Below are 46,941 nucleotides of genomic sequence, written 5' to 3' on the forward strand. Positions count from 1 at the left end.
CGAAGAGCCGTATCAAAGATACAGACTTCGCGAAAGAAACGACTCAAATGACCAAGTCACAAATTCTATCGCAAGCGTCAAGCTCAATCCTTGCGCAAGCGAAACAAGCGCCTAACTCAGCGCTAAGCCTACTAGGTTAATCAACCTAATACGACGCGATACAAAAGCCAGGCTCACCCCTGGCTTTTTGCTTATTCAAATCACGCATTAGGTACACCGAATAGGGCAGGTGACAAGGAGTTCGTATCGATTAGATGGTCTCTTTAAATACCAATGTCACTGCGATGATGACGCAGCGGCACCTCAGTCATGCGGCTGAGCAAAACATAGAGTCTCAGCGAAACCTCACCTCGGGTTATCGGATTAACTCCGCCAGTGATGACGCTGCAGGTCTGCAAATCTCCAATACTCTTAATGTTCAAGCAAGAGGGCTTGATGTCGCCTTGAGAAATGCGCACGATGCGTATTCGGTGGCACAAACTGCAGAAGGCGCTTTGCATGAGAGCAGTGATATATTGCAACGCTTGCGCTCTCTGGGGCTTCAAGCGGCAAACGGCAGTAATGACTCAAGTGATCGACAAAGTATTCAATACGAGGTCGTAGCGCTGCAAGATGAGCTTGATCGCGTCGCGATCACGACGACATTTGCAGATAAAAACCTATTTGATGGCTCTTACGGCTCGCAAAGCTTCCATATTGGTGCGAATGCCAACTCTATCTCTCTGACACTGCGAAATATGCGCAGTCACATCCCGGAGATGGGAGGTCAGCATTATGTTGGTGATGCAGTCGATAAAGATTGGCGAGTCACTAAAGATAATCAAACCCTTAAATTTGAATACCAAGACAGTAAAGGGCAAACCCAAACAGAATCTATTGGGCTCAAGCTAGGAGATCGCATCGAGCAAGTTGCTACTTATATCAATGCGCAGCAATCGATAGTGAGTGCCTCAGTGACTGAAAACAATGAACTGCAATTCTTTGCCTCTACGCTGAATGCACCTGAAGGTGTAACGTTAGAGGGCAGTTTAGCGGATGAGCTTGACGTTAGTGCTGGTGGTTTAGTCACAATGGACGACATCGATATGTCGACTGTTGGCGGGGCACAGCTTTCAATTGGAGTGATTGACGCGGCAATTAAGTATGTTGATTCGCATCGAAGTGAAATAGGTGGCTTCCAAAACCGGGTTAGTGGCACGATGGATAACCTTAATACGGTGAACCGGAGTGTGACTGAATCTAAAGGGCGGATACGCGATACGGATTTTGCTCGAGAATCGACGGAGATGGTGCGTTCGCAAGTGTTGCAAGACGCGACTACCGCATTGTTAGCCCAAGCGAAGCAGAGACCGACCTCGGCACTTGGCTTGCTCAGTTAAATGGGTTGCAGCGATGAACATCGCTCAGGAACAAAAGTTTTCAGGTAATAAAAAACGCTGCCAATGGCAGCGTTTTTTTCGTGTTGGGCTAAGTAAAAAAATTACTTAGTTACACGTAGAACTGGAGTTTCACCAACAGTAACAGAACCAGAAAGCTTGTTCAGCTCTTTGATTTCGTCCATGTTAGAGATAACAACTGGAGTTAGCGTTGATTTCGCTTTCTCTTCTAGAAGAGCTAGGTCGAATTCAATTACAGTGTCGCCAGCTTTAACAGTTTGACCTTCTTCAGCGATACGCTTGAAGCCTTCGCCTTTAAGTTCAACAGTATCGATACCGAAGTGAACGAAAAGCTCAACACCGTCGTCAGACTCGATAGAGAACGCGTGGTTCGTTTCGAAGATCTTACCGATAGTACCGTTTACAGGAGCTACCATTTTGTTACCAGCAGGTTTGATAGCAATACCATCACCAACGATTTTCTCAGCGAAAACAACATCTGGCACATCTTCGATGTTCACGATCTCACCAGAAAGTGGTGCGATGATTTCGATTGCACCTGCGTCAGCGCTGTCGTCAGATACTAGCTTCTTAAGTTTGTCAAACAGACCCATTGTGTCATGCTCCTAACGTTTTATTTAATTCTGTCGAATTATAGTATACCAATCTTTCGAGATAGACGACTTTTTTTAACCGCCTATCTCATTGGAATTAGTTGATTATTGAGTTTTCTCTGCAATGAACTTTTCTACAACTGCTTCGATTTCTGCTGCTGTTGGTAGAGAAAGTGCTTCTTCAGCCATTGCTTTCACTTCTGCGAAGTTAGAGTTACGGATAACTTTCTTAACTTTAGGGATAGAGATACCGCTCATTGAGAACTCGTCTAGACCCATACCTAGAAGTAGAAGTGTTGCACGCTCATCACCTGCTAGCTCACCACACATACCAGTCCACTTACCTTCAGCGTGAGAAGCGTCGATAACTTGCTTGATCACAGTAAGTACAGCTGGTGATAGTGGGTTGTATAGGTGAGAAATCATCTCGTTACCACGGTCAACCGCTAGTGTGTACTGAGTTAGGTCGTTTGTACCGATAGAGAAGAAAGCAACTTCCTTCGCTAGGTGGTGTGCGATAGCTGCTGCAGCTGGAGTCTCAACCATTACACCGATTTCGATGTTTTCGTCGAATGCATGACCTTCAGCGCGTAGTTCTGCTTTGTACTCTTCGATCGCTTTCTTAAGCTCACGGATTTCTTCAACAGAGATGATCATTGGGAACATGATACGTAGTTTACCGTGTGCAGATGCACGTAGGATACCACGTAGCTGGTCACGTAGGATTTCACGACGATCCAAGCTGATACGTACTGCACGCCAGCCTAGGAACGGGTTCATCTCTTTTGGAAGATCCATGTATGGAAGATCTTTGTCGCCGCCGATGTCCATAGTACGGATGATCACAGACTCACCATTCATTGCTTCCGCAACTTCTTTGTAAGCTTGGTATTGCTCTTCTTCAGTTGGAAGTGCATCACGGTCCATGAACAGGAATTCAGTACGGTACAGACCAACGCCTTCGCCACCGTTGCGGATGATACCGTCACAGTCTTTAACTGTACCGATGTTACCGCAAACTTCTACGCGGTGACCGTCAGTTGTTTCTGCGTGTAGGTCTTTAAGCTTCGCTAGCTCTTCTTTTTCAGCAAGGAATGCAGCTTTAACTGCTTTCGCTTCTTCTAGTTCAGCTTCTGAAGGGTTGATAACGATTTTGTTGTTCATCGCATCAAGAATCAGCATGTCGCCGTTCTTAACTTGCTTAGTGATGTCGTTAGTACCAACGATAGCTGGAAGCTCAAGAGAGCGAGCCATGATTGAAGTGTGAGAAGTACGACCGCCGATGTCACAAGCAAAACCAAGAACGTAATCTAGGTTGATTTGTGCAGTTTCAGATGGCGTTAGGTCGTAAGCTACTAGGATAACTTCTTCATTGATGTCGCTTAGCGAAACAATGTTGATGCCTAGAGCGTTCTTAACGAAACGAGAACCGATGTCACGGATGTCAGTTGCACGTTCTTTCAGGTATTCGTCGTCTAGCGATTCAAGAGCACATGCTTGCTCTTCGATAACTGAATGAATTGCGTGGTCCGCAGACATTTTGTCGTTTTTGATAAGTGCTAGGATTTCTTCTTCTAGCTCTTCGTCTTCAAGAAGCATGATGTGACCTTCAAAGATCGCTTCTTTTTCTTCGCCAAACGTTTCAAGCGCTTTTTGCTTGATAGTTTCTAGTTGAGCAGAAGATTTGTTACGAGCGTCAAAGAAACGTGCAACTTCTGCTTCTACTTGATCATCAGAAATAGTGTTTGTGTTTAGGACAATTTCATCTTCTTGAAGTAGTAGTGCTTTACCGATTGCAATACCTGGAGATGCTAGGATGCCTGAAATCATAGCCTTACCTTAAGTTGGTCAACTTTATAAAACGGGAGAATAATGGGTGCGCTAACGAATAGTATTAGCTTAGTTTTGAGCCTATTTCCAACGAAGCCATTTTGCTTTCACAAAATGGCTTCTGGAATAGGAGACCGAATTAGTGTAGTTGGTCCATTAGAGCAACTAGGTGGTCAACTGCTTGCTGAGCTTGTGGGCCTTCAGCTGAGATAGTAACTAGAGTACCTTTTACTAGGCCTAGTGTTTGTAGCTTGAATAGGCTCTTAGCGCTAGCGCTTTTACCGTTAGAAGTCACAGTGATGTCCGCGTCGAATGCTTTAGCTTCTTTAACGAACTGTGCAGCTGGACGAGTGTGAAGACCGTTTTCTGCTGTGATTTCTACTTGCTTCTCGTACATGTGATATACCCCAATAAATGTATTTTTTTGTTAGTTTGTGACTGAGTTTTAGCTTAACTGCTTTACACCTTGTGCGCTAGCACGGGAGAGTTCAAAGCGTGTCAGAACTGATACTAGTCAAAAGTTTGGTGATTGCGCAACTGTTTGCGTGCGTAATCACTCTGAAACCTTTTTGGTTTAGATTCTTTATTTTGAACCTAAAAATAAAACACCCTGATATTACCAAAGGTGGGGCAGGGATCAACAAAAAAGCCCCTGAACGGGGCTTTTTTAAACGAAAAATTGATTTGACCACATATTACTGTTGGTTCTCTTTCTCGGTAAAGATGCCGGCAAATAGTGCCGTACTTAGGTAACGTTCACCAGAGCTTGGAAGAACAGTTACAATCGTTTTTCCTTCAAATTCAGGTAGTTCTGCAAGGCGGTTTGCCGCAACGACTGCTGCACCTGAAGAAATGCCCGCTAGGATACCTTCTTCTTCCATTAGGCGACGAGCCATCTCAATCGCTTCTTCAGACGTTACTTGCTCAACACGGTCTAGAAGTTCTAAATCTAAGTTACCAGGGATGAAACCAGCGCCGATACCTTGGATTTTATGAGGAGCAGGTTGGATTTCTTCACCTGCTAGCGCTTGCGCAATCACTGGTGATTCTGCTGGCTCTACCGCAACAGAAGTGATGGCTTTGCCTTTTTCACCTTTGATGTAACGGCTTGTACCTGTGATAGTACCGCCCGTACCAACACCTGCTACGAATACGTCGATTTCACCGTCTGTTGCTTCCCAAATTTCAGGGCCCGTTGTCTTCTCATGAATCTCTGGGTTTGCAGGGTTGTTGAACTGTTGTAGAAGTAGGTATTTGTCTGGGTTGCTTGCTACGATTTCTTCGGCTTTCGCAATCGCGCCTTTCATGCCTTTTGCTGCTTCTGTTAGTTCTAAGTTTGCACCTAGCGCTTTCAGAAGTTTACGACGCTCAAGGCTCATTGATTCAGGCATCGTCAGTGTTAGCTTGTAACCGCGAGCTGCTGCTACGAATGCAAGCGCAACCCCTGTGTTACCACTGGTTGGCTCTACTAGCTCAACACCTGGCTTGAGCGTACCTGCTTTTTCAGCTTCCCAAATCATGTTTGCACCAATACGGCACTTAACGCTGAAGCTTGGGTTGCGCGCTTCGATTTTCGCTAGAACTTTACCCTTGCTCACTTTGTTTAGGCGAACTAGAGGAGTATTACCAATGGTAAGAGAGTTGTCTTCGTAGATCTTGCTCATAGTGATGTTCCTTCATTACACGTTTTGTGAATATGGATAGAAGAATATGCGGTATAAAAAAAAGGGAAAAGGATTAAAAAGTTATATCTTATGAGGTTGGTCAAGAAATCCGCAAAATAACTGAGGAGGCACATTTGTCCTCCTCAATTGGTTTAAAAAAACACCTATTATTGATGCTTAAATTCGGTTACCCACATCGCGGTTGCGCCACAGACAGCAACAGGCATAACGATAAGATTGAGAATTGGGATAGTCGTGAATACAGAAACCAGCACACCAAACCCATAGGCCTTACCTTGCTTTTGTTTCAATTTGTAACGCATGTCGTTGAAAGGGACTTTGTGGTTATCAAATGGGTAGTCACAATATTGAATCGCTAACATCCATGCGGTGAAAATAAACCATAGAAAAGGTCCAACGGTTTGACCTAATGCTGGGATGAGCAAGAGTAAAAACAGACCTATCGCTTTTGGTAACACGTAAAGTAGTTTGCGCCATTCACGGGCCATCACGCGAGGTACATCCTTAATGAGTGCCGCAAAGCCGTCGTCATTGACTTTTTGTCCTGTAAGAGACTCTTCTACTTTCTCTGCCAACAACCCATTAAAAGGCGCTGCAATGAAGTTGGCTAATGTACTAAAGAAATAGGAGAACGTGGCCAGAATGGTCAACACCAATATCGGCCACAATATATAGGTAAGCCAAGAGAGGAACTCTGGCAGCTTACCAATCCAATTCTCGATCCAAACATCGAGATGGGAAAATAAATAAAAGATAGCGCCCCCAACAAGCAAAATGTTGGCAAGCAGCGGCAAGACGACAAAACGTCGGATCTCTGGGGAGAGAGCTATTTGAATTCCGTATAGGAAGTAACCGAATCCGGTTCTAGGCTGATTATTCGACTTCATATCCATTTTGTTTCTTGTAAGTGAAAACTCATTGTACCTGTGGATGCTTTTCTTTCAATGCCCTAACAATTTGGGTCTTGTAAAGTGGAATCGTGGCAAGAATCACAACAAAAAGCGGAACTTCTTGCATTAAGTTGTTCTAAACCTACATATAGTTTTGGTAAAGTAAAAGCATCATTCGGATTTATTGCACTTGGGTTACTGCTCAAGGATGTGCGAGTAGTAAGAACAAGTAGATTGAGAGTAAATAATGCAGGAATTGCGATTCGTACTCATTGTTGTTGGCGCATTAGCCATCGCCGCATTGCTATTTCATGGTTTGTGGACAAGCAAAAAAGAAGGCAAAGCGAAATTTGGTAACAAGCCGCTTGGTAAGTTGGACGTTGACCAAGAGGATAAAGACTCCCTAGATCAAGAGCGTGAAATCGTTCCTGCTCCAGAAGACGATTTCGAAATCATCCGCAAAGACCGTAAAGAGCCTGACTTTGGGATGGAAAGTTCTTTCGATAACAAATTTGCCTCTGATCCGCTGATCGATGATGTTCTTGATGTTAGAGAAAAAGAACACAAGGAAGAGCGCGAAATCCCTGCTTTTGTCGCAACGAAGAAAACCGAAGACGAACTAGAGCCTGTTCTGCAAGAGCCAGTACAGTCGTCGGTTGTTGAAGAAGAAATTATTGAACCAGTCTTTGAAGCTCCTGAAGTACCAGAAGCGCCAGTTATGCCAGAAGTACAGGCGACAACGGTAATGGCTGAAGAAGTGATTGAAGAGCCAAAACCAGAACCTGAAATGCAAGTGATTGTGTTGAACGTTCATTGCGCTGGCGATGAGCCTTTCATCGGCACTAAGCTGTTCGATAGCATGCAGCAAAATGGATTGATTTACGGTGAGATGAATATCTTCCATCGTCATGTTGATTTATCAGGCAATGGCAAAGTGCTATTTAGCGTGGCCAACATGATGCACCCGGGTACGCTAGAACACGGTGACCCAGCTGAATTCAGTACTAAAGGTATTTCGTTCTTTATGACGCTACCTTGTTATGGCGAAGCAGACCAAAACTTCAACCTTATGCTGCGTATTGCACAACAAATTGCTGACGATATGGGCGGTAACGTTTTGGATGATCAACGTAACTTGATGACACCAGATCGATTGGCCTCATATCGACGTCAAATAGTTGAGTTTAATGCTGCTAGCGCATAACCTTAACACCAAATAATGATAGGGCTCCGTTAGGAGCCCTTTTTCTTAGATTCCCAACCTCATTGAACAATATACACGGGGCTTTAATATGTCTGAATCAGTACTTCAGCGACTAGAAGAATTAAAAGAGTCGTTGCATTACCACGCTGTTCGTTACTACGTGGAAGATAACCCAGAGATTCCAGACGCAGAATACGACCGTATGATGCGTGAACTATTGGATATTGAAGCCGAGAACCCGGAGTTGGTGACTGTAGACTCTCCAAGCCAACGTGTTGGAGGTCAGCCACTGTCTGAATTCAGCCAAGTCACTCACGAAGTGCCAATGCTGTCTTTGGACAACGCGTTTGATGATGCTGAACTGGATGGTTTTCACAAACGTGCTCAAGACCGTGTCGTTGGCCATACCATTAAACAATACTGCTGCGAGCCTAAGCTTGATGGCTTAGCTGTGAGCCTGCTGTATGAAAATGGCGTTTTGGTACAAGCGGCAACGCGTGGCGACGGTACAACGGGTGAGAATATCACTGAAAACGTACGTACTATCAGTGCCATCCCATTAAAGTTACAAGGTAAAGACTGGCCGACACGTCTAGAAGTGCGCGGTGAAGTGTTTATGCCAAAAGCGGGTTTTGACAAACTTAACGAGAACGCACGAAAAAAAGGCGAGAAAGTTTTTGTAAACCCACGTAACGCGGCAGCAGGTAGCCTACGCCAATTAGATTCCCGTATCACGGCTTCACGTCCTCTAAGCTTTTATGCATACAGTGTTGGCGTTGTGGAGGGGGCAACTCTAGCTAACAGTCACTACGAACGATTCTTACAAATCAAATCGTGGGGCTTACCAATGTGTCCAGAAACCAAGCGTGTCGATAGCTTGGAAGAGGTTAAAGCGTACTACCAAGATATTCTTACTCGTCGTGAAGCTTTGGCTTACGAAATTGACGGTGTCGTTATCAAAGTGGACGACATTGCGATTCAAGAGCGTTTAGGTTTTGTCGCTCGTGCTCCTCGTTGGGCTATTGCCTACAAATTCCCGGCTCAGGAAGAAATCACCACACTGAATGAAGTTGAGTTCCAAGTTGGTCGTACTGGCGCGATTACTCCAGTAGCCAAACTTGAACCAGTATTTGTTGGTGGTGTAACAGTCTCTAACGCTACGCTTCATAACGCAGATGAGATTGAGCGTTTGCAAGTGATGGTCGGTGACCAAGTCGTGATTCGCCGTGCTGGTGACGTGATTCCACAAGTGGTGTCTGTTATCAAAGAGCGCCGTCCTGAAACGGCTCGTGAAATCCTTTTCCCAGATGCTTGTCCGGTATGTGGCTCTCACGTTGAGCGTATCGAAGGTGAAGCGGTAACACGTTGTACTGGCGGCTTAGTATGTCAGGCACAACGTAAAGAAGCGTTAAAGCATTTTGTTTCCCGCAAAGCGTTAGACGTAGATGGTCTGGGTGACAAGGTGATTGAACAGTTAGTGGATCGTGAGATGGTGGAAACACCTGCTGATCTATTTAAGCTTTCAGCGGGTGTCTTAACCGTACTAGAGCGTATGGGGCCGAAATCGGCAACCAACGTTGTCAATGCGCTTGAGAAATCAAAACTCACTACATTGCCACGCTTTTTGTACTCACTCGGCATTCGTGAAGTAGGGGAGGCAACCGCAGCCAACCTAGCACAACACTTCAAGAATCTGGATGTGATTCAGCAAGCGACAGAAGAGCAATTGATTGAAGTTCAGGACATTGGTGTGATCGTGGCAAAACACATTACGACTTTCTTTGGCGAAGAGAAAAACCAAGCTGTTGTTCGTGACTTGCTAGAACAAGGCATCAACTGGCCAGAGATTGCAGCACCACAAGAAGGTGTTGAATTACCATTGGAAGGCAAGACGGTCGTACTAACTGGCACACTTTCTCAACTAGGTCGCTCAGAAGCGAAAGAAGCATTACAGAACCTAGGCGCGAAAGTAACGGGTAGTGTATCGAAGAAAACAGACATTCTGTTTGCTGGTGAGAACGCGGGTTCTAAGCTTGCAAAAGCGCAAGAGCTCGGTATTGAGATTCAAACTGAGCAAGACTTACTCAACTTGATGAATTAACTCCCCTCAAAAAAGATAAAAAATACCTAAAAGCCCCAATTGCCAGTCAGTTGGGGCTTTTTCTTTGCAATTAAAAAGTCACTCAATAACCTCCTAATTCCGCTGTTTAGTGATTTCAGTGATCAGGATCGACCCTTCAACGATTCATCTCCTATAGACCAAAGTCTGCGATCAACTTCAAATTGAGCTTTGTTGTTTTTATCTAAGTAGTTGTATTTTAAATGCTTAATTGCTTGTTGTGTCTTTGGTGTTAAAAATAAGATCTGGATCAACAACTTATATGGAACTTTGGCGTTGGTCATATTTTTTTAGAAAAAAAATAAGTTCCATTTGGATGTTTTTAGATGCGAAGTTAGTCTTAGAAGCGTGGATACACGGTGTGTATGCAGGAACTAAAAAGAACCAATTTAGAAATATTGAGGTTCACTCAGGAATTTACTTCTCTCCTTCGGCGGCCAACTTAAGGTGAGATAGAAAAATACAGCTATATCCATTTTTAGGAGTTTTTTCCATGGACAAATTTTTTAAAGTATCTGCCCTTTCTGCGGCAATGATGGGTGCAGTAGTTGCTGCTCCAGCAATGGCTGAAGATCCATTAGGTCCAGAGTACGCTGGCGCAGTTTCAGAGTTTTTCTCTGAGTCGACTATCAGCGGTAACCTTAACTTTTGGATGCGTGCTCGTGACCGTGGCAATGTAGATGCAAATGGTAACGACACTAAAAAGGTAACGAACCTAGACCACGGTTCTATCTTTGCAAACCTAGGCTTCAACTCTGGCTATGTTGGCGGTGTTGCTGGTCTTGATGTTGTTATCTACAGCACATTCGACATGTGGCAAAACGGTGGTGCAGACCACGAAATGAACTTCTGGGGTGTAAACAACCCATACGATAAAGAAGCGAAAGACAGCGCATGTTCTGATGTATGGACTGACTGTACAGACAACGGCGTTTCATTTGCTACTGCGGCAGCGAAGTTCAAACTAGGTGATTCTGCTACTGCGAAACTTGGTTACTTCCAACCATCTGTACCTAGCTCTCTAGGTGTTAACTGGTCATTCGCTCCAGGTACTTACCTAGGTGGTGAAGTTGGCGGAAAAATCGGTGGTTTTGACCTAGGTTTGGTTGTTGCGACTGAATACAAAGCACCGTGGTTCAAAGAAACTTACGAATTCAGAACAACTAAGGGTGAAGACGCAGGTACACTTTACTCTGTAGGTGGTCGTTACACTCTAGACAACGGTATCTCTCTAGATGCAGCATACGGTGGTCTATCTGATGGTGACCGTTGGAACGCTCACTTTAAAGTGAAAGGTACAACAGAAGGTGGTCTATACTGGTCTCCTCAATTATACATCGTTGATGATAGCGAACAGTACGACAGCACTGCATACCAGTTAGCACTTTTGACGAGCTTCTCTTCTGGTCAGTACTCATACCGTGCTGAAGCGACATACACTGGCGCAGATTCTGGTGACCCAGCAAACGTTGGTAACATGTCTTACCGTCTAACTAGCCAATACGGTGGTTCTAACGGTGCTTACGAAATCTGGTGGAACAACCGTTCTGACTTTAACCACGATGAAGAGCTAGCGGTATTTGGTTCTGTGTCTCGTGACTTCTCTGATATCGGTGGTAAAGGCTTTAGTGCTGGTCTAAGTGGTGCATACGGCTTCGGTTCATCTGCTCAAGGTTACGATGACCTTAGCGAGTACGCATACAGCGTTTTTGCAAACTACGCAATCCAAGCTGGCGCACTTAAAGATGCTCACATCAGCTTCTACTACACTAACTACTACAATGATACAAACGCTCCAAACTGGACAGGTTACACTAACTTGTTCCAAGATGAGGAAGATTTCAAGCTAGTACTAGCAATTCCGTTCTCAGTTAAATAAGCGAACTGAATAAACTAAATAGTGTCTAAAAAGCTGAGCATACGCTCAGCTTTTTTTGTCTCAGAGACCAAGGAGCTAACCATGAAGAAAGCACTGATCATTCCATTTGTATTATTCTCCCTTCAAGCTTGTAGCACTGCCCCTAAAACTCCAGCCGAGTATTGGTATGGGCAAGGTGAACGTTTCGGCTCAAATGGCTACCGCTACGACAACGATGTTTTAGCGAACTTAAAAGAGAGTGTTTCTTTTGACGAAGCATCCTACAAAGCGGGCTATGAAGCAGGTAAAGTGGAGTACTGTGATCCTTTCAAAGCGTTTGAAAAAGGTATTCAAGGTACTCGTTATACTGACCAATGTGCAGGTCAACCTCAAGAAGTCATGATTAAAGCGGAATGGCAAAGAGGGTGGGATGCATTTATCGGTTCTGACTTCTACAAGTTCTAAGTTTTTTCATTTAATGGCCAACGAAGTTTATCCCCATAAAATAGATAAACTTCGTTAAAACCATTGATAATGTTAATTATTTAAATGTACCACCGTATATTGTACACAATTCACGTGGTAAGTGTTTTACTGTACCATCACTAAATGTGCAATCTACGCCGGCACCGAATGCATGTCCCGCTGAGTTTTGTGCTAAAGAAATTGGAGATGCAAAAATAAAGCACGCAATAAATAAAGCAGCAATCTTTTTCATGGTGAATCCTCTCACTCATTAAATGTCCAGCTTAAGCTGAATAATTAATTGATCTTTCAATTTAAATTTAGAATTGTTTTATTTCTTTATCGTACCATTTTGATGTTGGCATAAGACGATTGGCATATAATCGCTAGTCCCGTCTGGTAGATAGCATTGCACGTTAGGCCCTGTAGCGCTGTTACCGTTTGAGCCTGAGTAGGCAAACACGCTTGATGAGAACAACACCACAGCGAACAACATTATTGTCTTTTTCATAGTACTTCCTCTTACTTACCTTAAAAAAACATAAGCACTTAATTGACATGCTTATGCGTTAAGTATGTATAGAGACCTAGAAAGATCAAAATTAAATTCAACAGTGTTTTATTTTTTAAAATAAATTTAGATTTCGAAAAAGGAGTTATATTTTTCTATGTGTCTGAATTATTTAATTTGAATAATTGAGTAAGAGTAGGAAAAGAGAGTATGCTGATAATATTTATATTACTTAATTTTTGTGGTTAATTTAAATAAGTGAATGAAATAAAAGAAGTAGTTTGAATAGATATGAAATAGGGTGCTTTGCACCCTATTATTTTGACACAAGTCAGCGAGAAACCGGTTTAATCTTAAGAATAATACCGTCAACGGCGATAATTTCGACTCGAGTTCCTGCTGGTAAATCGTGTTCTGATTCAGCAGACCAAGTAGTATCTGCCACTCGTAAGCGGTTCATCCCCACCGTGAAGTCTTCATCTAATGTCACGATACTACCGACTAATTGTTTCTGCTTTTGGTTAAGATCGCGCGCACTGTCGCTCTTACGATCTTTCGACCATTGCTTTCGCCACCACAGCCACGTTGTCATCAAGCTGAAAGCAGCAAAAGCTAACCATTGCATCTGCCAACTGATGGGCAAGAATGACAAAATGGTTCCGACGATAAGCGCCGATATGCCAAGCCATAAGAAATAGCCAGCAGTGCCGAGTAGCTCGATCGCTAGCAAAGCAAAACCAAACGCAATCCAATGCCAGAACGTAACGCCTTCCAATAGGCTAAATAAATCCATAAGTAGACCTTAGTCTTTACTTTGTTTGAACATCTCTGCGATACCAGCAACGGAGCCCATGAGTCCAGTTGCTTCAATTGGTAACATGATAATCTTACCATTTTCTGCTTGGCCGATACTCTTCAATGCTTCAGTGTAACCCTGAGCAATAAAGTAGTTCACTGCTTTGACGTCACCTTTAGCAATGGCTTCTGACACCATGTAAGTTGCTTTTGCTTCAGCTTGCGCCGCACGTTCGCGGGCTTCTGCATGTAAGATCGCAGACTGCTTTTCACCTTCCGCTTTTAAGATCTCTGATTGTTTTTGACCTTCAGCGCGTAAGATTTCTGCTTGGCGCACACCTTCAGCTTCTAAGATCTCTGCACGTTTATTACGCTCTGCTTTCATCTGAGCATTCATCGCTGCAGTCAGATCTGCGGGTGGCTGAACGTCTTTAATCTCAATACGTGTCACTTTAACACCCCAAGGGTTAGTCGCTTGGTCAACAATAGAGAGAAGCTTGGTGTTGATCATGTCACGTTGGCTGAGCATTTCGTCCAGCTCCATTGAACCAAGAACGGTACGGATGTTAGTCAACGTAAGGTTACGAATAGCATGCTCTAGGTCGTTTACTTCATAGGCTGCTTTGGCTGCGTCGATAACTTGAACAAAGCCGACTGCGTCGATAACGACATTCGCATTATCTTTAGAAATGACTTCTTGAGCTGGAATGTCGAGAACTCGTTCCATCATATTGATCTTCTGACCGATTCTATCGACAAACGGAATGATTAAGTTCAAACCTGGTTTAAGAGTGTGGGTGTAGCGCCCAAAGCGTTCAACTGTCCAGTTGTTGCCTTGAGGAACGGTTTTAATCGCAGACGCGAGGAGGATGATGGCTAGAGCAACGAAAATACCGATGGTGATCAATGAGTCAATTGGCATGTGCTATTCCCTTAAGTGCATAGTATTGATTCATTTTTACTCATTTGGGCTTATGAAACAATCGTAGAAGTGAGAGGTTTGATAAATTCCAGACAAAATAAAGGCCGGAAATTCCCAGCCTTTATTCACTTTAATTTCAGATTGTTACTCTACGTCGAGCTTTTACTTAGGATATTCAATCCAACTTGAACCATCCAACGAGACGTAGTACTTACCATTTACCTCAATCACCGTTGAACCAGAGTTCTGCGCGACGACTTGTGTTTCAGGTAAGTTTCCTGCTAACTCATCCGGACTAAAGAATTTCTTCTCATAAATGTTTTGCTCAAGAATATTTGATACCAACTGCGATAGCGCTAAATAGCTTGATGGTGCTTTTACGTGCTTAGTATCGCCTTGGCGTTGGATACCTTCGCCGAAGACTTTAATTCCGACAGGAGTGTGAACGATCGTTGGTGCCGGAATCTCACGCATGCCTGAAATCTGCATTCTATCTCCTCGCATACCAGCGCCATGCTCTGGCACCAAAGCAACAACGATATTGCGTTTAGAGGCTTTAAGCTCTTGGAAGAACGAATAAAGATCATCAAGAAGGTTCTTTAGACGTTTCTTGTAACTCACCATAGACGTTGTCGAATTGGCATTGATGATGCGGTTACCATCATGCAAAGAAATGGTGTTATACAACGCAACCACTTTCTCATCATCGCTTTCGATTCGTTGTTGCCACCAATCATCAAGCACCTGTTTGTCACGGAAGATCGATGAGCCATCAAATGATTTTTGATAAGGCTTGAATCCTTCTTGAGACATCAAGTTCGTTTTTAGGTCGCCATCTTTTTTGATCAGTTCTAAGAAGCTATCGAACACACCGTTGTGGTTCATCAACAGGTTTTCTTTGAAGCCGAGATCTTTCAGGTTATCGAACAAGTAACATTGCTTTGGAGCAGGCTCGAACAATTTACTGTGCTCTTGTTGACCACAGCTCGCTCTCAGCAGTCTAACAACGGCAGGCCCGCTGTAGGATGTCGCCGCGCTGAAGTTATCAAACATGACATCAAACTCTTTGAACAACGGGTGATCAGCCATACCAGCAATCTCAATGTCATCCCAAGCGACGGAACAGATGCTCAAGAACAGCAAATCAAACGGAGCATCTTGTGCGCTATCAGGGCTGAACGAGACACGTCGTGATGCTTCTTTCGCAAAGAAATCTGCTGTCATACTGTTGAGCGACTCATCGTTGATTTCTGTGACTTGAGGTTGTGTCGTTTCCGCCACTTCCGTAGTTGCTGGTGGCGCAGGTTGAGTTGTTTCAACGGTGACTGAAGTCTGTGGCGTTTTTGGAATGCTGACGTAAATCATCGCGATGACAACGAATACAGAAACGCGTAAAAACTTACTCAGGATGAAATACGCTGCGCACAAAGCAAACAACCCAAGCAATGCTTGAACAGAGATGAAGCGTCCCATGAGTTCGACAAGATAGCTAAACTCAAACTGCATCAACTGACCCGCCTGAGCCCATAATCGCTCTAACGGAGGTAAGAAAGAGTCATAATGCAGTAGCCATGCGGCGATGATCACTGCGATAACATGCCGCAGGACATTCAATGCTCTTACTGGCACAGGTAACAGAATAAAGAGTAAGAGCGCAAAGTTTTCTAGCGGATGGAAATCAATGATCCCTTGGAGGAAGAGGGCAACTTTGGCAATAAAATAAATGTTCCACCAACCTAATCCAATTGTGAACTGAGCGGGCTGTTTAGAGTGTGAAGTCATCACTTAAGCTTCTTGTTTTTGTTTACAGAAAGATCTTGTTCAAAGTATTGCGCGCGTTTTAAGTATCTATCGTAGAGTCGCTTTATCGCGCTGACTGCATCACGCAGAAAGTAGCCAAGGACTAATCCTACGCAAAGGCTAATGCCTACGGTGAGCATAAAGTCATCAATGTTCATTTCTGCTCCTTAATGGCGATGGCTTTTTTAACTGCGAACAAAGCAGGTACCTCGATCATAGGCTTTTTCGTTACCGCGAAAATCTGTTTCTCTGTGGTCAAGCTTGATACCTCCTCGGAGATGCTGACTTCATCCTCTAGGATGTATTTTAGTTCAGCTTCGATATCGTAATGGGTATCGAAGGTGCGCGTTGAGTGGAACAAATCTCGAGGTGGAAACTCGAAAATATTATTGAGTGCAACATCGATGTCGTTATGACGGATAGCACTGAACAAAACGTACAGTGCTTTATTACAAGCGGTGACAACATCACCATCTCGTCGGATGTGGCACAAACGAAGGCATTCTTCAGGGCTCATTCCCGGTAGCAAATTCAACTTAATCAGAGCAAAGTTGACGTTAGAACGGCTCGAACTGGCGATCACATCTGTGCAGTATTGACTGAAGTCTCTGTTATGCAGGTAGCCTTTGCTGCCAAATTTAACGTCGTACTTTAGTAAGGCCTCTAAGCTTTGAGGCAATGCACGCGTCAGCATTTGCCCTTGTATAGCCTCTACCTGAGTCATAAAGCGCATCTGAGGCACTTGCACCGGTGAAATCAGATTTACACCAGCACGAAGCAAAAACTTTTCATCCGCGTATCGTAAACATTGTTGTGTTTCTCTGATCACGAGCTTGAGTTGTCTACCCGCTTTCGTGCGCAGTCGGTAGCAATCCAATGCCAACTGTTGCACTTCGCTTTGACTTGAACAGTTGAAAACGATCGTCGAGGCTCTAGGGCTATCTAACATCTCCAATAGCTGTTGGTTATTTTCTGCTAGGTGCATTCCTCTTGGCACTTTTGTGCTGTCACCCAGGGCTTCTTTTGTTATGTAAAGTCGTTCGCTATCGGCTTTGTCTTCTGTAACATCGTTCGTTTGCAACTTTTCATATGGTGTCGCGAGCAAGTGGCAGTTCTCATCAAAAGATAGGATGTATTCCTCTTCTGATTTCACTCCATGTTTGTTGGACCAAAAGTCGACAAAGTAACTGTATCGTGTTTCATCTAATGCGCTCATCGTCGCTAGACCAGCAAGGTATTGATTATTCGTCAACAACTTAGGCTTAAGTATCGATGTCGCCAAATGACCATAGATACATATATTGATAATGAGCGATTTTTTATGGGCGAATTCATTTATTGTTCTTAGGAATATGCCTACATCTTTGTCGCTGCAGTGAGATAAAATCGAGTCGGGAATAAACAAAATATAGTTAGAGCTCTTACTAATATTTATTTTGTGAATGTCTTTAGCAAGATTAATTGGGTCTAACTTCTTTTTTAGATTTTTATTACTTATGAAGTAGATCTTATCAAGATAACTATCAGATAAGTCATTGAATTTTTGTGATGCTTCGCGGTTTAGACCGGAAAGGAAAGTTTCTTTATTGGTGAAACTTGTAAGTGAAGTGTTGTGATTTTGGCTTGATGCACTAATTAAGAACTCAATTGTCATGTGTTTGTGAGAAAATAAATTGACGTATACGGATCGATTTTCTCGTTCACTGGTAATTGCGGATAGACCGTTTATTAATGACATCAAAATAGCCTTTTAATCAGTTGGTTATGTTCATCTTTCTTTGTCTTTAAGCTGTCGCTGTATGTAAAACGTTACAGAAAAAAGTGCCAATGTGACAATAAAATGACGCAAAGATATTAAACGAAATTGATCAAAAATAAAATTAGATATAGCATTATCTGCCTTGATGTTTATAAGTTTAAAATTATGCATTTGCAAACTAATATGTTTATAGTTTGACTATAATTTTGGCTTATATGTCGTAAACGGATAATTACAACTCATCTTCATAATCTCAGTTTCTGAAGCCAAACATCATTTAGGAATTTAATAATCATGTGATCAATGACTTAGGTTGTTCACATTTTTTCTCATTCTATAAATATGTGATGCACGGGTTAGGTGCGTCAAATTTTCAGCATCGTATTTGATAAAAATTTAAGCAAGATAGGAGTGTCTTAGCGCTTTATCAGATGCGTGGATAACGTGGAAAGATGTCGTGACAGAGCCAGCAAAAGACATTAATTCGATCTACTCTTCATATGACTTAACTCAGCATCAATATGTTGAGACGACAGAAAATGAGTCGTATCTCAATGTGAAAAGTAAATGGTTGGTTTTTCAATCTCAACCGACCAAAGACAGTGGAACTGGGATCAAAAACAAACAAGCAGGTCTTGAAACGGAAGCGATATGAAGCGCCTTCTTTTTGTTAGCTTAAGGGGCGGGTGTGGAGCAACCACGGTAACCGCAAACTTGGCTCAAGCTTTAGTTAAAATTAACAAGCAGGTTCTTGCGATCGACGCAGTGCCTGAGAATCTGTTACGCCTTCATCTTGGTCTTCCTTACGAAGAGCGAGACGGTTGGGCAGCACGTGTGTTGTCTGACGATGCCTGGGTAGAGGCCGGGTATCAAAGCCCGCAAGGCGCTCTGTTGCTGCCATTTGGCGAATTGGATGCCGACAAAAAGGGGCTGTTCGCTCAATCTTATCAATTCCTTCAAGCGCTTGGTCGTTCAACCTTGCAAGTCACAGATGCAGAGCAATGGCAGTTGTTCCACGGTGATATGTCTTACCTCATGGCTCCAGAAATGAACGCGTTTGTTGAGTCGATGGACATGGTGTTTGTGGTTATTAACGCTGATGCAATGAACTACGCAGCGTTACAAACGGCGCTTAGACACTCGTCTCAAATCAGCAACCTAGTTGAGTCTGGTAAGCTGCGTTACATTCTTAATCAATATCAGCCTGAGACTGAGATTGGCCGAGATTTCATGCTGGTGTTTAAGAAGGAACTGCAAGCGTCGTTAGTGCCTGTTCTCATGCACCGTGATACGGCATTGGCTGAATGCGCCGCCAATTTGACGACCGTTCAGCATTACTCTCCGACGAGCCAAGCAGCGAAAGATTACCAGTCTTTGGCATTTTGGTGCGTTTCAACGCTTGCCGCTGCAACTTCTCAGGGCTAGTGAATGCGTAGCCTCAATCTTATCTTCCAGAGCTGGATAGTCGATCAATTTCAGTCGCACAAGCAGGCGTATGAGCAAGCTTGGGAGTGCAAAACCAATTGGTTGGGCAACATTGTGCTTTCTGTTTGGTTTTCATTGAGCTTTGTTTTCCTAAAACCTGTGATTTCTGGTGTTCCCTCTTGGAAGCTGCCTCTGGTCTATTTCCCACAAGTTAACTACGCCGCTCCTCGCTTGTTTGACCCGATTCGATTTGTTGTCCAGAGCGTTTGGTTACTGTGTTTTAAGCAAAGTGTGGCGTCTGCTTGGTCTCATCAAGCCAGTGGTGTCGTGATGCATCTTGCTGAGAAAATCCGCAATGCTTTCTACTTGCCGTTTGAGCTGGTGGCTAAAAGTGTTCGTTGGTTAGAACAAACGGCCAACCAAGTTAAAGATCCTGAAGTTCGTGAACGCATGAAAGCCAGCAAGTCTGCGATGGTATTGAACTATGCATTGCTGTTCCTCGTGGTGTTGCTCGCATTGCTCTGTTTTACCGTGCCATTCGGCTATCAGGCACAGACTGTATTTGTGCTTTTATTGTGGGCACTTGCCATGATGGTGCGACGCATGCCGGGGCGCTTTCCGACCATGTTGCTCATCATTCTTTCGGTGACAGCATCTTGCCGTTATCTCTGGTGGCGTTACTCATCAACCTTAAACTGGGACGATCCTATTGCACTGATATTAGGGGGTATTTTGCTTTTGGCAGAAACCTATTCTTGGATCGTGTTGATGCTGGGTTACTTCCAGAATATATGGCCGCTTAACCGTAAGCCGGTTTCGATGCCACAAGATCAATCGACTTGGCCAACCATCGACTTGATGATTCCGACTTACAACGAAGATCTCGATGTGGTTAAAGCGACGGTGTATGCCTCAATGGGTGTGGACTGGCCAAAAGACAAATTGAAAATTCACATTCTCGATGATGGTAAACGAGACAGCTTCCGTGACTTCGCAAAGAGTGTAGGGGTTAACTACATTCGCAGGCCAACTAACGAGCACGCCAAAGCCGGTAACATCAACTATGCGTTAAAGCAGACGGATGGCGAGTTTGTGGCGATCTTCGATTGTGACCACATTCCAACTCGAGCATTCTTCCAGCTCACCATGGGCATGTTCCTCAAAGATCCGAAGCTGGCGCTGATTCAAACTCCGCACCACTTCTTCTCTCCGGATCCGTTTGAACGTAACTTATCGAACTTCCGCAATGTGCCTAACGAAGGCAACTTGTTTTATGGGTTAATTCAAGATGGTAACGATTTATGGGACGCGACTTTCTTCTGTGGATCGTGCGCCATTTTGCGCCGTGAACCGCTTGAAGAAGTGGGTGGTATTGCAGTTGAAACTGTAACGGAAGACGCACATACGTCACTGCGCATGCACCGATTGGGCTATCGCTCTGCTTACCTTAAGCAGCCGATATCAGCGGGTTTAGCGACAGAAACTTTATCGGCACACGTAGGGCAACGTATTCGCTGGGCGAGGGGCATGGCGCAGATCTTCAGGGTCGACAACCCGCTCACCGGTAAAGGGCTGAAGTTGTCGCAGCGGCTTTGTTACGTCAATGCCATGCTGCATTTCTTATCCGGTATACCGCGTATTGTTTTTTTGATTGCACCTCTGGCGTTTTTATTGCTGCACTCTTACGTCATTTACGCACCAGCATTGGCGATCATCCTGTACGTTTTGCCGCACATGATCCACGCCAGTATGACCAACTCACGCATGCAGGGTGACTATCGTTACTCCTTCTGGGGAGAAGTGTATGAAACCGTGCTGGCTTGGTACATCGCAAGACCAACCACCGTCGCTTTGTTTGCGCCTCACAAAGGGACATTCAATGTAACGGCGAAAGGGGGCTTAGTTGAAAAATCGCATTACGACTGGGTGATCTCTCGACCGTATTTGGTGCTCGTGGCACTGAATATTCTTGGTTTTGCCGTGGGTCTGTATCGAATGGGGTGGGGGCCCCAAGATGAGGTTGGTACTGTCATCGTTAACTTAGTATGGACGATGTACAACTTGCTGATCTTAGGTGCAGCGGTTGCGGTTGCGGTAGAAGCGAAACAGGTACGAAAAGATCACCGCGTAGAGGTGGCAATTCCTGTTGCGGTGAGATTGCACTCTGGGCATTTGATTCAAGCTCAGATGAAAGACTTTTCATTGGGGGGCGTCCGCATCGAAATCGATGGCGTTGACGAACAAACTTGCCAGTACTTACTCGGTCAGTCACTCGAAGTGATTCTGAATCGTGGTGGACAAGAATTCGTGTTCCCGATGACGGTTGCCTATGCTCATAAAGGCATGTTCGGTATGCAACTCAATGAATTGTCGCATCAACAACAAATCCAATACGTCCAATGTACATTTGCACGAGCAGATACATGGGCGAAATGGCAACAAGGCTATCAAGCAGATAAGCCACTATCGAGTATGCAGGCCGTTCTACAAGTCGGCTTTAATGGATACAAGCGCTTGCTACAACACTGCCCGAAATTTGTCGTGGTCAGTGTGGATGCACTTTTATTTTGTATCGAATTTATTTGGTCACTTCGACCTCGCTATGTCCCAATCAGGACCACAAGTCATGCTAAATAATAAAAAACTAACAGCGTTGACGACGGCAATCACTCTGATGTGTATGTCGGGCAGTCTCGCGGCACAAGAAGTAAAACAGCAATTGTCGGAACCTCAAGCTCAGCAACAAGACGCGGAAAATGCCACCGTCTTTAAGCGAGTCGTTCCATTCAGTCAATTAGGCTACAGCGGCTCAATTGCAATTCAAGGCAGTGAAGCGAATGCTTATGTTGGCTTTGGCTCTCGCCTTGATGAGGTGGTTTCGAAAGCCACGTTGTACTTTGATATTACGCCTTCGCCAGCGTTACTTGCTTTGGTATCGCACGTCAAAGTGTACTTGAACAACGAATTGATGGGCGTGGCGTCTATCGTTGATGGCCAGCAGGGTAAAAAGCTCAGTCTTTCTATGCCACTGGATACGCGTTACTTCAGTAACTACAACCAAATTCGTTTTGAGCTGATTGGCAATACTCAAAAAGACTGTGCCAACCCGAATGATTCCAGTATTTGGGCCGAGATCAGCCAAAGCAGCCGCATCGAAATGTTTGTGCAAAAAACGCAGCTAGAAAGCGATTTGAGCTTACTGCCAGCGCCTTTCTTTGATGTTCGTGACTTTAGCCAACTTAATCTGCCTGTTGTGATGGGCGATAAATATGACTTAGACGAAGTGAAAGCCGCGGGTGTTTTGAGTTCCTACTTCGGCTCTTTAGCGGCTTGGCGCGGTGCGCAGTTCCCTCTGAGTTTCGACACTTTGCCAGAGCGCAACGCTGTGGTGTTTATCACCAACGACAACAAACCTGAATTCCTAAAAGACTTCCCAGATACAGATGGTCCGCGTGTACAGGTGATCACCCATCCAACTGATCCCTACGTGAAGTTATTGCTGGTGATTGGTCGTGATAGTGCTGACCTAAACACCGCAGTACGTGGCTTGGCATTGGGTAACCAGATTCTTACCGGCCCCATTGCCAAGATCAACGAGGTGAAGCAAATCAAACCTCGCGTGCCTTACGATGCGCCAAACTGGGTGAGCACAGATCGACCGGTTGCGTTGTCTGAATTGGTTGAGCAAAAGAGCATGCTGCAAGTGGAAGGTCGCACACCACCGCCTATCAGCGTGAGCCTACGTTTGCCACCAGATCTGTTTACTTGGCAGAGTCGTGGTATTCCAATGGATCTGAACTACCGTTACTCACCGCCGACGGAAGACCATTCTGGCTCCCGTCTCACGTTGAGCATTAACGACCAGTTCATCGAAGCCTTTAACTTGACCACTGCGGGTCAAGGTGGCGACTCTAACCGCGTTCGTGTGCCATTGTTGGATGACAGCATTCTTAGCAGTGACGACCGTGTACGTATTCCAGCATTCAAAGTGGGCAGCAAAAACCAGATCGATTTTGAATTTGGCTTTGCCTCTGTCACTGATGGCTTGTGTCAGGTGACTCAACCAAGCAAGCAATATGCAGTGGTTGATGGCGACTCGACGATCGACTTTAGCGGCTTCCCGCATTACATCGAAATGCCAAACATGCGTGCGTTCGCAACATCTGGCTTCCCGTACACACGCATGGCGGATCTGTCTGAAACTGCTGTTGTGGTGCCAAAAAACGCACCAAAAGAAGCACTGCAAACCTTCTTGAATGTGATGGGCTCTTTGGGCGGCGATTCTGGCTACCCAGGCATCCAAGTATTGTTGACCGATAAGTGGGATGCACAAGCGCTAAAAGACAAAGATATCTTGAGCATTGGTGTGGTGCGTTCATTAGAAGAAGCGGCGAACGACCCAGACCAAGTGAATCTGGTGGTTGAAGCAGGCGAGCGCCAAATTCGTCTACCGAGCAAGAATGAACAGCAGCTTGGTATGAACTGGATGAACCCAAGCGATGCTAACCAAGTGCCAGCTGATTATGTTTCAGTGGAAGCAGGCGGCTCCTTTGCTGCGATTTATGGTATGGAATCACCTTACACAAATAATCGCAGTTTAGTGTCTATTATGGCTGCTCATCCTGCCGATTTTGCTACGGTTGATGAAGCACTTGCGGATTCGGGCAAAGTGGAGCATATGTTTGGCTCTGTAGTGACGCTAAGAAACGATGAAGTCGCGAGCTATAACGTTGGTTCTCATTACTTTGTGGGTGAGCTGCCAGTGTGGCAATTAGTGTGGTTCCACTTCTCAAATCATCCAATCATCGTGGCATGCTTCGCTGCGTTATTGATGGTGATCGTGACTATTGTGCTTTGGCGTGTTCTGCGTCAGGTTGCTGCAAAACGTCTAGAGAAAACTGAGGAGGAAGAGGAATGAAAAAGCTGATTGCACTTATCATGCTACTGACTTCTCCTCAGCTGTGGGCAAACACGTGTGACTGGCCACAATGGGACACATTTAAGTCGGTTTACATCGAACAAGGTCGAGTCGTGGATGGCAGCGATGAACGCATGATCACCACATCGGAAGGCCAGTCCTATGCGTTGTTCTTTGCTTTGGTTGCCAATGATCAAAAAGCCTTCGCCGAGGTATTAAACTGGACTCAAGTGCATTTAGCTGGTGGCGACCTTACGGCAAGATTGCCAGCTTGGTTATGGGGCAGAAAAGAGAACGGCAGTTTTGGTGTGTTAGATACTAATGCAGCATCGGATTCCGACCTTTGGATTGCTTACGCTTTAGTGGAAGCGGGTCGACTGTGGGATAACTATTACTACCAATCGCTTGGTCATCTGCTTGCTAGTCGTATTCTACGAGAAGAGACTGTGACCATTGACGGTGTGGGCACCGTGTTACTGCCTGCACCAACAGGGTTTGAGTTTGGTGATCGCTACCGTGTGAACCCGAGCTATGTACCGTTACAGCTGATTGCCCGAATGGAAGCTCTGTATCCGCAGTATTCATGGGATGGCATGTATAAAGCAAGCTCGCAAATACTAACGCAAACCATGCCAAAAGGTTTCAGCCCTGATTGGGCAACGCTCAGCCAAGGTCAGTACAGTGCCGATTCGGTGACTGGGCCAATTGGCAGTTACAACGCCATTCGTACCTACCTATGGGCGGGTATGCTTGATGACCAAGTCACAGAAAAAGCTCAGCTGATTCAGCAAATGCAGCCCTTTGTCGCAGCGACTAAAGCGCTCGGCGCACCACCACGAGAAGTGAATACAGAAACGGGTGAATACACTCAAGTTGGCAGTGCAGGATTTTCTGCCGCTGCATTGCCTTTGTTGGCGGCGTCTGGTGAGTCTGAGCTGCTCAAAGCACAAGCAAGCCGAGCGCAGCAAGAGCTTATCTCGGACAGAAACGACCACTACTACGACAATGTTTTGAGTTTGTTTGGCCTAGGCTGGCATCAGGCGCGCTACCGCTTTGGCAAACAAGGTGAACTGTTGCCTGCATGGAGCGAGCAATGCCAATAGCAAGACGTGCTTCGTGGTTGATCTCGCTGGCCATGATGGCGAGCGGGATTGCTCCTGTTTATGCACAAAGTTTTAGCTCAAAGCCGCTTAGCAAAGCGCAGTTAGCCGCAGTGTACCAACCAGTTGAAACGGTTCAGTTCTCGACATCTCTTGCTCGGGTAAACTCGGTGGAGTGGCTGGTTGAACAGCTGAAACTGGCGGATGCAATAGGACGCGACGACATTGTTGAAAGTACGTTAGAGCGTTTGTTTGCGATTGAGGAAGGCAACCCGATTGGTTTGTATTACCAAGCCAATATGTACTTAAAGCGTAAGCAACCTGAGTTGGCGAAGCAGACGTTCCAGCGTTTAACCAAACAATCGCCAAATTCTCCACAAGCCAAAGACTTGGCTGCCATCATGTCTCTTCAAGGAGATAAGAAAGGCGATTACCAACGAGCTAAGTTGCTAGCTAAATCTGGCCGTTACGAAGAAGCCATCCAAGCGTATAAAGTCATTTTTCCCAACGGCATGCCTTCTGCTGCATTGCAGTTAGAGTTTCTGCAGCTGCAAAGCAATCTTGATGGAAGTTGGCTGGCGGTAAAACAAGGTTTAGAGCGCTTAAATGCAGATTACCCGGGTGTGCCTCAGTTTCAACTCGCATTGGCGAATCATATCCGCAAAGAGAATCCAGCTGACCCATGGATTTTGGATACCTACAAAAAGCTCGCTTTAGCCCCAGTCATTGGCAGCAGTGCGGCGACATCTTGGTTGCGTGCTCTCGATCAACTGCCTATCTCAGAACAAGTGGTTCAACAATACGCGATTTTAGCGAGTTACTATCCATCAGATCTTGAGATACAACGAGCTAACCAAGGCGCGAAAAAACGCTGGGAAACCGAGCAAGATCTGCGTAAGGACCCAACCTATCTTGCCAAATTGAAAGGTCTCAAACTGCTGGATGAAGACAAAACCTTGCAAGCCGAGAAGCAGTTGCGGTATGCGATGACGACGCGTCCGAACGACCCAGAAATATTGGGTGGTATGGGCAAGGTCTATCTGCGTAAAGGTCAGCAACAAAAGGCGCTTGAGTATTTTGAACGTGCACAGCAGCTAGATAAAGACCCGGATAGTGCTTCTAAATGGGCCACTTTGATTGAAACCTCGCAATATTGGGCGTATTTGGATCAAGGTGATGCGCTAGCCGAGAAAGGGCAGTTTAAACAAGCTGAAAGCCTTTACCGTAAAGCCATTCAATCCGATAAAACTCAGCCTTATGCTTTTACCTCTTTGGGGGCGCTTTACTTAGCACAAAAGAACTATGCCGCGGCAGATAAAGCCTATATCCAAGCGCTCAAACTTGAGCAACTCAACGGCTCTGCCTTACGTGGACGGCTAGACGTTCGTATTGAGCAACAAGATTGGGTGGGTGCAGAGTCGGTTGCGCAGCGTTTTTCTCCGGCGCAAAAACAGGTGGTGTCTGAGAAAATCAATGGCATTCAATCTGAGATCATTCTGGCGAGATTGCGCATTGCGATAGCGAAAGATGACCAAGCAGGTATGCAATCTGCAGTGGAAGAGTTGATTGAGCTAAAACCAACATCGCCGTGGTTGAGACTGGATATTGCTGATGTTGTTCGCTCTATGGGTGATAAACGTCGTGCCGACAAACTGATGTCTGAATGGGCGACGAACAGCACTGATCCGGAAATGAAGTTCGCTTATGCCTTGTATCTTGCTCAAGATTTTAAAGTCGATGCGGCGATTTCTGAGTTAGAGAGTGTGCCGAAGCGTGAAGTTACCCCTGCCATGGAGCGTAACCTCACACGCTTAAAGCTCAATGCTGATTTACAAGATTTACCCGCGCGTTATCAGGGCTCACCGAAGGCTGTCACTACCATGTTGACGTCGCTTGAGTCTCAATATGCTGGGCAAGTTCAACCTCTAGCAAGGCTTGTGAGTGCTTGGGTAGAGATTGAAAAGGTCGATGAAGCGCAGCGCATTTATCAAAGCATTCGCCCTTCAAGCAAATGGAATACCGACGAAAAACTCGCTTACGGCAGTATGATGGTGAGCTTGAATCAGTTTGACGATTTCGACCAATGGTACGAAGGCTTGGCGTTGAGTAAAGACCAGCAAGCAGTCAGTGCCTCTGAAGCGCTGCAATTTGATGAACTCAAAACACGTCGTACTTTAGCGCAAGCGGATTTGTTACTCGCGAATCAACAGCCAGAGCAAGCAATGGCTTTGTATGAACGTATCTCATCAAAACCTGAACCATTCAAGACGCAAGCTCAGGTGGGCTTGCTGCAAGCTAGCGCACAGAGTGGAGATGAGGCAACCTATCACGACTTGCATCTGATCTTGAATAAGAAGCGCGACACGCTGAATGCTGCTCAGTTGATGACGGTTGCTTCGGTATTCAATCAACTTGGTTACCGCAATGATGCGAACACCCTGAACCGCTTGCTCGATGATACACAGGACGCCGACGCTCTAGCGTATCGAAACAGCATGTCTATTGCGATGGACAATCAGCAATGGACGTTAGCGGAAGAGCGCGGACGTCAGGCACTGAACAGTGATCGAATTGAAAAAAGTGCAAAACCAGATGAAGCAAGTCTAGAGACGCTTACTTTGCGTGAGTTGTATGATACAGCAGATGACTACTGGCTAACGCGCAATGTTAAGTCGGACATCGATACGCTCCATGACCGCAGTGATGGTCATGTAATTATTGGTTGGGATTACAGTGCCCGTGATGGACGTAACTCATCTAACCAAGTGCCAATCGAAGCACGTATTCCGATTGAATCACTCGACGGGCATCTGCTGCTGAGAGCGGATTACGTGTCTATCGATTCCGGCGAGCTAGATTACTACGAGAAGACAAACGGCTCTGACAGCACCTCATTCCAAGATGATGCATCAGGTATGGCACTTGGTGTGGGTTGGCAAGCCAAAGATTGGCAAGTAGACATTGGTACCACACCGATTGGTTTTGAACATACTACTTGGGTAGGCGGGGTCAGTGTGGATGGTGATCTCGGGGACTTCGGATGGACAGCAGAAGCGTCTCGCCGTCCTGAAACCAGCAGCACACTTTCTTATGCTGGAATGACAGTACCGAGTGGAACCAGTGATCCTCAAGGCAAAAAATGGGGTGGTGTAGTTCGAACAGGTGTTAAGCTCAATTCGAGCTGGGATATAGGTGGCCCTTACGGTTTTTGGAGCAGCCTGCAATACCATGCACTGACGGGTGAAAACGTTGAAGACAATACTCGTCTTGGTGTGCTTGGTGGGGCTTACTACAAACTGATCGCAACGGATGATCAGCGCCTGAGCATTGGCACCAACTTGATGTACCTCGACTATGACAAGAACTTGGGCGAATACACGCTTGGCCATGGTGGCTACTACAGCCCGCAAAGTTATTTCTCTGTGTCATTGCCAGTCAACTATTACGGTCGCTACGACAGCACATGGTCGTATCAATTGAGTGCTTCCATTTCTAACTCATGGACAGAAGAAGATGCGCCTTATTTATCTTCTGGTGACAGTTCTGAGCGCGGTGGCGGTTTTGGTGCTTCGCTGCAAGCCGCCGTTGAGAAACGAGTGAGTAAACGTTGGTATATCGGTGCGCTGGTGGATCTACAGCGTTCAGAGTTTTATACGCCAAACCATTTCATGCTGTACGGAAAATACACCTTCAATGACCGCTGGCAGCCGATTGAATACCCACCTGCGGTACCTACGCTGTACAGTGATTTTTAGTACCAGCCTCTCTCGCAACGAGCATTTTAGGAATGGTTGAAACAACAAAGGCCGGAGTTTTCCGGCCTTTTCTATTTGAGCTGTCCTGCTTTAAATCGATTCGCTTAGTACAAAATCGAGTAAAGTTGACGGCGGTACTTACTTGCCAGAGCGTTGCCTTGGCCAAGTGCGCTCAAGATATCCATAAAGACTTTCTTCACTTCACCATCTTGTGCGCCTAGATTGGTCTTTAGAATGCTCCAAAGTAGCTCTAACGCTTCTTCATCGCGACCTACTTGGTTGTACTGAACGGCAAGTTCACACGCCAATTCAATGTTGTCAGGGTTTGCTGCTAGTTCTTGTTCAAGACGCTGAAGCTCTGGGCTTTCTGCTGCTTGAAGATGCAGGTCTAACTTCGCGATCAAACCTTTGTAGTAGTTGTCTTGGTATTCCAGTGGAATCGCGCTTAACAGCGTTTGTGCCAATTCAAACTGTTTGGTTTCCAGCAAGCAATCTGCCATCGCCAGTTTCACGTCGCCACGGTTTTGAAGCTCTTCCGATAGCGTTTGAAGAATCGCTAACGCCTGAGCATGCTCACCTTGTTGGAGCAATTCACTTGCTTGCTTCAACTGCATCTCATCTTGGCTTGGTAGATGCTTTTGCAGCATTGCCGTAATCGCATCAATAGGCTGAGGACCACCCATACCATCGACGGCTTGGCCGTTCATGAATAATGCGATGGTTGGCAGCACTTGCACGCCAAATTGAGAAGCAAGAGCAGGTTGCTGTTCACAGTTCAATAGAGCAAGGGTAAATGCGCCGTTGTATTGCTGAGTCAGCATTTGTAGATCAGGAATCACTTGTGCGCTTTCTGGTTGAGCGCCCGCCCAAAAGTGAATCAATACAGGCGTGTTCATTGATCCTTCAAGCGTTTCACGGAAATTTTGTTCTGTTAACTCAACGATAAATGGGGATTGCATCAGAGTATCCTTGCTTTTTGTTTCTTGTCGTTGATTGTAGATATGGAGTTGATATTTGGGAAATTCAAGCGATAGAAAGGAAAAACGCTGCCGAAGCAGCGTATTCCTGATAGCAAGCGAAAGTGCTATTAGATTTGGCTAGTCCAGCACGGTTTAGAGAGTCTTGTTAGACGTTATAGTAGTGTGCTGGGTGTGGTATCAAAATAGGATGAACATGGTCAACACTACACCCACACTAAGCCAGTTAAGCTGATTTAATGTCATTATTGTCTCGCGAAAATACAAAACAGAAAGGGTGGCGATACCAAATCTATAGTGAGTATCTACACCACGTTCAGGCACGATGGGTGAAGATACTGACTTAGAAATTGATTCGAACATTGAGGTTTTCTTAACCTACATGCTCATAATGACATCACATTGTTACGGTAAAATTACATCGTGATAAAAATTTTTTATGCTGCTTGTCGCAAAATATTATCAAGAATACGAGTTGGTAACAGGCGCTTTAATACCGCAAACACTTTGGTCGGTGTGGTGATTCGGTAACGGATTTTGGGTTTATCACTGGTGAGTGCGTTAAGCACTGGCTCAATACAAGACTCAGCAGGAAGGACAAATTTGTTGTTCGACTTGTCGTTATCTAAACGCTGCTTTTGCCCTTCGTAAGCTGCTCTGTGGACACTGTTTTCCACATCAATCCACTGCTCAAACGCTTTTAAGGCATTTTGTCTAAACTGGGTTTCTATTGGGCCGGGTTCGATCAGTGCAACTTTGATGTTGGTGTCCATCAATTCCAAACGTAGCGTGTCTGTCCAGCCTTCAAGAGCGAATTTAGAGGCGTTATAGGCACCACGATATTTCATCGCAGCAAACCCTAGCACAGAGCTGTTTTGGATGATTCTTCCTTCACCCTGTTTGCGCATGTGTGGCAACACTTCTCTTACGAGTTGGTGCCAGCCAAAAAAGTTGGTCTGAAATTGTGTTTGAAGTGCTTCTGTAGGTAGATCTTCTAATGCGCCAGGTTGTCCATAAGCGCCATTGTTAAATACGGCATAGAGCTTTCCCTGGGCCAGTTCCAGAGCTGTAGAAACTCCAGCAGAAATACTTTGAGGATCATTAAGATCTAACTGAATGCAGGTTAAGCCTTCACTGGTTAAGCGTTGAACATCTTGTTCGTTGCGACACGAGGCAATAACGTGGAAGCCCTCTTTTTGTAAAGCATGGGCACATACGTATCCGATGCCTGTGGAGCATCCGGTGATCAGAACTGACTTTTTCATATTAGGGCTCACAAAAGGAGGTAGTGAGCCTTATGATTCAACAACTTCTGTCTTGAAGCAAGTTCTTGAGTGCTGGCTCGACGCGAGAATAGCTGAACTTGAAGCCAAGCTCGGTGAGCTTTTTAGGTTTGGCTCGAACGCTATCAAACAGCAAACAAGACGATTCGCCCATTGCCATGTTCATGACCCATTTAGGGGTAAACAGGATATGTGGTCGTTTAAGGGTTTTCGCCAACGTGCCACTAAAGATTCTGTTGCTGACAGGGTGTGGGGCACATAAGTTGAACTCGCCATGAGCATGCGGTGTTTCAAGCAAATACATGATAGCCCTAACCATATCCAAAATATGAATCCAAGGCATGTACTGTTTACCGCTTCCTAGTGGGCCACCTAAACCGAGCTTATAGGGGAGAAGCATTTTGGCAAGTGCTCCACCGTTTTGTCCAAGCACTAAGCCCGTTCGAAGTATGCACACTCGAGTTTGTTCGGATTCTGCACGCTTGGCAATTTGTTCCCAACGAGCACAAACATAGTGCGCAAATGCTTCACTATTTACGTGTAAGCATTCGTCAAAAGGGTGATCTTGTTGATCGCCGTAATAGCCAACCGCAGAGCCGCTGATAAATACCGCTGGTGGTTCGGTACTGGCGTGAATCAATTCAACGATTCGCTCGGTCACTTTCCACCGGCTGTTACAAATGACCTCTTTCTGCTCCTTGCTCCAGCGTTTATCTGCAATCGGTTCGCCGGCAAGGTTAATCACCGCATCGACGTCATTGAGATCTTCAATCGAATCTAGGGAGTCTAGATATTGAATGTTACCGACATCGGCATGCTGTAATCGCTGTTTTGCCTGCGCAGGGTTACGCGTCAACAAAATAACTTGGTGCGTAGTCAGGAGCTTAAGGAGCTCTGAACCAATAAAGCCTGTACCGCCAGTCAGTAATATCTTCATGTCATCCCTTTGATTGTAAAACCATTCAAACATTATAGTCGTTAACCGCCTTGCATGATCATTTCAATTACTTGCGATGTCGATTTTATTATTAGTTCCTAATGGTTTAGTAGCGATTTCTTACCAAGCGATGCAAAGCTCACAGTTTGAGTAAATGTAACAGAATGTTATCAAGCATTGAGCGTTGCTCACACTTAGCTTCAACAAACTGTGTCATGCTGAATTTAGAAAGGATGAAGCGTTGCTAGGAGGGGAATATGGAAGCATTTGTTGCTCTGTTTCGAGCCTTGCTAAGTAGCGCCCGTGATTTGCTGCCGATTGTCCTTGTTATTACCTTCTTCCAACTTGTGGTGCTTCAAGAGCCACTTCCTAATCTGGTCTCGATTTTATTTGGCCTCTTACTGGTTATTCTGGGTTTAACCTTTTTCATTTTTGGCTTAGAGCTGGGTTTATTCCCGATTGGCGAAAACATGGCGCAAGCTTTTGCCAACAAAGGTAGCGTGTTTTGGCTGCTGATTTTCGCATTCTGTTTAGGCTTTGGGACAACCATTGCTGAACCGGCATTGACAGCTGTAGCGGAAGAAGCTTCGGAGGTAGCGGCCGAGGGAGGGATGATCGCCAATACTGAGCAATCAATGGAGGAATACGCAGATGGCTTGCGCTTAACGGTTGCTTTGTCGGTGGGCGTGGCGATTGTATTAGGCGTACTTCGGATTCTTAAAGGTTGGCCGATTCAATATATGATCATCGGAGGCTACATCGGCGTTGTGATCCTGACTGGATTTGCGCCGGAATCCATCATTGGTGTGGCTTACGATTCTGGCGGTGTGACGACTTCTACCATCACGGTGCCATTGGTGACTGCGCTTGGGGTTGGACTGGCTTCGGCGATTAAAGGTCGAAACCCCATGATTGATGGGTTTGGACTTATCGCGTTTGCCTCTTTGTTACCGATGATGTTTGTCATGGTTTACGGGATGGTGGTGGCATGATTTCCTTTGCGCATTTCATCGATACTTTTATCTCAACCATCAGTGATGTGGTTCCTATCGCGACCATTATCTTCGGTTTTCAGTTGGCAGTGCTGCGCCGTCCAATTTCAAACTTACCCAAAGTAATACTTGGCTTTGGTTACGTTATTTTAGGGTTATCGTTGTTTTTGCTTGGTTTGGAGATGGCGCTGTTTCCACTTGGTGAAACCATGGCGACGCAACTGACCGCACCTGATTTCCTTCGGGAGTTTAAAGTTTCAATTGGCCAAGCCTTAAGTTGGGTTGATTACTATTGGGTGTACATTTTTGCGTTCTTTATTGGTTTTAGCACTACGATAGCGGAGCCTTCTCTCATAGCGGTCGCCATCAAAGCTAATCAAGTGTCTGGCGGCAGTATTAGTGTCAATGGATTACGTGTTGCCGTCGCATTAGGTGTTGCGGTGGGTATTGCACTTGGAAGCTACCGGATTGTGGTGGGCGACCCGATTCATTACTACATCATCGCGGGTTACATCGTGGTGGTGATTCAAACCTTTTATGCGCCAAAGCTAATTGTGCCTTTGGCCTACGATTCCGGTGGTGTGACGACGTCGACGGTGACTGTTCCCTTGGTGACTGCTCTTGGCTTGGGGTTAGCGTCAACGGTTCCGGGACGAAACCCAATGATTGATGGCTTTGGTTTGATCGCCTTTGCCAGCTTATTCCCAATGATTTCCGTCATGGGCTATGCCCAAATCACCCAGTGGTTGAACAAAGAGACCGCGGAGGAGAAAGAAAATGCGCTTTAAATTGATTCTGGCCTTTGTTGAAGACAGCAAAACTGACAAAGTGCTCGATGCCGCACGTGATGCAGGTGCGACAGGTGCAACCGTGATCAACAATGCTCGGGGGCAAGGTTTAAACCAAAAACGAACCTTCTTTGGTCTGACTCTAGAAGTACAAAAAGACGTGTTGTTGTTTGTGGTGGAAGAACATTTATCGAGGCACATTTTGGAGACGATCAGTGAGGTCGGGGAGTTTGATCAAGAGTCTGGTCAAGGCATCGCGGTGCAGATTGATGTGGAAGACGCAGTGGGCGTTGCGCACCAAGTAGAGAAACTGACCAAAGTAGTAGAGGACGAGTTATGAGCCATCATGAGTTGATTCGAGTTAGAGACGTAATGGCAGCGACCTACATCATTGTTGATGGGTTAATTACGGTCCATGAAGGGATAACCCTAGCAAGAAAGAGTGAAGTGAAAGCGCTTGTGGTGAAAAAACGCGATGAGGATGATGAGTACGGAATTGTATTAATGAACGATATTGCGAAAAAAGTATTGGCGAAAAACCGCTCGCCACAACGAACCAATCTTTATGAAATCATGACCAAGCCCGCGCTCTCTGTCGATCCTAATATGAATGTGAAATATTGCGCGCGTTTATTTGAGCGCTTCGGTATTAGTCGTGCACCAGTGATTGAAAACGGTGAGGTTATTGGCATGGTGAGTTACAACAATATCGTGATTAACGGCATGGCACGAGAAGAGTTATAGGCGTGTTTGTTGTGAGGCTCACTCATAATTAGGGCAATAAGTTTTCTCAGGTGAGCGACATTTAGCAAACCCCATTCGAATTGCTTATCTGTGCCATTGCATATCCGCAATCTGAGGCTTATTCTTTGAGAATTAAAGAAATAATTGAGGATGTCATGTCATGCCGCTAGTCGCTTGTCCTGTATGTGAGAAACAAATTTCAAAACGAGCTCATACCTGTCCGGGGTGCGGAGAACCCGACCCATTAAATCATTTAGCTAAGTCTAAGTTCCTATCGATGATCTTTTGGGCGGTGGTCTTGGTCGGTGCCGGTTACTTTGCGTGGTTCTACTTGGTGCCAATGTTGGTTGAAATGCTTCGTAACCACTAGTTTCTGACTTCGGTTGAGCTTCTATAAGAATGCCGTAGAATAGCCTCATTACTTTTGAGGAGACGATGTCGTGAAATTATTTTTTGCCTCAGACTTGCACGGCTCTTTGCCAGCAACCGAAGAAACCATTCAGCTTTACTTAGCCTCTGGTGCCGATCATCTTATCTTGTTGGGTGATACGCTCAACCATGGGCCAAGAAACCCGGTTCCAGAAGGTTACAATCCTCCACAAGTAGCGGAGTTGCTTAACCAGTACAGTGAGCAGATCATTTCTGTGCGCGGTAACTGTGACAGCGAAGTAGACCAAATGCTGCTGAACTTCCCAATGATGACAGACTACGCTTGGCTGCTATTAGAGTCAGGCAAGCGTGTGTTCCTCACTCATGGTCACTTGTACAACAGTGCGAAACGTCCACCACTGCGTGAAGGCGATATCATTGCTCATGGCCATACTCATGTCCCAGTGGCAGAGATGCAAGAAGGGGCGGTGATTTTCAATCCTGGTTCTATGACCTTCCCAAGAAACGGATTGCCACGCAGTTATGGTTTGATGGAAGGCAATACGCTGACAGTGCAAACACCTGAAGGTGAAGTGCTGGCTCAGACTACGATTTAATGATCGAGTTATCGAATAAATCGTGAATTGGATAAAGAAGCAAGGGAGCCAATTGGCTCCCTATTTTGTATCTGAATGCCCCAAATCGCGCTCTGGATCGATGATGTCTCTTACACGTTGCTTTAGAATTTTGGCTTCAGGGAAACCTCCGTCTTTTTTACGTTCCCAAATCTGGACACCATTGCAAAAAATCTCAAAACGGCCACCCGTATCAGGATGTAAGCTGACGGTTTCAATCTCTTCACTGAACGTGTGAAGCAATTCTTGTGATAGCCAAGTTGAACGCAACATCCAATTGCACTGACGACAGTAGTGAATGTCTATGATGGCTTTATTCATTTCTTATTTCCTTTCTTTAAATACTAAAGCAGTAGCCTTATTCCCACCGCAAAGGTGAGGATCTCAAACGCGATTTTGATAACTCGATTGCTGTACTTTGTCGCCGCCCATGCACCTAAGCTGCCGCCTAAAAATGAACTCACTAATAAAACCGGTAACCAGGCCCAATGAATTGGTGCTCCGGCTTGTACCACTGCGACGCCACCAATACCGTTCCAAAACAGACCGACACAAATCATTGTGTAGGCTACTGCTTGCTTGTAGTCGTAACCAAACCAACGAACAAGGAAGAGGGTAACAAGTAAGCCAGAACCTGCAGTCAACGAACCATTCACTACACCAATGAACATCAAACCTAACCCGCCGACTATCCAGCCAAAGGTATCACGATGAGTTGGTATCTCTGTCTGCCCCAGTTGTTTCTTAAAGCGAGAGTAAATTCCAAGAGCAAGGATCATCGCCCCGAGCATTTTCTCAGCGATGTTATCGGGAATTTGGACAATCAGGTTTGCACCAATCACGACTCCGATGCTGCCGACCAGAATCAGATAAAGCGCGACTTTAGGTTTTATTGTCCCGGCTTTTAGATGTGTACTCGCAGCACCGAGTCCAAGGGCAACGGAAGCGACTTTATGTGTCCCTAGTGCGACGGAGAAAGGCAAGCCAAGAAAGATCAATAACGGAAATTGCAGTAACCCAGCGCCACCACCAGAGAGGGAAGCGAGCGTATTTGCGATAAGAGAGCCAAAGAAGAGAGTGAGGGTATCTAGCCAGTCCATGTGCAAAATAAAAGGGGGCATCTTGCCCCCTTATCATCGAATCAAAATCAGTTTCTAAACAGTACCGTAGAACCGTGGTTCAGGCTAGTCAGTAGTAACGTTTTTTCGTTCACTATGTCAATGCGACGGCTTTGCTCTGCATCCAACTTAAAGATTTGTGTGATGAGACGAAGTTGTGACTCAGAGAAATCTTTAGATTGAGAAGCTGAAATATCTTTGAATTCAGCTGGTGAGACAAGCAAGTAGTTGTCACTCACTTCCCAACGGCCTTTCTCAGAAATATTGATCGTGGATTCTGTATTAGAACCTTGAGCAAACAGGCGAATGTTTGCCACGCGAATGTAATCGCCATTAGGCAAGTACTTCACATTCGATTCCACATTGACTTTACGTAGAGGACCAACCGTATCGTCTGGCAAGTTATCGGTGATCAGTGTCACCATGGTCGATTGCCATTCGTTTGATGTGAGAACCTGTTCTATTTTCAGGTCACTTCCCCAGTATAACCAACCACTAAAAAGGATTGATACGGCCAAAACCGCAGATGCTATCTTAATCTTCATTTCAGCCTCCTTTAATTGCAGATGTCTGTTGGGTCATTACGACCAGCGAAAATACGCAGCGTCACGTTCTCGTAGGAATGCTCGCTGTCGTGAATGTAGTTCAGTATCAGTTGGTTGTTTTGACCACCAGTTGCGATCACTTCTACCGGAGAGGACTCTTCTGCGTGGTGCTCCACGTAGCGTTTGATGCACTGTTCAATCGAAGGCATCCAATCGTTTAACTGAGGGTGGTTAACTGGTGTCATTACCGGAACGTTGTGGTATTCACCAATTTGACGGAATTGAGATTCCGCAGGGTTAGTCAGCATCAGTACACAAACAGGCAGTAACACTGCAACCACAACTAAAATACGAAACAGCCAGTTTGCGTTCTTTTGTGATGGAGTCGTTTTAGGTTTTTCAACCGTCACTTCGGCTTCTGTTGTTTTGTCTACCGGAGTCTCAACCGCAGATTCTGCAAATTGCTCTAGGTCGACAACGGGTGCTTCGTTCTCTTCTTCTTGTTCATCAAGTTCAGAGATTGAATCAGAAGAAAGTGGGCTTAAGCGCTCAACCGTACTGATAAGTTGGTAGCCGCGTTTTGGTACGGTTTTTACGAATTCTGGTGATTTTGTTGAGTCCTTCAACATTTTACGCAGCGTCGAGATAGCCTGAGTTAGGCTTGAATCATCCACCTCAAAGCCTTGCTCACGCCAAACGAACTCGTGCAGCTCGTTACGCGTTATCACTTCGTTAGGTCTCTCTGCCAACATGAGGAGAATACGGCTTTCGTTGCTTCCTAATCGTACAACTTCGTTGCCATTTTGTTGGTCAGCGAGCGAATTACTATTTGGGTCAAAGACAAATCTTTGAGCAAGCAGAAATTTGGTGCCTATGTTAGTCATTTAGTTCTTCTTAGATGGATGATTCTGTAATTATAGTGATTTGCGTCACATAACAAGGCGTGCGCAAAAAGACATGTGCTACGTTTTAGATGCTTTTAGGGACGTAGGATAATTAAAATTTTCTAAAAAAACACCGTTTTTAGCAATATTGACCTTGAATTTACATTTGTCAGCCACATGTTAAATGACATCTTAGTAATGTCGCTTTTATGAGGCGGCGGTTAGGGCTTTGTCATTAAAAGTCTATTTAGTTTAGATGTTATGGAGCAAACATGAGCGAAACCGTATCTCAAAACAAAGAAACTCGTGGCTTTCAATCAGAAGTAAAACAACTACTTCACCTGATGATTCACTCTCTTTATTCCAACAAAGAGATTTTTCTACGTGAGTTGATCTCAAACGCGTCTGACGCATCAGATAAGCTTCGTTTCAAAGCGCTATCTACTCCAGATTTATACGAGGGTAATGCTGACCTTGGCGTTAAGCTAGCGTTTGATGAAAATGCTAACACATTAACCATCTCTGATAACGGCATCGGTATGAGCCGTGATGATGTGATTGAACATTTAGGTACGATCGCAAAATCAGGGACAGCAGAATTTTTCTCAAAGCTGTCGGATGAGCAGAGCAAAGACTCTCAACTTATCGGTCAGTTCGGTGTGGGTTTCTACTCTGCATTCATCGTTGCAGATGCCGTAACGGTTCGCACTCGTGCGGCTGGTCTTCCTGCTGCAGAAGCCGTTCAATGGCACTCAGCTGGCGAAGGTGATTACACCATCGAGACTATCACCAAAGACTCTCGTGGTACTGACATCGTGCTTCACATGCGTGAAGAGGGCAAAGAGTTTCTAAACGAATGGCGTCTACGTGATGTGATCAGCAAATACTCTGACCATATTGGTATCCCTGTTTCTATCCAAACTGCGGTTCGCGATGACGAAGGCAAAGAAACGGGTGAGAAGAAGTGGGAGCAAATCAATAAAGCTCAAGCACTTTGGACACGCAATAAATCCGATATCTCGGATGAAGAGTACCAAGAGTTCTACAAACACGTTTCTCATGATTTTGCTGATCCTCTTACTTGGAGTCACAACCGTGTAGAAGGTAAGAACGATTACACGAGCTTGCTTTACATCCCTGCGAAAGCACCATGGGATATGATGAACCGTGATCATAAATCAGGCTTAAAACTGTATGTACAACGCGTATTCATCATGGATGACGCTGAGCAGTTTATGCCTTCTTACTTGCGCTTTATTCGTGGTTTGATTGATTCAAACGATCTGCCTTTGAACGTATCACGCGAAATTCTGCAAGATAACAAGGTCACTCAGTCACTTCGCAACGCATGTACCAAGCGTGTACTTACTATGCTTGAGCGTATGGCGAAGAATGATGAAGAGAAATACCAATCATTCTGGAAAGAGTTCGGCCTTGTCATGAAGGAAGGCGTTGCAGAAGACATGGCAAACAAAGAGAAAGTTGCTGGTCTATTGCGCTTTGCGTCTACTGAAGTGGACTCTGCTGAACAAACCGTTGGTTTAGCTTCTTACATTGAACGCATGAAAGAAGGCCAAGATAAGATTTACTACCTAACGGCAGACAGCTACGCAGCTGCGAAGAACAGCCCGCACTTAGAGCAGTTCAAAGCGAAAGGCATCGAAGTTATCTTGATGTTTGACCGCATTGATGAGTGGTTGATGAACTACCTGACTGAGTTTGATGGTAAGCAGTTCCAGTCGATTACTAAAGCAGGCTTAGACCTAAGTAAGTTTGAAGACGAAGCGGAAAAAGAAAAGCAGAAAGAAACGGAAGAAGAGTTTAAATCTGTTGTTGAGCGCACCCAGTCTTACCTAGGCGACCGAGTAAAAGAGGTTCGTACGACGTTCAAGCTTGCGACTACGCCAGCAGTTGTCGTGACGGATGATTTCGAAATGGGCACGCAGATGGCGAAGCTTCTTGAAGCGGCGGGTCAAGCGGTACCAGAAGTGAAGTACATCTTTGAAATCAACCCAGAGCATGAGCTAGTGAAGCGCATGGCGGACGAAGCGGATGAAGAAGCATTCGGACGTTGGGTTGAAGTGCTACTAGGCCAAGCGATGTTAGCAGAGCGCGGTTCGATGGAAGATCCAACGCAATTTGTTCGTGCCATCAACAAGCTTTTGACTAAGGTTTAATAACCAAACATCAACAAAAAGCTCGCGAAATGCGAGCTTTTTGTTTGTAAACGCATAGATTCACACTTTGAGTGTTGAGTTAATAATCAATAAAGCTCGAAAGCAGGCATCGCTAACATTCTTTAGTCTTAATCTGCTCATTGCGTAGTGAACCTGTGTTAGAATCGCAACACTTGAATGTGAGTAATAAGGCGTGTATTTTGGCTCGCCTAAACGTTATACCGAAACTTATCGTTGTGAGCACTTCGTAGGGTTAATGACCTAGAAGTCCAGTTATTGTGAGCTTCGGTATAAATCTTAAATATTAAAGAGGATAAATCATGCGCATCATTCTTCTAGGTGCTCCAGGTGCAGGTAAAGGCACACAAGCAAACTTCATCATGGATAAATACGGTATTCCACAAATCTCTACTGGTGATATGCTTCGTGCTGCTATCAAAGCAGGTACAGAACTTGGCAAACAAGCTAAAGCTGTTATCGACGCTGGTCAGCTAGTTTCTGATGAAATCATCCTTGGCCTAATCAAAGAGCGTATTGCTCAAGACGATTGCGAAAAAGGTTTCCTACTAGATGGTTTCCCACGCACTATCCCTCAGGCTGATGGCCTAAAAGAAATGGGCGTTGACGTAGATTACGTTATCGAATTCGACGTAGCTGACGACGTGATCGTTGAGCGTATGGCGGGTCGTCGTGCTCACCTTCCTTCAGGTCGTACTTACCACGTTGTTTACAACCCACCTAAAGTGGAAGGTAAAGATGACGTTACTGGTGAAGACCTTGTTGTTCGTGATGACGACAAAGAAGAAACAGTACGTGCACGTCTAGGTGTTTACCACGAGCAAACTGCTCCGCTTATCAACTACTACGGTAAAGAAGCTGAAGCAGGCAACACTAAGTACCTTAAATTCGACGGTACTAAGCAAGTTGCAGAAGTAAGCGCAGATATTGAGAAAGCGCTAGCATAATTTGCTAACGGCAAAATTTAATATTTTGATATATTTAAAAGCGACCCTCGGGTCGCTTTTTTATTTAGCCTGAAAGTACGCTGAACCATTTGGTTCGATGCGCCGTACAAACCAAGCCGTTTACCATGAATAGGATGTTATGAAAAACAACAATAATAAACAGGGCGTGTTACTGGTTAACTTAGGTACGCCTGATGAGCCAACCGCACCGGCCGTTAAACGCTTTCTAAGTCAGTTTCTTCATGATCACCGTGTCGTTGATATGACGCGTTGGCTTTGGTGTCCGATTCTTCACGGTGTCATTCTACCAATCCGCTCTCCAAAAGTAGCCAAGCTTTATCAATCGGTTTGGATGGAAGAGGGATCGCCTTTGATGGTGTACTCAAAACGACAAGCTCAGAAGCTTGCTGCGGCACTTGATATGCCTGTTGAGTTAGGCATGACTTATGGCAACCCAAGTCTGCAATCAGGCTTTGAAGCGTTGCAAGCTCAAGGCGTAGAAGAAGTGATTGTATTGCCGCTTTACCCGCAATACTCAGGCACTACGACCGCGGCTGTTTCTGATGGCATGACGAAAGCATTCAAAAACATACCTGTAATGCCAGAATTTAGCTTTATCCGCGACTACCACAATCATCCTAAGTACATCGCTGCACTTGCTCAATCAGTTCGTGAACATTGGGCTGAACATGGTCAAGGCGATTACCTGCTTTGTTCTTACCATGGTATCCCTAAGCGCTACGCAGACAACGGAGATATCTATCCTAAGCATTGTACAGAGACAACACGCTTGCTTGGAGAAGCGCTAGGTTTGAGTGACGACCAGATCGGCATGACTTACCAGTCTCGCTTTGGTCGAGAAGAGTGGCTACAACCATACACGGACAAGACACTAGAAGTGCTACCAAGTAAGGGCAAGAAGAAGCTCAACGTGCTGACTCCTGCGTTCTCTGCAGACTGTTTAGAAACGCTAGAAGAGATCTCAGAAGAGTGCCGAGAGATTTACCTAGAAGCAGGGGGCGAGAGCTTCAGCTACATTCCATGTCTGAATGATAACGATGACCACATCGAGATGATGGTAGAGTTAGTTCGCTCTAAGCTGTAACCGTTGATTGAACGTGTCTTAAAGTGGCGCGGATAAGAGACAACAAAAAGGGTCGCGATTGCGACCCTTTGTTTTTATTTGCACTTTAATATTAAGCGATTTGAGTTTGTTGCTCTTCAATCTGTTCCGCTGTGCTGTGCGTGTTTTCAGCACCATGCATCCAACGAACGAGAGTGTTAGAGAACAACAGTAGAATCACACCAGAAACAGTTGCTGTTACTGCGATACCGCTGAAGATTGCTAGTGCGCCTAGTTCACCTACGTGGGAACCAACATAACCAGCAACGTAGTTTGCGATTGCGTTACAACCGAACCATGCACCCATCATTAGTGATGCAAGACGTAGCGGAGCTAGCTTAGTTACTAGAGATAGACCAATAGGAGATAGACACAGTTCACCCAACGTATGGAAGAAGAACGCGCCGACTAGCCATAGCATTGATGTTTTAACCGCAGTATCACCACCTTGCTCCATAACAGCACCAACCATACATAGGAAGCCTAGTGCTAGGAAGAACATCGCAAAAGCGAACTTCATTGGTGAGTTAGGTTCACGTTTACCCAGTTTCACCCATAGAACGGCTAATACAGGTGCAAGAGTAATAATGAAGAATGGGTTTAGTGATTGGAACCACGCAGCAGGAACTTCAAAGCCACCGATCATACGATCTGTGTATTGTTGCGTGTAGATGTTCATTAGACCGCCAGCCTGCTCAAAGCCCGCCCAGAAAACGATCGTAAACAGGCTCATCACAAGGATAACCTTGATACGGTCGACTTCTTCTTTCGTTAGAGGCTCTTTTTTCGCAGATTTCTTAATTGCTAAGTCACGTTTAGCTGCTGGTACACGGCCAATGTCACCTAACCAAGATTGCGCCATAGTCATTTGCATCACAAGGCTGATGATCATACCAACACCAGCGGCAATGAAACCTGCTTTCCAACCAAATTCATTGGTTACTGAACCTGAAACGACACCAGCAAGTAGCGCACCTAGGTTGATACCCATATAGAAGATAGTGAATGCGCCATCACGACGGTTATCACCTTCGTTGTAAAGGTCACCAACCATGGTTGAAATGTTTGGCTTAAATAGGCCGTTACCACAGATAAGCAGAGCAAGACCTAGGTAGAAAGTGTGTAGAGAGCCAAGACCTAGTGCATCTGCTGGCATTGCTAGTGTGAACTGGCCAATAGCCATTAACGCACCACCAATCAGGATTGAACGGCGTTGACCCAAGTAGTTATCCGCAAGGTAACCACCGATAAGAGGCGTGATGTAGACAAGTCCAGTATAGATGCCGTAAAGGTCTAGGGCATCTTTAGTCGACCAGCCAAGACCACCATTCATTGTAGTGTCAGTTAAATACAGTACTAGAATGGCGCGCATTGCGTAGTAAGAAAAGCGTTCCCATAGTTCTGTACCGAACAGAAGGAACAAGCCACGTGGGTGACCAAAGTATTGATGTTGGTTTGACATAAGCTCTTCTAATAGTAGTTATTACATTTTTTAACGAAATCTACGTATACATGTCATTTTGATGACTTACAAACAATAAAATTTTATGTGACGATTCGTTTGCCTTATTAAATGATGGTTCTACGTTGATTTGGTGGGCTTTTCGTCGGTGAATTGGTCGTGTTACAAACTTATTTTTCATTTTTGTCTATAGACTTATTTTCTTAACCTTATGAAAAGGTGTAAGTTGTATGTGCAATATAAAGTGGCTTATTGATAGGTTACTTGAATGTCCATGACTCATCTTGGCCTTAATGCTAGGATGAAACAAAAACATAATTGGCTAGTAATAAAATGAAACGTTGGTATTTATTGTATTGTAAACGAGGAGAGCAAGTTAGGGCTAAGCAACACCTTGAAAACCAAGGCGTAGAGTGCTTTTACCCAACTTTCGAGGTCGAAAAGATCTTGCGAGGTAAGCGACAGAAAGTCGAAGAACCTTTGTTCCCTTGTTATGTTTTTGCCCGATTTGACTACGAACAGGGCCCTAATTTTACTTCAGTTCGCTCTACGCGAGGTGTAGTAGACTTTGTTCGTTTTGGCGCTCAGCCTAAAGAGATACAGGGCGATTTGGTGTATGAGCTCAAACAGCTTGATAAATGCGTAGACGAGCAGGCAAGTGATGAATGCATGCCTCAACCTGGCGATCAGGTTCGTGTGAAGAGCGGACAGTTTGCGGGTATTGATGCCATCTTCCAAGAACAAGATGGTGAGAAACGTTCAATTATGCTGGTTCAGATGATCACCAAGCGTGTACCTGTCAGCATAGACAACAGCGATTTAGATTTAAAATAGTCTAATTCCATCAAACACAAAAAAGAGGTGCGAAAGCACCTCTTTTTGATCGTATCTATTATGCCTGTCATAAAGGGCTGGTGGAGCCAACCCTTATTGATGTCGCTTAAAACTAGTATGAATCGTTGTGAACGGTCTGTACTGCACGGCCTGATGGGTCAACACAGTTTTGGAACGACTCATCCCATTCAATCGCTTTCGCTGAAGAACACGCTACTGAAGGGCCGCCAGGAACACACTCTGCCGCAGATGGCAGTGGGAACAACTCTTCAAAGATTTCGCGGTATACATAACCTTCTTTTGTTGTTGGTGTGTTGTAAGGGAAACGGTATTGCGCTGTTTCCATTTGCTGGTCCGTCACTTTCTGTTCTGCTACTTCTTTCAACGTATCGATCCAGCTGTAGCCTACGCCATCAGAGAACTGCTCTTTTTGACGCCATGCGATCGATTCTGGCAGGTAGTGCTCGAAACACTCACGAAGAATGTGTTTCTCCATCTTGCCGTTGCCACACATCTTGTCGGCTGGGTTCAAGCGCATTGCTACATCAATGAACTCTTTATCTAGGAAAGGTACACGGCCTTCTACACCCCAAGCTGCTAGTGATTTGTTAGCACGTGCGCAGTCAAACATGTTCAGAGCTAGAAGCTTACGTACAGTCTCTTCGTGGAATTCTTGAGCGTTTGGTGCTTTGTGGAAGTACAAGTAACCACCGAAAATCTCATCCGCGCCTTCGCCAGACAGTACCATCTTGATGCCCATTGCTTTGATCTTACGACCCATTAGGAACATTGGTGTTGAAGCTCGAATCGTTGTTACATCATAAGTTTCAATGTGGTAAATCACATCACGAATCGCGTCCAAACCTTCTTGGATGGTGTACGTCATTTCGTGGTGAACCGTACCAATTTGGTCGGCAACTTCACGAGCCGCTTTCAGATCAGGGGCGCCTTCTAGACCAACAGCAAAAGAGTGCAATTGTGGCCACCAAGCTTCAGACTTCTCATCATCTTCAATACGCATCGCTGCAAAGCGTTTTGCTACCGCAGATGTAATAGAAGAATCTAGACCGCCTGAAAGAAGTACACCGTAAGGCACGTCAGTCATCAGTTGGCGCTTGACCGCTGCTTCTAGCGCTTCAGTCAATTCTTCTTTGCTAGTGCTGTTGCCTTGTACTGCTGCATACTCATTCCAGTCGCGGATGTAGTAGCGTTGAGGCTCTGCATCTGCACTGCCGTAGTGACAACCTGGAGGGAACTCGCTCACGGTCTTACATACTGGTACTAGCGCTTTCATTTCTGAAGCAACGTAGTAGTTGCCGTGCTCATCGTAACCTTGGTAAAGCGGAATGATACCGATGTGGTCACGACCTACTAAGTATTCATCTTTTTCTTCATCGTAAAGTACGAATGCAAAAATACCGTTTAGTTCTTCAAGAAGGTCTGCGCCCATGTCTTGGTATAGCGCTAGGATAACTTCACAATCTGAATCGGTTTGGAATTCGTATTTGCCTTCGTAGCGAGCACGAATCTCTTTGTGGTTGTAGATTTCACCGTTTACAGCAAGGATGAGTTTTTTATCAGGGCTGTATAGTGGTTGCGCACCACTATTTAGGCCAACGATCGCTAGACGTTCATGCGCTAGAATTGCGCGCTCTGATGAGTAAATACCAGACCAGTCTGGACCGCGGTGACGAAGCTTTTTCGACATCTCAAGGGCGATAGGGCGCAATGCTGCTGCATCGCTCTTAATGTCTAAAATGCCAAATACTGAACACATACAACATCCTTTTTAAACTAAACAATTTTTAATCGGTATGGGTTCAATTTGCCATTCTGAGTAAAAAAAGCAACGTTTGATGATTAAAAAAATGATAAAAAGGCTTGATGATTAGATTATATTTAAAAATAGCTTTGATTTGGTGAATGAGATCAAGGTTTGGTTTAAAAAATACACAAAAATGTATGGTCCGCCCCGTTATTGCAACTACAATTAAGTCATAACGGAGTTGGTTTGCGCTAATGTATTCGGAGTCCTTGTTGGGAGCACTAGCTTCCCAGCTCCACGATGATATCTGCGCCAGA

The 46,941-nt window shown here is 45.1% G+C and carries 44 protein-coding genes; 22 read left to right on the plus strand and 22 right to left on the minus strand.

Annotated elements, in window-relative coordinates; translation table 11 throughout:
- Together ATB78_RS28755 and ATB78_RS25975 are read left to right on the plus strand one after the other, a co-directional pair.
- Nucleotides 1-140, plus strand: a 140-nt coding sequence (locus tag ATB78_RS28755; RefSeq protein ID WP_258184934.1) for a flagellin, incomplete at its 5' end; no start/stop codon positions are given.
- A gap of 114 nt (nucleotides 141-254) precedes the next feature.
- Entirely contained in the window at nucleotides 255-1,379 is a 1,125-nt protein-coding gene (locus ATB78_RS25975) for a flagellin (protein ID WP_061010985.1), read from the plus strand.
- A 101-nt stretch (nucleotides 1,380-1,480) separates the two neighbouring features.
- On the opposite strand, the gene crr is transcribed toward ATB78_RS25975, so the two are convergent.
- From crr to cysZ, 5 genes are all read right to left on the minus strand, one after another.
- A complete protein-coding gene (gene crr / locus ATB78_RS25980) occupies nucleotides 1,481-1,990 on the minus strand; it encodes a PTS glucose transporter subunit IIA (RefSeq protein ID WP_005425608.1) in 510 nt (169 codons plus the stop codon).
- Between the two features lie 105 nt (nucleotides 1,991-2,095).
- The gene (ptsI, locus tag ATB78_RS25985) at nucleotides 2,096-3,820 is read right to left on the minus strand and encodes a phosphoenolpyruvate-protein phosphotransferase PtsI (RefSeq protein WP_005436893.1); all 1,725 of its coding nucleotides are present in this window, start codon (nucleotides 3,818-3,820) and stop codon (nucleotides 2,096-2,098) included.
- 139 nt (nucleotides 3,821-3,959) lie between these two features.
- The gene (locus ATB78_RS25990; protein WP_005436894.1) at nucleotides 3,960-4,217 is read right to left on the minus strand and encodes an HPr family phosphocarrier protein; all 258 of its coding nucleotides are present in this window, start codon (nucleotides 4,215-4,217) and stop codon (nucleotides 3,960-3,962) included.
- Between the two features lie 298 nt (nucleotides 4,218-4,515).
- The gene (gene cysK / locus ATB78_RS25995; protein WP_005436896.1) at nucleotides 4,516-5,484 is read right to left on the minus strand and encodes a cysteine synthase A; all 969 of its coding nucleotides are present in this window, start codon (nucleotides 5,482-5,484) and stop codon (nucleotides 4,516-4,518) included.
- A 167-nt stretch (nucleotides 5,485-5,651) separates the two neighbouring features.
- Nucleotides 5,652-6,392: a sulfate transporter CysZ gene (gene cysZ, locus ATB78_RS26000; RefSeq protein WP_009707253.1), complete on the minus strand. Its 741-nt coding sequence runs from the start codon at nucleotides 6,390-6,392 to the stop codon at nucleotides 5,652-5,654.
- 250 nt (nucleotides 6,393-6,642) lie between these two features.
- Here cysZ and zipA point away from each other — a divergent pair, with 250 nt between their 5' ends.
- The 4 genes from zipA (at nucleotide 6,643) to ATB78_RS26025 (ending at nucleotide 12,041) form a co-directional block, all read left to right on the plus strand.
- The gene (gene zipA, locus ATB78_RS26005) at nucleotides 6,643-7,599 is read left to right on the plus strand and encodes a cell division protein ZipA (RefSeq protein WP_061010986.1); all 957 of its coding nucleotides are present in this window, start codon (nucleotides 6,643-6,645) and stop codon (nucleotides 7,597-7,599) included.
- An 88-nt stretch (nucleotides 7,600-7,687) separates the two neighbouring features.
- Complete coding sequence (gene ligA, locus ATB78_RS26010) at nucleotides 7,688-9,700, plus strand: NAD-dependent DNA ligase LigA (RefSeq protein WP_061010987.1); 2,013 nt, start codon at nucleotides 7,688-7,690, stop codon at nucleotides 9,698-9,700.
- 511 nt (nucleotides 9,701-10,211) lie between these two features.
- Nucleotides 10,212-11,597 (plus strand): hypothetical protein, encoded by a 1,386-nt coding sequence (locus ATB78_RS26020; RefSeq protein WP_005436905.1) that lies wholly within the window; start codon nucleotides 10,212-10,214, stop codon nucleotides 11,595-11,597.
- An 81-nt stretch (nucleotides 11,598-11,678) separates the two neighbouring features.
- Nucleotides 11,679-12,041: a DUF2799 domain-containing protein gene (locus ATB78_RS26025; protein ID WP_061010989.1), complete on the plus strand. Its 363-nt coding sequence runs from the start codon at nucleotides 11,679-11,681 to the stop codon at nucleotides 12,039-12,041.
- Nucleotides 12,042-12,117: 76 nt separating this feature from the next.
- Here the strand turns inward: ATB78_RS26025 and ATB78_RS29905 are convergent, their stop codons facing one another.
- From ATB78_RS29905 to bcsE, 7 genes are all read right to left on the minus strand, one after another.
- Nucleotides 12,118-12,294, minus strand: coding sequence for a hypothetical protein (locus ATB78_RS29905; RefSeq protein WP_173399927.1), 177 nt, complete (start codon nucleotides 12,292-12,294; stop codon nucleotides 12,118-12,120).
- Nucleotides 12,295-12,372: 78 nt separating this feature from the next.
- Nucleotides 12,373-12,552, minus strand: coding sequence for a hypothetical protein (locus ATB78_RS28765; RefSeq protein WP_081096654.1), 180 nt, complete (start codon nucleotides 12,550-12,552; stop codon nucleotides 12,373-12,375).
- A 331-nt stretch (nucleotides 12,553-12,883) separates the two neighbouring features.
- Nucleotides 12,884-13,345, minus strand: coding sequence for an NfeD family protein (locus ATB78_RS26030; RefSeq protein ID WP_005436909.1), 462 nt, complete (start codon nucleotides 13,343-13,345; stop codon nucleotides 12,884-12,886).
- 9 nt (nucleotides 13,346-13,354) lie between these two features.
- Nucleotides 13,355-14,269, minus strand: coding sequence for an SPFH domain-containing protein (locus tag ATB78_RS26035; protein ID WP_005436910.1), 915 nt, complete (start codon nucleotides 14,267-14,269; stop codon nucleotides 13,355-13,357).
- 162 nt (nucleotides 14,270-14,431) lie between these two features.
- Complete coding sequence (bcsG, locus tag ATB78_RS26040) at nucleotides 14,432-16,051, minus strand: cellulose biosynthesis protein BcsG (RefSeq protein WP_061010990.1); 1,620 nt, start codon at nucleotides 16,049-16,051, stop codon at nucleotides 14,432-14,434.
- A complete protein-coding gene (locus ATB78_RS29910) occupies nucleotides 16,051-16,227 on the minus strand; it encodes a hypothetical protein (protein WP_173399914.1) in 177 nt (58 codons plus the stop codon). The genes bcsG and ATB78_RS29910 overlap by 1 nt, the downstream gene beginning before the upstream one ends.
- Entirely contained in the window at nucleotides 16,224-17,807 is a 1,584-nt protein-coding gene (gene bcsE, locus ATB78_RS26045; protein ID WP_005436914.1) for a cellulose biosynthesis protein BcsE, read from the minus strand. Before bcsE ends, ATB78_RS29910 begins: the two co-directional genes overlap by 4 nt.
- Before the next feature lie 478 nt (nucleotides 17,808-18,285).
- Between bcsE and ATB78_RS26050 the strand changes: the two genes are divergently transcribed.
- Genes ATB78_RS26050 through ATB78_RS26075 form a run of 6 tightly spaced genes read left to right on the plus strand, consistent with a single transcriptional unit; the run spans nucleotide 18,286 to nucleotide 29,026 of the window.
- Complete coding sequence (locus ATB78_RS26050) at nucleotides 18,286-18,483, plus strand: hypothetical protein (protein ID WP_039985971.1); 198 nt, start codon at nucleotides 18,286-18,288, stop codon at nucleotides 18,481-18,483.
- Complete coding sequence (bcsQ, locus tag ATB78_RS26055; protein ID WP_061010991.1) at nucleotides 18,480-19,253, plus strand: cellulose biosynthesis protein BcsQ; 774 nt, start codon at nucleotides 18,480-18,482, stop codon at nucleotides 19,251-19,253. The genes ATB78_RS26050 and bcsQ overlap by 4 nt, the downstream gene beginning before the upstream one ends.
- A gap of 3 nt (nucleotides 19,254-19,256) precedes the next feature.
- Nucleotides 19,257-21,890, plus strand: a complete 2,634-nt coding sequence (gene bcsA / locus ATB78_RS26060; protein ID WP_045409080.1) for a UDP-forming cellulose synthase catalytic subunit — start codon at nucleotides 19,257-19,259, stop codon at nucleotides 21,888-21,890.
- Nucleotides 21,880-24,171 carry a cellulose biosynthesis cyclic di-GMP-binding regulatory protein BcsB gene (gene bcsB / locus ATB78_RS26065; protein ID WP_045498190.1) on the plus strand — a complete coding sequence of 764 codons (2,292 nt, stop codon included), beginning with the start codon at nucleotides 21,880-21,882 and terminating at the stop codon, nucleotides 24,169-24,171. The genes bcsA and bcsB overlap by 11 nt, the downstream gene beginning before the upstream one ends.
- Nucleotides 24,168-25,274 carry a cellulose synthase complex periplasmic endoglucanase BcsZ gene (gene bcsZ, locus ATB78_RS26070; RefSeq protein WP_061010992.1) on the plus strand — a complete coding sequence of 369 codons (1,107 nt, stop codon included), beginning with the start codon at nucleotides 24,168-24,170 and terminating at the stop codon, nucleotides 25,272-25,274. The genes bcsB and bcsZ overlap by 4 nt, the downstream gene beginning before the upstream one ends.
- The gene (locus tag ATB78_RS26075; RefSeq protein WP_061010993.1) at nucleotides 25,265-29,026 is read left to right on the plus strand and encodes a cellulose synthase subunit BcsC-related outer membrane protein; all 3,762 of its coding nucleotides are present in this window, start codon (nucleotides 25,265-25,267) and stop codon (nucleotides 29,024-29,026) included. Before bcsZ ends, ATB78_RS26075 begins: the two co-directional genes overlap by 10 nt.
- 104 nt (nucleotides 29,027-29,130) lie before the next feature.
- Here the strand turns inward: ATB78_RS26075 and ATB78_RS26080 are convergent, their stop codons facing one another.
- The 3 genes from ATB78_RS26080 to ATB78_RS26090 form a co-directional block, all read right to left on the minus strand.
- Nucleotides 29,131-29,985, minus strand: coding sequence for a co-chaperone YbbN (locus ATB78_RS26080; RefSeq protein WP_061010994.1), 855 nt, complete (start codon nucleotides 29,983-29,985; stop codon nucleotides 29,131-29,133).
- A 455-nt stretch (nucleotides 29,986-30,440) separates the two neighbouring features.
- Entirely contained in the window at nucleotides 30,441-31,268 is an 828-nt protein-coding gene (locus tag ATB78_RS26085) for an SDR family oxidoreductase (RefSeq protein ID WP_061010995.1), read from the minus strand.
- Nucleotides 31,269-31,305: 37 nt separating this feature from the next.
- Nucleotides 31,306-32,223, minus strand: a complete 918-nt coding sequence (locus ATB78_RS26090) for a TIGR01777 family oxidoreductase (protein WP_027726824.1) — start codon at nucleotides 32,221-32,223, stop codon at nucleotides 31,306-31,308.
- 257 nt (nucleotides 32,224-32,480) lie between these two features.
- Between ATB78_RS26090 and ATB78_RS26095 the strand changes: the two genes are divergently transcribed.
- The 6 genes from ATB78_RS26095 to yfcE all read left to right on the plus strand — a co-directional run bounded on the left by ATB78_RS26095 (nucleotide 32,481) and on the right by yfcE (nucleotide 35,733).
- On the plus strand, nucleotides 32,481-33,215 hold the full coding sequence (locus tag ATB78_RS26095) for a DUF1538 domain-containing protein (protein WP_005436927.1): 735 nt from the start codon (nucleotides 32,481-32,483) through the stop codon (nucleotides 33,213-33,215).
- Entirely contained in the window at nucleotides 33,212-34,003 is a 792-nt protein-coding gene (locus ATB78_RS26100) for a DUF1538 domain-containing protein (protein ID WP_039985962.1), read from the plus strand. The genes ATB78_RS26095 and ATB78_RS26100 overlap by 4 nt, the downstream gene beginning before the upstream one ends.
- Nucleotides 33,993-34,343 carry a P-II family nitrogen regulator gene (locus ATB78_RS26105; protein WP_005436932.1) on the plus strand — a complete coding sequence of 117 codons (351 nt, stop codon included), beginning with the start codon at nucleotides 33,993-33,995 and terminating at the stop codon, nucleotides 34,341-34,343. The genes ATB78_RS26100 and ATB78_RS26105 overlap by 11 nt, the downstream gene beginning before the upstream one ends.
- The gene (locus ATB78_RS26110) at nucleotides 34,340-34,747 is read left to right on the plus strand and encodes a CBS domain-containing protein (RefSeq protein WP_009707230.1); all 408 of its coding nucleotides are present in this window, start codon (nucleotides 34,340-34,342) and stop codon (nucleotides 34,745-34,747) included. Before ATB78_RS26105 ends, ATB78_RS26110 begins: the two co-directional genes overlap by 4 nt.
- 160 nt (nucleotides 34,748-34,907) lie before the next feature.
- Nucleotides 34,908-35,117 carry a hypothetical protein gene (locus ATB78_RS26115; RefSeq protein ID WP_009707229.1) on the plus strand — a complete coding sequence of 70 codons (210 nt, stop codon included), beginning with the start codon at nucleotides 34,908-34,910 and terminating at the stop codon, nucleotides 35,115-35,117.
- Between the two features lie 70 nt (nucleotides 35,118-35,187).
- Nucleotides 35,188-35,733, plus strand: coding sequence for a phosphodiesterase (gene yfcE, locus ATB78_RS26120; protein WP_005436936.1), 546 nt, complete (start codon nucleotides 35,188-35,190; stop codon nucleotides 35,731-35,733).
- Nucleotides 35,734-35,793: 60 nt separating this feature from the next.
- Here yfcE and ATB78_RS26125 read toward each other — a convergent pair whose 3' ends face one another.
- Genes ATB78_RS26125 through ATB78_RS26140 form a run of 4 tightly spaced genes read right to left on the minus strand, consistent with a single transcriptional unit; the run spans nucleotide 35,794 to nucleotide 38,298 of the window.
- Nucleotides 35,794-36,072 (minus strand): SelT/SelW/SelH family protein, encoded by a 279-nt coding sequence (locus tag ATB78_RS26125; protein ID WP_061010996.1) that lies wholly within the window; start codon nucleotides 36,070-36,072, stop codon nucleotides 35,794-35,796.
- Between the two features lie 23 nt (nucleotides 36,073-36,095).
- Nucleotides 36,096-36,851 carry a sulfite exporter TauE/SafE family protein gene (locus ATB78_RS26130; protein WP_061011001.1) on the minus strand — a complete coding sequence of 252 codons (756 nt, stop codon included), beginning with the start codon at nucleotides 36,849-36,851 and terminating at the stop codon, nucleotides 36,096-36,098.
- 47 nt (nucleotides 36,852-36,898) lie between these two features.
- Nucleotides 36,899-37,414: a regulatory protein ToxS gene (locus ATB78_RS26135; protein WP_061010997.1), complete on the minus strand. Its 516-nt coding sequence runs from the start codon at nucleotides 37,412-37,414 to the stop codon at nucleotides 36,899-36,901.
- Between the two features lie 11 nt (nucleotides 37,415-37,425).
- Nucleotides 37,426-38,298 (minus strand): transcriptional regulator, encoded by an 873-nt coding sequence (locus ATB78_RS26140; protein ID WP_061010998.1) that lies wholly within the window; start codon nucleotides 38,296-38,298, stop codon nucleotides 37,426-37,428.
- Nucleotides 38,299-38,570: 272 nt separating this feature from the next.
- On the opposite strand from ATB78_RS26140, the gene htpG reads away from it, so the two are divergent.
- From htpG to hemH, 3 genes are all read left to right on the plus strand, one after another.
- A complete protein-coding gene (gene htpG, locus ATB78_RS26145; protein WP_061010999.1) occupies nucleotides 38,571-40,475 on the plus strand; it encodes a molecular chaperone HtpG in 1,905 nt (634 codons plus the stop codon).
- A gap of 320 nt (nucleotides 40,476-40,795) precedes the next feature.
- Nucleotides 40,796-41,440: an adenylate kinase gene (gene adk / locus ATB78_RS26150; protein ID WP_005425498.1), complete on the plus strand. Its 645-nt coding sequence runs from the start codon at nucleotides 40,796-40,798 to the stop codon at nucleotides 41,438-41,440.
- A gap of 139 nt (nucleotides 41,441-41,579) precedes the next feature.
- Entirely contained in the window at nucleotides 41,580-42,545 is a 966-nt protein-coding gene (hemH, locus tag ATB78_RS26155; RefSeq protein ID WP_061011000.1) for a ferrochelatase, read from the plus strand.
- Between the two features lie 91 nt (nucleotides 42,546-42,636).
- Here the strand turns inward: hemH and ATB78_RS26160 are convergent, their stop codons facing one another.
- Nucleotides 42,637-44,025: a peptide MFS transporter gene (locus ATB78_RS26160; RefSeq protein WP_009707222.1), complete on the minus strand. Its 1,389-nt coding sequence runs from the start codon at nucleotides 44,023-44,025 to the stop codon at nucleotides 42,637-42,639.
- Nucleotides 44,026-44,358: 333 nt separating this feature from the next.
- Between ATB78_RS26160 and rfaH the strand changes: the two genes are divergently transcribed.
- Nucleotides 44,359-44,859, plus strand: coding sequence for a transcription/translation regulatory transformer protein RfaH (gene rfaH / locus ATB78_RS26165; protein ID WP_005436951.1), 501 nt, complete (start codon nucleotides 44,359-44,361; stop codon nucleotides 44,857-44,859).
- Nucleotides 44,860-44,971: 112 nt separating this feature from the next.
- On the opposite strand, the gene asnB is transcribed toward rfaH, so the two are convergent.
- Together asnB and ATB78_RS29965 are read right to left on the minus strand one after the other, a co-directional pair.
- A complete protein-coding gene (asnB, locus tag ATB78_RS26170) occupies nucleotides 44,972-46,636 on the minus strand; it encodes an asparagine synthase B (protein WP_009707221.1) in 1,665 nt (554 codons plus the stop codon).
- Between the two features lie 43 nt (nucleotides 46,637-46,679).
- On the minus strand, nucleotides 46,680-46,941 hold a 262-nt coding region (locus ATB78_RS29965; protein WP_208990577.1), incomplete at its 5' end, for a hypothetical protein.

It is taken from the genome of Vibrio sp. CUB2 (genome assembly GCF_001557945.1).
Lineage (GTDB): Bacteria > Pseudomonadota > Gammaproteobacteria > Enterobacterales > Vibrionaceae > Vibrio > Vibrio owensii.

Bases quoted from the DNA above. Each gene is read 5' to 3' on its own strand.
- ATB78_RS29905 (WP_173399927.1), bottom strand. From the start codon at position 12,294: ATGAAAAAGATTGCTGCTTTATTTATTGCGTGCTTTATTTTTGCATCT.
- ATB78_RS26160 (WP_009707222.1), bottom strand. From the start codon at position 44,025: ATGTCAAACCAACATCAATACTTTGGTCACCCACGTGGCTTGTTCCTT.
- ATB78_RS26100 (WP_039985962.1), top strand. From the start codon at position 33,212: ATGATTTCCTTTGCGCATTTCATCGATACTTTTATCTCAACCATCAGT.
- bcsZ (WP_061010992.1), top strand. From the start codon at position 24,168: ATGAAAAAGCTGATTGCACTTATCATGCTACTGACTTCTCCTCAGCTG.
- ATB78_RS25975 (WP_061010985.1), top strand. From the start codon at position 255: ATGGTCTCTTTAAATACCAATGTCACTGCGATGATGACGCAGCGGCAC.
- ATB78_RS26125 (WP_061010996.1), bottom strand. From the start codon at position 36,072: ATGAATAAAGCCATCATAGACATTCACTACTGTCGTCAGTGCAATTGG.
- ATB78_RS26115 (WP_009707229.1), top strand. From the start codon at position 34,908: ATGCCGCTAGTCGCTTGTCCTGTATGTGAGAAACAAATTTCAAAACGA.
- zipA (WP_061010986.1), top strand. From the start codon at position 6,643: ATGCAGGAATTGCGATTCGTACTCATTGTTGTTGGCGCATTAGCCATC.
- ptsI (WP_005436893.1), bottom strand. From the start codon at position 3,820: ATGATTTCAGGCATCCTAGCATCTCCAGGTATTGCAATCGGTAAAGCA.
- ATB78_RS25990 (WP_005436894.1), bottom strand. From the start codon at position 4,217: ATGTACGAGAAGCAAGTAGAAATCACAGCAGAAAACGGTCTTCACACT.
- adk (WP_005425498.1), top strand. From the start codon at position 40,796: ATGCGCATCATTCTTCTAGGTGCTCCAGGTGCAGGTAAAGGCACACAA.
- bcsQ (WP_061010991.1), top strand. From the start codon at position 18,480: ATGAAGCGCCTTCTTTTTGTTAGCTTAAGGGGCGGGTGTGGAGCAACC.
- ATB78_RS26020 (WP_005436905.1), top strand. From the start codon at position 10,212: ATGGACAAATTTTTTAAAGTATCTGCCCTTTCTGCGGCAATGATGGGT.
- htpG (WP_061010999.1), top strand. From the start codon at position 38,571: ATGAGCGAAACCGTATCTCAAAACAAAGAAACTCGTGGCTTTCAATCA.
- bcsB (WP_045498190.1), top strand. From the start codon at position 21,880: ATGCTAAATAATAAAAAACTAACAGCGTTGACGACGGCAATCACTCTG.
- rfaH (WP_005436951.1), top strand. From the start codon at position 44,359: ATGAAACGTTGGTATTTATTGTATTGTAAACGAGGAGAGCAAGTTAGG.
- ATB78_RS26035 (WP_005436910.1), bottom strand. From the start codon at position 14,269: ATGCCAATTGACTCATTGATCACCATCGGTATTTTCGTTGCTCTAGCC.
- ATB78_RS26025 (WP_061010989.1), top strand. From the start codon at position 11,679: ATGAAGAAAGCACTGATCATTCCATTTGTATTATTCTCCCTTCAAGCT.
- ATB78_RS26130 (WP_061011001.1), bottom strand. From the start codon at position 36,851: ATGGACTGGCTAGATACCCTCACTCTCTTCTTTGGCTCTCTTATCGCA.
- bcsG (WP_061010990.1), bottom strand. From the start codon at position 16,051: ATGACTTCACACTCTAAACAGCCCGCTCAGTTCACAATTGGATTAGGT.
- bcsE (WP_005436914.1), bottom strand. From the start codon at position 17,807: ATGTCATTAATAAACGGTCTATCCGCAATTACCAGTGAACGAGAAAAT.
- ligA (WP_061010987.1), top strand. From the start codon at position 7,688: ATGTCTGAATCAGTACTTCAGCGACTAGAAGAATTAAAAGAGTCGTTG.
- asnB (WP_009707221.1), bottom strand. From the start codon at position 46,636: ATGTGTTCAGTATTTGGCATTTTAGACATTAAGAGCGATGCAGCAGCA.
- ATB78_RS26135 (WP_061010997.1), bottom strand. From the start codon at position 37,414: ATGAAGATTAAGATAGCATCTGCGGTTTTGGCCGTATCAATCCTTTTT.
- bcsA (WP_045409080.1), top strand. From the start codon at position 19,257: ATGCGTAGCCTCAATCTTATCTTCCAGAGCTGGATAGTCGATCAATTT.
- ATB78_RS28765 (WP_081096654.1), bottom strand. From the start codon at position 12,552: ATGAAAAAGACAATAATGTTGTTCGCTGTGGTGTTGTTCTCATCAAGC.
- ATB78_RS26105 (WP_005436932.1), top strand. From the start codon at position 33,993: ATGCGCTTTAAATTGATTCTGGCCTTTGTTGAAGACAGCAAAACTGAC.
- ATB78_RS26090 (WP_027726824.1), bottom strand. From the start codon at position 32,223: ATGAAGATATTACTGACTGGCGGTACAGGCTTTATTGGTTCAGAGCTC.
- ATB78_RS29910 (WP_173399914.1), bottom strand. From the start codon at position 16,227: ATGAACATTGATGACTTTATGCTCACCGTAGGCATTAGCCTTTGCGTA.
- ATB78_RS26030 (WP_005436909.1), bottom strand. From the start codon at position 13,345: ATGGATTTATTTAGCCTATTGGAAGGCGTTACGTTCTGGCATTGGATT.
- crr (WP_005425608.1), bottom strand. From the start codon at position 1,990: ATGGGTCTGTTTGACAAACTTAAGAAGCTAGTATCTGACGACAGCGCT.
- cysK (WP_005436896.1), bottom strand. From the start codon at position 5,484: ATGAGCAAGATCTACGAAGACAACTCTCTTACCATTGGTAATACTCCT.
- ATB78_RS26085 (WP_061010995.1), bottom strand. From the start codon at position 31,268: ATGAAAAAGTCAGTTCTGATCACCGGATGCTCCACAGGCATCGGATAC.
- ATB78_RS26140 (WP_061010998.1), bottom strand. From the start codon at position 38,298: ATGACTAACATAGGCACCAAATTTCTGCTTGCTCAAAGATTTGTCTTT.
- hemH (WP_061011000.1), top strand. From the start codon at position 41,580: ATGAAAAACAACAATAATAAACAGGGCGTGTTACTGGTTAACTTAGGT.
- cysZ (WP_009707253.1), bottom strand. From the start codon at position 6,392: ATGAAGTCGAATAATCAGCCTAGAACCGGATTCGGTTACTTCCTATAC.
- ATB78_RS26075 (WP_061010993.1), top strand. From the start codon at position 25,265: ATGCCAATAGCAAGACGTGCTTCGTGGTTGATCTCGCTGGCCATGATG.
- ATB78_RS26110 (WP_009707230.1), top strand. From the start codon at position 34,340: ATGAGCCATCATGAGTTGATTCGAGTTAGAGACGTAATGGCAGCGACC.
- ATB78_RS26095 (WP_005436927.1), top strand. From the start codon at position 32,481: ATGGAAGCATTTGTTGCTCTGTTTCGAGCCTTGCTAAGTAGCGCCCGT.
- ATB78_RS26080 (WP_061010994.1), bottom strand. From the start codon at position 29,985: ATGCAATCCCCATTTATCGTTGAGTTAACAGAACAAAATTTCCGTGAA.